The 57,671-nt window shown below is 58.0% G+C and carries 34 protein-coding genes and 2 pseudogenes (1 of these 36 running past the window's edge); 15 read left to right on the top strand and 21 right to left on the bottom strand.

The genetic code is table 11. The features are described 5' to 3' along the window. Together AC0L27_RS33535 and AC0L27_RS33530 are read left to right on the top strand one after the other, a co-directional pair. Positions 1-31 carry the final stretch of a hypothetical protein gene (locus AC0L27_RS33535; RefSeq protein WP_473321945.1) on the top strand. Its footprint begins 188 nt before the window's first position, so the window shows 31 of its 219 coding nt (coding positions 189-219); its start codon lies off the left edge, out of view; its stop codon occupies positions 29-31. A 1,272-nt stretch (positions 32-1,303) separates the two neighbouring features. Beyond that, positions 1,304-2,659 (top strand): carbohydrate porin, encoded by a 1,356-nt coding sequence (locus AC0L27_RS33530; protein ID WP_473321943.1) that lies wholly within the window; start codon positions 1,304-1,306, stop codon positions 2,657-2,659. A 670-nt stretch (positions 2,660-3,329) separates the two neighbouring features. Here the strand turns inward: AC0L27_RS33530 and AC0L27_RS33525 are convergent. The 3 genes from AC0L27_RS33525 to AC0L27_RS33515 all read right to left on the bottom strand — a co-directional run bounded on the left by AC0L27_RS33525 (position 3,330) and on the right by AC0L27_RS33515 (position 5,955). After that, a complete protein-coding gene (locus AC0L27_RS33525) occupies positions 3,330-4,259 on the bottom strand; it encodes a TauD/TfdA dioxygenase family protein (RefSeq protein ID WP_473321991.1) in 930 nt (309 codons plus the stop codon). A 437-nt stretch (positions 4,260-4,696) separates the two neighbouring features. Then, on the bottom strand, positions 4,697-5,098 hold the full coding sequence (locus AC0L27_RS33520) for a hypothetical protein (RefSeq protein WP_473321941.1): 402 nt from the start codon (positions 5,096-5,098) through the stop codon (positions 4,697-4,699). Next, positions 5,095-5,955 carry a pectate lyase family protein gene (locus AC0L27_RS33515; protein ID WP_473321939.1) on the bottom strand — a complete coding sequence of 287 codons (861 nt, stop codon included), beginning with the start codon at positions 5,953-5,955 and terminating at the stop codon, positions 5,095-5,097. Before AC0L27_RS33515 ends, AC0L27_RS33520 begins: the two co-directional genes overlap by 4 nt. A 1,106-nt stretch (positions 5,956-7,061) precedes the next feature. Between AC0L27_RS33515 and AC0L27_RS33510 the strand changes: the two are divergent. Both AC0L27_RS33510 and AC0L27_RS33505 read left to right on the top strand, forming a co-directional pair. Then, positions 7,062-8,343: pseudogene (locus AC0L27_RS33510) on the top strand (IS256 family transposase). A gap of 237 nt (positions 8,344-8,580) precedes the next feature. Next, a complete protein-coding gene (locus AC0L27_RS33505) occupies positions 8,581-9,210 on the top strand; it encodes an FMN-binding negative transcriptional regulator (RefSeq protein ID WP_473321937.1) in 630 nt (209 codons plus the stop codon). A 348-nt stretch (positions 9,211-9,558) separates the two neighbouring features. Here the strand turns inward: AC0L27_RS33505 and AC0L27_RS33500 are convergent, their stop codons facing one another. Beyond that, positions 9,559-15,117, bottom strand: a complete 5,559-nt coding sequence (locus AC0L27_RS33500) for a trifunctional serine/threonine-protein kinase/ATP-binding protein/sensor histidine kinase (protein ID WP_473321988.1) — start codon at positions 15,115-15,117, stop codon at positions 9,559-9,561. A gap of 2,198 nt (positions 15,118-17,315) precedes the next feature. Between AC0L27_RS33500 and AC0L27_RS33495 the strand changes: the two genes are divergently transcribed. The 5 genes from AC0L27_RS33495 (at position 17,316) to nolL (ending at position 22,917) form a co-directional block, all read left to right on the top strand. Further along, complete coding sequence (locus tag AC0L27_RS33495) at positions 17,316-17,945, top strand: response regulator transcription factor (RefSeq protein ID WP_473321986.1); 630 nt, start codon at positions 17,316-17,318, stop codon at positions 17,943-17,945. 84 nt (positions 17,946-18,029) lie between these two features. Continuing rightward, positions 18,030-18,425 (top strand): response regulator transcription factor, encoded by a 396-nt coding sequence (locus AC0L27_RS33490; RefSeq protein ID WP_473321935.1) that lies wholly within the window; start codon positions 18,030-18,032, stop codon positions 18,423-18,425. Between the two features lie 946 nt (positions 18,426-19,371). Then, entirely contained in the window at positions 19,372-20,634 is a 1,263-nt protein-coding gene (ectB, locus tag AC0L27_RS33485; protein WP_473321984.1) for a diaminobutyrate--2-oxoglutarate transaminase, read from the top strand. Positions 20,635-21,134: 500 nt separating this feature from the next. Next, positions 21,135-21,356, top strand: a complete 222-nt coding sequence (locus AC0L27_RS33480) for a hypothetical protein (RefSeq protein WP_473321933.1) — start codon at positions 21,135-21,137, stop codon at positions 21,354-21,356. A gap of 439 nt (positions 21,357-21,795) precedes the next feature. After that, positions 21,796-22,917, top strand: a complete 1,122-nt coding sequence (gene nolL, locus AC0L27_RS33475) for a nodulation factor fucose acetyltransferase NolL (RefSeq protein ID WP_473321931.1) — start codon at positions 21,796-21,798, stop codon at positions 22,915-22,917. 512 nt (positions 22,918-23,429) lie between these two features. Here nolL and AC0L27_RS33470 read toward each other — a convergent pair. The 7 genes and pseudogenes from AC0L27_RS33470 to AC0L27_RS33440 all read right to left on the bottom strand — a co-directional run bounded on the left by AC0L27_RS33470 (position 23,430) and on the right by AC0L27_RS33440 (position 30,874). Beyond that, positions 23,430-24,550, bottom strand: a pseudogene (locus AC0L27_RS33470) (IS3 family transposase). Positions 24,551-25,249: 699 nt separating this feature from the next. Next, entirely contained in the window at positions 25,250-26,512 is a 1,263-nt protein-coding gene (locus AC0L27_RS33465) for an adenosylmethionine--8-amino-7-oxononanoate transaminase (protein ID WP_473321982.1), read from the bottom strand. Continuing rightward, positions 26,512-27,144 carry a dethiobiotin synthase gene (bioD, locus tag AC0L27_RS33460; protein ID WP_473321927.1) on the bottom strand — a complete coding sequence of 211 codons (633 nt, stop codon included), beginning with the start codon at positions 27,142-27,144 and terminating at the stop codon, positions 26,512-26,514. The genes AC0L27_RS33465 and bioD overlap by 1 nt, the downstream gene beginning before the upstream one ends. Next, positions 27,141-28,295, bottom strand: a complete 1,155-nt coding sequence (locus AC0L27_RS33455; RefSeq protein ID WP_473321925.1) for an 8-amino-7-oxononanoate synthase — start codon at positions 28,293-28,295, stop codon at positions 27,141-27,143. Before AC0L27_RS33455 ends, bioD begins: the two co-directional genes overlap by 4 nt. Before the next feature lie 82 nt (positions 28,296-28,377). After that, positions 28,378-28,731, bottom strand: coding sequence for an aspartate 1-decarboxylase (gene panD / locus AC0L27_RS33450; RefSeq protein ID WP_473321923.1), 354 nt, complete (start codon positions 28,729-28,731; stop codon positions 28,378-28,380). 3 nt (positions 28,732-28,734) lie between these two features. After that, positions 28,735-29,778 (bottom strand): biotin synthase BioB, encoded by a 1,044-nt coding sequence (bioB, locus tag AC0L27_RS33445; protein ID WP_473321919.1) that lies wholly within the window; start codon positions 29,776-29,778, stop codon positions 28,735-28,737. 616 nt (positions 29,779-30,394) lie between these two features. After that, on the bottom strand, positions 30,395-30,874 hold the full coding sequence (locus AC0L27_RS33440; protein ID WP_473321915.1) for a DUF7694 domain-containing protein: 480 nt from the start codon (positions 30,872-30,874) through the stop codon (positions 30,395-30,397). Between the two features lie 2,256 nt (positions 30,875-33,130). On the opposite strand from AC0L27_RS33440, the gene AC0L27_RS33435 reads away from it, so the two are divergent. From AC0L27_RS33435 to tcuC, 6 genes are all read left to right on the top strand, one after another. Then, positions 33,131-34,600, top strand: a complete 1,470-nt coding sequence (locus tag AC0L27_RS33435) for a hypothetical protein (RefSeq protein ID WP_473321912.1) — start codon at positions 33,131-33,133, stop codon at positions 34,598-34,600. 2,689 nt (positions 34,601-37,289) lie between these two features. Further along, positions 37,290-37,466 (top strand): hypothetical protein, encoded by a 177-nt coding sequence (locus AC0L27_RS33430; protein WP_473321910.1) that lies wholly within the window; start codon positions 37,290-37,292, stop codon positions 37,464-37,466. Between the two features lie 348 nt (positions 37,467-37,814). Next, entirely contained in the window at positions 37,815-38,900 is a 1,086-nt protein-coding gene (gene gmd, locus AC0L27_RS33425) for a GDP-mannose 4,6-dehydratase (RefSeq protein WP_473321908.1), read from the top strand. Beyond that, the gene (fcl, locus tag AC0L27_RS33420) at positions 38,881-39,843 is read left to right on the top strand and encodes a GDP-L-fucose synthase (protein ID WP_473321905.1); all 963 of its coding nucleotides are present in this window, start codon (positions 38,881-38,883) and stop codon (positions 39,841-39,843) included. Before gmd ends, fcl begins: the two co-directional genes overlap by 20 nt. Positions 39,844-40,077: 234 nt before the next feature. Beyond that, positions 40,078-41,904 carry a glutamine--fructose-6-phosphate transaminase (isomerizing) gene (gene glmS / locus AC0L27_RS33415; RefSeq protein WP_473321903.1) on the top strand — a complete coding sequence of 609 codons (1,827 nt, stop codon included), beginning with the start codon at positions 40,078-40,080 and terminating at the stop codon, positions 41,902-41,904. A gap of 735 nt (positions 41,905-42,639) precedes the next feature. Beyond that, positions 42,640-43,989 (top strand): tricarballylate/proton symporter TcuC, encoded by a 1,350-nt coding sequence (gene tcuC / locus AC0L27_RS33410; protein ID WP_473321901.1) that lies wholly within the window; start codon positions 42,640-42,642, stop codon positions 43,987-43,989. 430 nt (positions 43,990-44,419) lie between these two features. Here the strand turns inward: tcuC and AC0L27_RS33405 are convergent, their stop codons facing one another. The 10 genes from AC0L27_RS33405 to AC0L27_RS33360 all read right to left on the bottom strand — a co-directional run. Next, a complete protein-coding gene (locus tag AC0L27_RS33405) occupies positions 44,420-45,277 on the bottom strand; it encodes an electron transfer flavoprotein subunit beta/FixA family protein (protein WP_473321898.1) in 858 nt (285 codons plus the stop codon). Positions 45,278-45,695: 418 nt separating this feature from the next. Beyond that, on the bottom strand, positions 45,696-47,510 hold the full coding sequence (gene nifA / locus AC0L27_RS33400) for a nif-specific transcriptional activator NifA (protein WP_473321895.1): 1,815 nt from the start codon (positions 47,508-47,510) through the stop codon (positions 45,696-45,698). A gap of 184 nt (positions 47,511-47,694) precedes the next feature. Beyond that, positions 47,695-48,462 (bottom strand): SDR family NAD(P)-dependent oxidoreductase, encoded by a 768-nt coding sequence (locus AC0L27_RS33395; RefSeq protein WP_473321980.1) that lies wholly within the window; start codon positions 48,460-48,462, stop codon positions 47,695-47,697. A gap of 935 nt (positions 48,463-49,397) precedes the next feature. Next, on the bottom strand, positions 49,398-50,372 hold the full coding sequence (locus AC0L27_RS33390) for a nodulation protein NodZ (protein ID WP_473321894.1): 975 nt from the start codon (positions 50,370-50,372) through the stop codon (positions 49,398-49,400). Between the two features lie 174 nt (positions 50,373-50,546). Next, positions 50,547-52,559, bottom strand: a complete 2,013-nt coding sequence (locus AC0L27_RS33385) for a carbamoyltransferase family protein (RefSeq protein WP_473321892.1) — start codon at positions 52,557-52,559, stop codon at positions 50,547-50,549. Between the two features lie 189 nt (positions 52,560-52,748). Further along, positions 52,749-53,537, bottom strand: coding sequence for an ABC transporter permease (locus tag AC0L27_RS33380; protein WP_473321890.1), 789 nt, complete (start codon positions 53,535-53,537; stop codon positions 52,749-52,751). A gap of 3 nt (positions 53,538-53,540) precedes the next feature. After that, positions 53,541-54,455, bottom strand: a complete 915-nt coding sequence (gene nodI, locus AC0L27_RS33375; RefSeq protein WP_369726219.1) for a nodulation factor ABC transporter ATP-binding protein NodI — start codon at positions 54,453-54,455, stop codon at positions 53,541-53,543. A 4-nt stretch (positions 54,456-54,459) separates the two neighbouring features. Then, positions 54,460-56,172: a nodulation protein NodU gene (gene nodU / locus AC0L27_RS33370; protein ID WP_473321888.1), complete on the bottom strand. Its 1,713-nt coding sequence runs from the start codon at positions 56,170-56,172 to the stop codon at positions 54,460-54,462. An 11-nt stretch (positions 56,173-56,183) separates the two neighbouring features. Then, positions 56,184-56,807 carry a nodulation methyltransferase NodS gene (gene nodS / locus AC0L27_RS33365; protein ID WP_473321979.1) on the bottom strand — a complete coding sequence of 208 codons (624 nt, stop codon included), beginning with the start codon at positions 56,805-56,807 and terminating at the stop codon, positions 56,184-56,186. 27 nt (positions 56,808-56,834) lie between these two features. After that, the coding region (locus AC0L27_RS33360) for a glycosyltransferase family 2 protein (protein ID WP_473321886.1) at positions 56,835-57,671 on the bottom strand (837 nt) is incomplete at its 5' end.

Raw genomic sequence — 57,671 nt, 5'->3', positions numbered from 1 at the left:
CGAACTCGTGCGGATGTACAAAGAGATCTGACCTGGCGCAAGCGCTGGCAGCCGAAATGTTGCAATCAAGCCGCGGTCTACGCCGATGCGTGCTCGCACCAATACGCAGCGATTCGTCGTGGTGACGCGACGGCTCAGTTGATGTGCACGGTCGCCGCTCGACCGGATCGACAGCGGCGGCGGCGTGCAATCCAGAGCAGCACCTGAGACCCTCGCGCGACTTGGATCGAAGCGACGACTTCCCGAATTGTACCGTCAACGCTGCCATACCGGTCGTCCGTGAACGCCGAAGCCGTCTCGCGCCGAGCGACACAATTGGTGCGCTTCGCGCACCGACAGCCGACCTCCCCCGGTCAACTACCAAACCTAGCGATTGATCGAGACGACGGACACATGCCAGTCAGTACCGGTGACACTTGCTCGGACCACATCAGGAAGAAGTCGCATGCAATATAAATTTCGTAGATCCGATGGAGCTGATGGATGTTCAGTCTCGTCGTCCGCAGGTATCAGAACGCCTGCAATCGCGCGCTCAGTCTGCCGATGAGGGCCAATCAAGTCCTTGTTGCGGCGTCAGCAAGCTGACGGACCTCAAAAAATGGAGGTCCCTTCTGCGTGTCAGAGCTTCATCCGAAACCGATGTGCGAGCGGCGTTTCTTGGATCCGGCGTTTTGTTCTGCGAGCCCGCCATTGGCGCTGCTCTCTGTTCAAGTCCATTGCTTTCCTTTTGGCAGCGGATTTGCCGCAAGGTGGCTGGGCTGCGTGCATTGGCCGCCAATCTCTTGCTAGGGAACGCTCACACCAAGCAGGCCACTCTCCATGTCGACGCCGTGCCGCAGATGCCTGCATTCGATTAGCGATCGAGCGGCTGGGTTGTTTCGCGCTGAATACCCGCCTGGTTGGCCAAGCTGCGCCAGCAGTGGTGACAGCGCGGAAGGCTGAGCGGGTCTTGTTCTCATAAAGACGCCGCCTGGTGTCAAGCGCCACCCAGACCGCCTTGAAGAGCAAGGATTCGGAGCCGCTCTAGGCGCTGAGGTGGAAGTACCACTTTATTCGAATCAATCAGCGCGGAACCACCATGCATTGTTGCGTTATAACTCCTGTATCTATTCGGGCATACCCGGCTGGCGTAGTTGCTCTCATCTCACGAGCACCTGCGAAGCCACGAGGGCGTTTTGTCCTTTCCGTGATAGCTGGTCTCGCCGGCAGTTCGGCGGCGGTAACTGCCGAGATCTCCGGGCCAAGAAGCCACAGCCCCGATGAGCTCGTTGAGGCAAAAAGCCGACCAATTTCGGATCGGGCCGTGACATTCCGAAGCGGCCGCCCCAGGGGAGCAGGACGCCTTTCTGGGAGCTTCCTGTCAAAAACAGCTACGTCCACCACAAAGCGCGACAGTGCCCTCGACACTGCCAAGAGCAGAATTCAAAAGCAGACCGATCCATTCGCAAAATTCGATAACCTCCGTGAAAAAGGTGGCGCGTTCACTGCTCCCGGTGCTGCGGACACGATAGATCAGGACGCAGCTTCTGTCAGATCCGAGCTTTCGGATCTCGGTATTGGATTTTCTGGCTGGACCCTAAACACGTTTGTCAACAATGAACTCGGCAATGCCGCCAGAAGCACAATCGCCAGTCAGCAATACGTCGGCCAGAATCCGACATTTAGTACGGTCAACTCGATGATCGTAACCTATGACCTCGCTCGGTTCGGCATTCCCGATGGTCAGATCGTGCTCGGAGCTGAGCATCAATACTGGACATGGAAGAGCGCCGGGCCAGACCGACTGGGACTCAATGCAGTTTCTTACTATCAAACCTTCTTCGACAGGAAGATCGAGCTCAAAGTGGGTTATCTCAGGAACCAACATGAGTTTGCGGGCGCCGGCGACAAGGTGTTTGGACCCTCGTCGAAAATGCTCTTCCAAGCAGGCATGAGCAACAATTGGGCGCCAACGCCCGCTCTTAATCTGAAGTACAATTTTGATCATCGCTTATATAACAAGTTCTCAATCCAGCGCTCGCTCAGTCCAGCTGGCCAATATGCGCATGTAAGCGAGAATCCCATTGGCCTGAACTGGAGCACGCGCGACGCAGGCATTCTTTTGCTTGATGAACTTTCGTATAGGAGCAAGCCTACTCCGGGTGTGCTGGAGACGTGGCTGCGCGCTGGCGCGGGCTTCAACAACAGCAGCTACACGGACCTAGAACACCCCACGCAAGCAACAGCCAAGGCGAACAGCGTCTACTATGTAGCTGCTGACAGGCAATTCTGGCAGTCTGCCGGCCACGGCTCGGCATCTCGCGGAATCTATGGCGGGTTCTCTGCGATGTACGCCCCGCCTGACCTGAATAGGGCCAGTCAGTACTACGAGCTTCGCCTGTATGCGAAAGGCCTGTTTGACAGCCGGCCCACTGATCAGATGAGTGTTGTTATCAACAACACCATCTGGAGCCACTTCGCAGTGGACGCTGCGCTGGCGAAAGAGCAGCTGGCGCACCGCGACAGCACGGCAATTTCCGGGCTGTATACGGCCCATCTGGCGCCCGGGATATATATGACCATAGGACTGACGTACATCAATCACCCGACAAGAATTACCTACACGCCACAAACGGGACACGCCCTGAATATATTGGTATCTACGTCGGTGTTTTTTTAAGGCCTCAAGACTGCGCATGAATTCACCACCATCCGGTCGAGATCATAATGGGCCTTTTCAACGGCTCGGACCCACTTATCACGGCGATTTAAACGCGGTGCTCCTGACGCGAGGCGGGTACGATCGTATTGCGCAAGATCTATATGCTCCGCCGTAGAATGATACGGATGCTAATTTGTCCAATCGAGTGTTAGCCTTGCGGCAGCGACATTGCTTTTCGATGCCTGCTCGCGCTCGTCGGACTCGCCTCCGAGCTCGTACTCCGCCATGACAGGCACAAATCGCGCTCGGAGCTTAGTTCCTTCGCGAAGAGGCGTGGCAAGCGAAACCGCGACACAGATGCATAACGTACCCAACTAAGGCCAATCGCGCTACTTCTGTCCGACGGTCGTGGCCGCCGGCCAAAGGGCGGCGCATCGGCGGAAACGTTCCCACGCAAATCAACCGGACGCCGCCTGTGAGTTGGGCCCCAATCGGTGGTGACTCGTTTTCGCCCGGTCGAGATGAGCTTAGCATCTAGTTCAGCAAGGAGGTCGCCTGCCGAGCTCGCGGCGCGTTTGCCGTCCCAACCACTTCCGCGTGGAGTTGGCGTGAACTCCTCTTGGCGACATCTATTCGCGCGAACAAGTGAAAAAAAGTAGTGAATCGCCGCTGAATTTGCCAAAACCTGCTAGGCTACCTTAGTGAACGGGTGCTTCGTCGTCTTGAGGCGCGTTACACTGCATCGACCGTCGACGCTGACGGGCGCGTCACCATCGATTGTGGCACGATGAACGACGCGATGCTGGTCATCGTAGTCGTTGACCGCATAATGCTGCGTTGCGCGGTTATCCCAAATCGCGACATCGCCTTCTTTCCAGCTCCAGCGCACGGTATTTTCGGGCGCCGTGATATGGGATTGGAATAGATCAAACAACTTTTGGCCGTCGCGTTTTGGGAGATCGATGAACCTTTGCACCAGATCGCCGAGCACCAGCGCGCGCTCGCCGGTCTCAGGATGCACGCGGACTACCGGATGCTCGGTCTCATAGATCGTGTTGGTAAAGATCTCATCAAAATGCTTCTGGTCGATTTCGCGTACACGGCAGGACCCGGCATAGTCGAAGGCGTTGCTGTGAACGGTCCAGAGTTCGTCGGCAAGCCGTTGGAGCGGCCGCGGCAGATCCAGGTAGGCGGCCACAGCGTTCGACCAAATCGTATCGCCACCGGACGATGGGATCACAACGGCTCGCAGCACCGCAAGTTTGGGATACGCCGCGAGAAAGGTTCCATCGGCGTGCCATACATCCGCCCTGCTACCCCCGCGCGCGGAATCAAGCTCGATGATCGAGGTCGTTCCATTGATCGTACCGAGTATCGGATGCGGCACCAGCTTTCCCAAACAGGCAGCAAACCGCTCCTGCTCCGCGTCATCAAGATGCCCCTGATCGCGGAAGAAGATCACCTTGTGTTCGAGCAGCAAGCCGTCGATCGCAGCGACGGTTCTGCTCGGCAAATCACCCGAGAGTTTGATATTTCTGATTTCAGCACCGATGCGCGCCGCGCGCTTGACGACGTCGGTCGGTGAAATGACACTCTCGCTTGAAGCTATTTCATTCATTGCGAATTTTTCCAGGTTTTGCGGATTCTTTAAGCGGACGAGGGCGCGTGTCACTCGATTTCGAAGGCGAAGCTCGCGCTACCGGTGCTCTCGAGCAAGCACCATGCCAGACGGAAAACGGAGCTGTGAACGTCCGTCAGGTAGCGGATCGAATGATAATTCGAACAGTTTGCCAGGAACGCGATGCCGCCTCCCATCCTTTTCAACCCGACCCCGCCAAAAACCCGACATAGCAATCTGAGACGAGCGCCTGGGCTGGCGGCGAAAGGCATAGCGCGCACAATCGACAGGAATTCTAACGCTCGGCCCCCGAAGAGAAGGGCCATACCGTCCTCGTGCAAGGTCCGGCACGCGTGCCATTCTCGTCCAGTATGCGCCTTTTGGCCAACTGTTTGCGGCAATCAGCCCAGTCTCGAGCCGCGTCTGCGAACGAGCTATCACCGGCTCTCAAGGTGTCCGGGACCTGCCCTGGCCGTGATCACTGCCGGAACATCATCCGCCGGGAATGGAAGAGGAATAGATGACTTTGGAAGAGCTCCAAACGATTGAATTACGGCTTCATCCAGGCGAAAGCCATTGATCCGCGGCACGGGGATCGCGATGTTCTCGATGCACCGACGTCCGAGCACGCTGAAGCAGATGCTCTGCACGGTCCCGCTGCCTTTGCCTAACAAGCCAAAGATATGTCCACTACCATTCTTTATAGGTGTTTCAATGTTGTCAAAGTAATTACCCTCGACAAGTGCTTGCACAGATGATCCAGCATCCACTGCATGGAAAAATCCGCCGCTCTGTTGCGCATTCGTGTTGTGGAAGTAATTATTAACGAGATGAATCATGGCCTGCGCACCTTCAATGTGCGGCGCCCGGCCCGAGATCCATGGAAATAGTTATTTGCGATGGTGATCGTCTGCGGGACACCAAGAAACAGGAGATTCCAATAGTGCTCTCCGTTACAATAGGAGGCATAGGTATCGCTGCCATCGAAGTCGTTCCAGGAAATCGTAATATTCGTCGTCGGGCCAAAGCCGCCGGCAATCATCTGCCGCCCGAGGTTATGAAACCGGTTGTGGTCGATCCAAACCAGGTCGGCTCGTGCAATTGCAATAGCATCGCCGGCAAATATCACGCCGCTGTTGATATCACTGATAGTCAGGTTGCGAATAATGACGTTGCTGACCCCATTCAGGCGCAGCCCCTTCCGTTTCATCGTAGCGTTCGGGCCAACACCGATTACTGTCTTGTTTGAGCCGACTTCGAGCGGACGCTTTCCAGCCCTGTCGAAGCCGACCAACATCTTCTCCTTCCCATCGCAATGCGCATCGTTGCCATCCATAAGAAGAAGGGATCCACGTTTGTAAGGTGCCGAACAAGCACGGCCATATTGGCAACCCTGCCCTTCGCCTCGCCCTTCCGTACCAGTAAAGTCTATAGTTCCTATTACCTGGATCTCACGCGGAGTATTGTCACTGCAGTACCCTAAGCTGTAGGAACGACACAGCTCATACGTCAGATCTTTGGTTGATCTGACCTGAACTATCTCGCCTCCAAGGCCGCCCGTAGCTCCGACGCCAAAGCCGTTGAGGGCTTGGGATCGCACATTGTTCGGTCCGAGCACGGACGAGACCCCGAGGACGACAGCAAGTCCGCCGAGCACGCGTAACGAACGCTTGATGTGCTTCATCGTGTCGTTCATAGGCACATGTTCTCTCTGTTACTCGGAAATCCGCGAGGACCGGGGCTCTCGATCTCAAATGCTGAACTGGAACAGGCCATCAGCATGCGGCGTTAACGGCATCAGATCGTCCTCAACAAGGCAGCATCGAATTATCGGAGCCATGCTACACGACAGCCGAAGTGTGCGGTCGCAGGCTTCCTACCAGCTGCGTGGATCTGGGTAGCCATTGGACAAGTACAGCCGATGAAAGCAGCGGTCGATGCTTAGAGAGCCCCGTCAGAATCAAAGCAGGACTCCCACAGCTCACCGTAAGGCGCCGTCAGCATCGCAACAAGATGCGACCGCCGATCGAGCGTTGATACAGAGGATTAACGTCCACGCATAGCGTCCCAGAGCTGTCTCAGATCGAGCACTGTCTGGTGCCGGCCAGACGCATTGTTTAGGCGCGTTCGGCAGCCATTCTGAAACGGTTTTTTCCCGCAGTTCAACACAGATCCCCCTGACACGAAGCTTTGAGATATCCTGGGCGAAAGAACGAGTGAGATGCCGAAAAGCTCTAACCTCCGTTTGGTCACATAATTTTGGCAACTCGAGAATACTGAAGGCGGCAACACGTTGGCCGGGGGCGAATGGGCCGTCAGTGAAGTTTCGCTGAACGGGCGGGAGGCTCTCGGCACTTTCCACCAGCTCCAGAACGCGTTGGCATCTATAGGTTGGCGAGATCTGCCCCGGTGTGTCCCACGCCCGTGCCGGACACACACGAGGGATGCCTCCTATGGATTTGATGACAGGCAATCATCACGAATAGGTACGATCTTCTTTGTTTTTGATGTGTCCAGTCCGCGGGCGGATCTAGCACAGCGCTCACAACGAACCTCCCAGTCGCGGTGCGGCGAGGTGATGCGGCACTGCTCAGCCGCAATTCTGGTCATCCACTCATAGCCTTCAGGTGAAGCTGCTCATGTACTACACTCATCGCCGCGAAAAGCCGACTTCGTCTGCAAGCGCCCGTGGAAAGCAACGGCCGAGCTATCGCTGAAAGTTGGTGACGGCGGGAATCGGAAAGGCGGCATATCGTGGGGGTGCTTGACGCCTCCACTTCTCCACCGAAGGAGCGATATGCCGTGTCCAACGATAACGTCATCCAACTGATTCAGCCAGGAATCTTCGACGATCAACTCACAGAAGTGTTGCGCAACGGGGCACGTGCCCTTCTCGCCAAGGTGATCGAGGCCGAAGTCGCGGACTTTCTCGGCCAGCATGCCGATTTGAAGACCGCGGACTGCCACCAGCGCGTCGTGCGCCACGGTCACCTGCCGGAACGCGAGGTGATGACCGGCATCGGTCCGGTTGCCGTCCGCCAGCCACGTGTACGCGATCGCGAGGCCGCCGCTGCCGATCCTGGCCGGATCCGGTTCTCGCCGTCGATCCTGCCGCCCTACATGCGCCGCTCGAAGTCGATCGAGACGCTGCTGCCGGTCCTTTTCTGAAGGGGATTTCGACCGGCGACTTCTCGGAGGCGCTGGCTGCGCTGCTCGGCAAGGATGCTGCCGGGTTGTCGGCTTCCGCCATTGGTCGCCTGAAGGACGGTTGGCTCGATGAACACACCGCGTGGCAGAAGCGCGATCTGTCCGCGAAGCGCTACGTCTACATCTGGCCGACGGCATCCATCTCGAAGCCCGCCTCCAGGACGAAAAGCAGTGCATCCTGGTGCTGATCGGTGCGACGCCGGAAGGCCGCAAAGAACTGGTCGGCTTCACCGATGGCGCCCGCGAGAGCGCGCACGACTGGCGCGATCTGTTGCTCGATCTGAAGCGGCGCGGGCTCGATGCTTCCCCGCGGCTCGTCATCGCCGATGGCGCACTCGGGTTCTGGAAGGCCGCCGGCGAGGTCTGGCCGAAAACGCGCGAGCAGCGCTGCTGGGTGCACAAGACCGCGAACGTGCTCGCCAAGTTGCCGAAGAGCCAGCAACCGAAAGCGAAACGCGCATTGCAGGAGATCTGGATGGCCGAAATCAAGGCCGCCGCCGAGCTGGCGTTCGACGCCTTCATCGAGAGCTACGCGCTGAAATACGACAAGGCGGCCGACTGCCTGGCCAAGGATCGGGATACGCTGCTGGCATTCTACGACTTCCCGGCCGAACATTGGAAACACTTACGGACCACCAACCCCATTGAAAGCACCTTCGCCACCGTGCGCCACCGCACGATCCGATCGAAGGGCTGTCTATCCAACAAGACCGCGCTCGCGATGGTCTTCAAACTGGTCGAGGGCGCGCAGAGAAGCTGGCGCCGCCTCGACGGTCATAACCAGTTGTCAAAACTCGTTCTCGGTGTGACATTCAACGACGGGATCGAGGTCATCGCCAAGTCGACCGACCGCCAGCCCACAACCGCCGCCGCCTGACCGGCTCAGGCCGTCACCAAAATTTGGCGATAGCTCGCAACGGCCGAGCAGCTTGCAAAGCCGCTCTTCGATCTGCACCTCGGATCACCATAGGTTGGCGGTCCCTTAGGGGCTGGGTCCTCCGAGAAATGACACCACCCACCAAAACTGGCGGTTTATGTGATCCCGCATGAGGCGTACTCCAGTTTAAATCGTGTGTCGCCCGGCCTTCGGCCGGGCTGCCGGGGAGCCTCGCCAATGTACACGCCGCCCTCGTTCCAAGTTCTCGATATCGCCGACCTTCATCGGTCGATGCGTGAGGCCCGCTCGGCGACACTGATCACCGCCACTCAGGAAGGGATTGTTGGAACGATGCTGCCCGTAGTACTCGACGAGCGCGAAGGTTGTATGGGCACGATTTATGCGCACCTGGCGCGTGCGAATCCGCAGTGGAAGCTGGCACGGACTGGCGAAGCGATGGCTATTTTCACTGGGCCGCAAGCCTATATCAGCCCTTCCTGGTACGTGACGAAGCAGGAGAGAGGCGAGGCCGTACCGACCTGGAACTATGTTGCGGTGCATGCCTACGGGCCGGTCGACTTCTTCGATGATGCCGATCGACTGCTGGAGGTGGTCACGCGATTGACCGATGCGCATGAGCACTCGGCGGGCAAGGACCGCTGGACCGTCTCGGACGCTCCTGCCGATTTCATCAAAGCGGAGCTTAAGGGGATTGTTGGTGTACGATTGCAAATTACACGGCTCGACGGCACGCGGAAGATGAGCCAGAATCGCAACGCAGCGGATCGCGCCGGCGTGATTGACGGCTTGTCGAAGAGCGACCGTGACGAATCCCGCCGTATGGCTCACCTCATTCCGAAGGGATAACCAACCGCACGACGGATTGTAAACGACCTCGACTTAGACTTCCTCCATTTCCTCGATGGCCATTGACGTCATTCTCGCGAACGCTCCGTCTGCTGCTTTCGTCCGATTCCGCTTGACGGCCTGCAAGGCTCACGATGTCTGCAAAGAGCCCTCAAAGCTTCTTGAATCTGGCCGCTGCGGTCAGATTCAGATTTTTCTGACAAGTCGCGACAATCTGCGGTCGCTCCCACACTCCCGATGGGGCAGCAAGAAACGCGAATGTTTCACATTACGAACATCACGCGCCTCGCTTCTGTCACATTGCTCCCGGAGCACCCCTGCTCGACATCGAAATCGAGCCTAAGGCGTTCAAGACACCTGTTGCACCCCGTTCACGCCCTCCGGCGCAATGGGCATGCTGAACTGAAAGACCGCCCCGCGAGGATCATTCGGGCCCGCCCACATCCGGCCCCCATGCGCCTCAATAATAGAATGGCAAATGGCCAGTCCCATGCCCATGCCCTCGGATTTGGTGGTGTAAAAAGCCTCGAAGACGCGGTCTGCGCTGTTTGGATCGAGCCCTGGACCCGTATCGCGAAAACTGACCAATACGCTATTCGCGCCATCCATCCGGGCACTGATCAGCAATTCGCGGTCGCCTTCCTTGATCACGCTCATGGCCTCGATGGCGTTCGTGATCAGATTGAGGATCACCTGCCGCACCTGAACGCGATCCGCTCGAACCAGCGGCAAAGCCTCAGGCCGTTTGGTTTGCACCCACACATCATTTTTGGCAAGTTCCGCGCGGACTAGGGCCAGCACCTCTACGATCAATTCATCAATTGCAAGAAGCTCCGTTTGCATAGGAGCTTTATTCATAAGAGCGCGGATTCGACGGATCACGTTTCCTGCGCGCATACTGTCACGGACAATCAAACCGAAGGTCTGCCGAACCTCGTCCAGATTTGGCGGTTGAGCACCGAGCCAATTTAGCCCCGCCCCCGCATTACTGCTGATCGCGGCAATCGGCTGGTTGACCTCGTGGGCGATCGAGGCGGCCAGCTGTCCCATTGTCGTGATCCGATTGGCGTGTGCAAGGCCCATCAGAGTCTCGCGATACCGCCGTTCGCTTTCACGGGCCTCCGCTTCCGCTCTCTTTCGTTCTGTCAGGTCCAGAACGAAGCCAACACCTTGGTCCCCTCGCGCATCGAACACGGCTAGGCCAATTAGCACCGGCACCCGATTGCCATCCTTCCGAACATACTCTTTCTCGAACTGCTGAACAGCTCCGGTCCTTTTTGCTTCTGTGCGAGCATCCTTTGTGCGCTCGTGCCATTCTGGAGGCGTCAGATCGAGACCATTCACTCGGCCGGCGAGGAGATCTTCTTGGTCGTATCCAACCATCGTGAGGAAGGCTTGATTTGCTTCGATGATCTCGCCCCCTTCGTGAATGATAAAGATTCCGATGATGTTAGCGTCGAGCAAGCGCCGGATTTTCGCCTCCCGTTGCTGAACTTCGCTGTACAACCGGCTGTTTTCGAGCGCTGTTGCAGCTTGAGAGGCAAGCATTTTCTGCATAGACGTTCGGGCAGCCGAGAATATGCGCGGGGCGAGATTATTCTCCAGATAAAGTACGCCGATCAGCTTGCCCTGCGTGATCAGTGGCAGGCAAAGAATAGAACGCGCTTTGCGCTCGCGGATATACGGATCTTCGGCAAATGAAGGCTGGGCGACAGCATCTTCGAGAATGACGTTTTCGCGGACACGTAGCACGAAATGCAGCACGGATTCGGGAAGAGCCATCGGAGTTACGGGCTGTTCATCCACCTTTACAACGAGGGCATCCGCTACCGTTTTGCCTTCCGCTTCGATCCGTGGCTCGCCTCCATGCAGCAGAATCAACAAACCTCGTTCGGCGCCGGCCTGCTCAATGGTAGTCCGCATAAGCTTGTCAATTAGCTTTTGAAGCACAATCTCGCCGGAAATTGCCTGCGACACTTTGATCACCGTCGCCAGATCAAGATGCTCAACCGGAGCTCCGATCGTCATGCCATTCACGGCAAGAGGGGCCTCCTGATGCATGAGATGCGGATGCAGCTCGTCGAGTTGACGCACCTTGCCATCTGCTCCCCAACGAAGGTAGCCGCGCCGCGCGTCCTGCAGGTAAACCCGGGCGATCCTGTCAAAACCGCGTGCAGCATAAAAGCGCGCTGCAAGTTCACAAGCGATCCCCTCGTGGTGGGGGAAACCGTTACGTCCTGCGGTTTGGATTGAGTGTTCGTACAGTCGCATTGCGTCTGCATCCCGGCATTCCAGCCTCGCAATTTCAGCGCCGACCAAGGCAGCCCGATTCTCGAAGTTGTCGGGGCAATTCGTCGCCCATGTCTGCAGCTGCCTGTAATGGGCGTCAATGATTTCTCGATGTTGCTGTCGTTCGCCTTCGCCCAACCTGTCGCAATAACACGCGTGAGACAGCGCACCATAAAAGTGAAACTCCGCGGTCAAGGGCTCTGTCGGTATGGTCCATAGTTTGGGCTCGGCCTTCGAGCGAGCCCCAACAGCCGCAGCATAATCGCCTGATAGGAAGCGCGCTTGAAGTTTGCGGATCCAGTAGACGGTTTCGCTAGGTGACTCCGGACTTCCTGCCAACGATCGTTCAACGTCTACCTCATCAAATTGTTGGTCATCGAAGCAACCAAGCGAGCGCGTGAGGCCGCGCATGGTTCTGACGATCGCAAGCTGAGCGGCTGCAGCCTCAGCAGCAAATTGGACCTTTCTGTTGCGGATCGTAGCAGCGCTTTTCTCTAACTCGTTCTGTACCTCTTTCAGGTGATCTCCGGCCATCATCATACTTGAGGTTAGATGAACTAAACTGTACGCCTCATAGATGACATCGCCGCTACTGACCGCGGCTTCGAGGGCTCGCCGGATCAAAACTCGGCCATCTCTAAGGGGCTTCGTCCAGGGGATCACGTTGCCTCCGACGGCCAAATAGACGTGAGCCCGAAAACGAGAGAACTCACCGCGATCAACCAGGTCGCAAGCAAGACGACCAAATTTATCAGCCGCTTGGTAGTCACCGAAGCGTCCGGCCGAGATTCTGCCTAGCCACGCGTAATGGGCGCAGGAAGCATCAGTGTTGCCGTATTCGAGGCTGATGCTGACGGCTCTGCAGATCACCAAAGCGGATAAATTGGCGTCCGTGAAACCTGCCGGCGGAAGAATCCGCGTCAAGACGGCAAGCGTGGCAAGCGTGGCCTGGTCTGTCATTCGAGGCAAACCAGCAAGATCCTCGATTGCGTCGGGCAGCTGTGACCACGTCCGCTGATACTCGGCGAGCATTTCCTGGTCCGTCGGACGCGGCGACCACTCGATCCCGACGTCGCGAAGATATGCGAGACCTATGAGCACTGCCCGGCCGTGCTGACCTAGCGTCAAGTAAAGATCGACCTGCAAACATGCGACCGTTGCTCGTTGGGGCCCGTTCAAAGCTCGCTTCGACAGTGCGGACAAGAGACGCTCTGCAATCTCCAGCTGGCCTACCAAGAATTCGCATTCGGCCCGGCTGGTCTCGAGTGCGAACGCGAGCTCGCGGTGCCTTTGCCAGGAATCCTGCGCGAGCAGCGCAGCACCGACGGTGAAATATGTGAGCGCCGAAGCGTAGGCCGCCGACCCCCTGGCACGCTGCCCTGCGATCAAGTTCAGCTCGGCGAGTTGCTCTCGCTCCTGACCGGAAGCGATGAGCGCGACGCCTCGATTGAGTTGACTGACAATGTCGAAGATGGCCTCTTCGCGTTTGTGCGCAGGGATGTGTGCCGCGAGCATCCGACCGATCCGCAGATGGGAAGGAGCGCGCGAAAAGTCCGGCGCCAGTAAATAGGCCGCCTCTTGAACGCGATCATGGAGGAAACGGTAGGCTGTTCCGTGGCGTGCGATCAGTTCTTGCCGGATTGCCGGCCACAGCATCGCATGCACCTGCTCCTCTGAAAATTCGAGCACGATCGCAAGCTCTGCCGTCCCCGCGACGTTGCCGAAACAGGCCAGCTGTTGCAGCGCGTCCTGCGTTTCCTTGGGCAGCCGGATGAGCTTTCCGAGCATCAGATCCACTACGTTCTCCGTGTACGCTTTGGCGTGAATGCGCTCAAGATCCCAACGCCAGCGGGCCGACTCGTGATCGAAGGTCAGCAGTTGCTCTTCCGCCAATTCAGAAAGGAATTGAATAGCGAAGAACGGATTGCCCATCGTCTTCCGATGGACAAGCTCCGCTAGTGGGGCAGCGCGTTTTGGTTCGCAGCGAACGGTATCCGCGACCAACTGCGCGACATCGTCTGCCGCGAGCGGCGAGAGCGTGATCTCCTCTAGGTTTACGGCGGCTCTCCTGATGGAGTCGAGCTTGCGTTTGAACGGATGGCCTGCATCAAGTTCGTTGCTGCGGTAAGCTCCAATGAGCAGCAGGTGCAGATCCGACTGGGTGAGGAGATTCTCGATCAGGTCGAGTGTTGCGGCATCATGCCACTGCAAATCGTCGAGGAAGAGCACCAATGGATGGGTTCGCCGGGCGAACACGCCAATAAAGCGGCGAAGCACCAGCTGGAAACGATTCTGCGCTTGCCGGGCCGAAAGCTCAGCAACCGCGGGCTGCTCGCCAATGATCAGGCTCAGATCAGGGATCAATTCGACAATCAGCCGTCCATTCGCGCCGAGCGCCTCCCGAAGCGCTTGCCGCCAGGTCGCGAGTTCGTCCTCACTTTTGCTGAGAAGAGGACGGACAAGATTCTGAAACGTCTGCACCAGCGTCGCGTAGGGAACATCGCGCTTTAATTGGTCGAATTTGCCTGACGCCAGCTGTCCGCGCGAGGGCACGAGTACTTTGTGTAGCTCCTGGACAAGCGAAGACTTACCGATGCCGGAATAACCGGCAACCAGCACCAACCTCGGCGCGCCGCTCTTCACCGCGCGATCGAACGAGCCGAGCAAGGTCTCGATCTCGCGGGCTCTGCCATAGAGCTTCTCGGGGATGATCAAGCGATCAGGTGTGTCGTCTGCGCCAAGGTCAAAAGGCTCGATGCGACCGTGGTTGGCCCATGCTGCCAGACAGTGTTGCAGATCGTGTTCAAGGCCAGCCGCAGTCTGGTAGCGTTCCTCGGCAGTTTTGGCGAGAAGCCTCATCACGATTTGGGAGAGTGGCTCCGGGATGTTTTGCGATTTCTCAACAGGCGGTATTGCTTTTCTTGCAATATGACAATGAATCCACTCCAACGGGTCTGAGCCCGTGAACGGCAGCGCGCCGGTCAGCATCTGGTAGAATATCACGCCAAGTGAATAGAGATCACTGCGGGAGTCGACTGAGCGATTCACTCGTCCGGTCTGTTCGGGCGCCATGTAGGGCAGCGAGCCGCCGATGAACTCGGCAGGTTCAGGCGGCACCCGCTCGCGGGAAAGACGGGAAGCCAGACCAAACCCAGTGAGCCGCACCTGTTCGTCCGGGCAATTGACCAGAATGTGAGCGGGTTTCAGGTCCTTGTGGATCAAACCGTGCCGGTGAAGCTTGCCCACGGCCGTCGTGATACCAACGGCCAGGCGCAGGAAGCGCTGGGGCTCCATGCGGGCTCCAGCTAAGTTTAGCAGCGGCTCGCCGCATGGATCCTCCAGGACCAGCATGGTACGACCAGATTCCCGGATCAGTTCCAAAGGCCGCACCGCCCATGCCTCGTCTAGCTCCTCCCTCAGCTCACATTCATGGACGAGGCGGTCGAGCGACGCCGGGTTTTCCGTGATCGGCCGCACGACAAGCACGACAGTTCTGCTGCCATTGATTAGCTGTCGCCACGCACGGCAGAACGCACGATCACCGTCCTCCCACAGGGGCTGGAAGTGGCTGTCGAGATTTGAGCCGAACAAAATCCGGCTGAGAGGGTCTCGCGGCATTTGCCCGCCCAGACTAGGAAGAAGCGAGCCAACATCTGACACATAAGGGACGCAATTGTGAAGAGACTTCACAAAAAACGCCACAGGTCCGGGGCGGCCAAAGAATGGGCCCCAGCAAGCAAAATAGAACGAACGCACGCTGTATCATAGAGCCCGATCATGTCGATCGACCGCAATCTTGGGCGCAGGCTTGGGCCCGCGCGGCATGGGCGGCAGCTCCCGATTAAGCAGCGTGTTGCGCGGGAGGATAGAGCGGCTCGTGGCAGTTACCTGCCACCAGCGCCCCGCTGCCCGACGTGCAGCCGGGCTCCGGATAGCCGCTATCTCTCGATCAGGCCATGAGATATGAAAGCCGATCGGTTTGCCCATGATCGAGGCAACGCGCGGTCCAGGCAAGAGAAATGCCGCCGACAGGCGCGGTGCAATTTGCGAGATCGACAATCATTCCAAGCCCATTTTGTCAGAGGCAACGCAGTCATCCACTCTGAACGGCAGCATCATGCGGCAGATCTGCGAGCCTGTTTGAGCCAAACCGTGCCCGATAGCTATTCTGAGGATTCCTGCTGCCATTTTTCGAAAAGCAACTGACCCGCGACAAGGCACTCCTTATGCTGATACAGGGCCCGTACAGGCCCTCACTCATCGGAATGCCGAGGGCCGCCGTTCGCACGAGGGCGATTGCCGGCCATGCCGAACCCGATAGATCAGGCAGAGTTCCCATACTCAAACCGCGGTTCAAGCGCAGCGGAAGCTATCCACAACCGGTGAAGCGAATTGCAACGAATATCAAGAACAGCGGAACGCCTTCTCCCTCGCCACGCGCACCGTAACAACATTTGCCGCAATCCTTGCCAATTCCGCACTCCACCTTGTCGGACTTTGCCAACTTCGAGAGATCTAGACGACATCGCACAACGTGACGCTACGTACGATTCAAACTCGTCGTGCCGGCGTGGAGTAGCAGCCGCGCCGCTATTGAGTTTGGCTGCGGAGCGAGCCTCAGTTTTGCCATGTGGATTGCTTCATTGGAGCAGCATCGCCACGGATGTACTGGCGATGTGGGGCGAACCCTGCGCACTTCTTCTTGAAGGAGTGCGCCGGGCCGCTTTGATGAGCTGCGTGGGAAGATCAATTAGCTAGTGGCAGGTTGGCGACTGCTTCAGGCTGACCGCTCGGCGCGTATTCCTATCTTGCGGGGTTGAGTACAAGCTTCGAACAGCCTGCTCGCCACAACCTATGATGCCCGCCAAAACTGCTAGGAGAGCGGTACCTTTCCTGGATCAGCCTTTTTTGAGCTGAGGCCGGAGGCCAATTGCAACTGGCTTTGCCGAAGCGATCGACAGCCAGGCAGCCAATGGGCCTCTCCACGTAGATTCACCACCTCATCTTGGGATAGGCGCTTAGAAGGAAACAGGGGGGACGAAGGAACATAGGCACCTCACCAGATCGAGATGACTATATTTCCTATGAGCACGACCGAAAGGACTTGAATCGCACCTTGCGTGAGGTTGTACGAAGCCGATGCAAGATGCCTTCCCAAGCTCGCTAAAGACGCAACTCACAGGCGCTCTGACGAAGCAAAAAGAGTTCATGTGCTGATGCCGCTGCTGCTCGTTCTAATTTCCATTTTCCTTAGTACAAGCGCGGTAGTCTACGCCGCATGCCGACAATGCGGGCGAGCTCGGCGCATGCCTCGGCAACATCGTGCCGATTCGCTCAGCTCGCAGCCCCGCATCCAACTACCAAGACGGCGGGCATTCTAATCCAGCCGCATAGTGAGGGTCCGCCGACGCCTCCTGCAGCCGCCACTCGCCAAGGGCCAGCGGGGACGCCCCGCGCAAGAGCGAACGCCTCAACCTCTGGATTCGGTGCTTGTCAAACGGCTGCTGATTGATTTGATCGATGCCGCGGGCCTGTTCCCACGGAACAGCGGACAGACGCGAAAGCCAGTTCTCGACCACTCGGGCACTTTTTGCTAGACTTTCCTGGTAATGCATTACGCGGCTGCAAACGGCTGACCCGGTCACATCCCTGGAAAGTCTCATAGATTTGCAATGCCCGAAAGCTCCTAGGAAGACCGCGACGGACAACCATTGGGCGTGGTAACACATCTTTCTACTATAATTGCAAAAGTGAGGCTCTTCGTGACCAAGCGCTCTGAACCGCGGACGCAAGCCGCAACTGTCGAAGGGCCGGAGGTGAGACCGAGAGTGTTCGTCGTCGACGACGACCTCTCAATGCGCGAATCGCTGGTCAACCTATTTCGATCCATCGGTCTAGATGTCGTTGCTTACGGATCCGCCCAGGAACTGCTCCACAGCGAGCTTCCGGATGTTCCTGGCTGCCTTGTGCTTGACATCAGACTGCCGGGATTGAGCGGACTTGAGCTCCAGAATGAGTTAGCCAAATTGAAGGTTCATATTCCCATCATTTTCATCACCGCTCATGGCGATATTCCGATGACCGTCCAAGCGATGAAGAGTGGAGCAATCGATTTTCTCAGCAAGCCATTTCGGGATCAGGAACTGCTCGATGGCGTCATCGCTGCGATCGAACGGGATCGCAAAAGACGAGGTGTAGACAAGGTCATCAAGAAGCTGCAGTCCTTGTTTGAGGCCCTAAGTCCACGGGAGCAGGATGTCTTGAGACTTGTCGCCACCGGCCTATTGAACAAACAGGTAGCCGCGGAACTCGGGCTCGCCGAGATTACGGTCAAAATCTACCGCGGGCACGTGATGAGGAAGATGGGCGCTCGATCGTTAGCCGATTTGATTAGGATGGCTGAGAGGCTGGGAATTGGGACCGACCGTCTCAAGGTACAAACCTAAGTATGATTTTACAATTTCCTCGTACTCGCGCACCCTTCAGCTGGCCGCTATGCTTCGGCCAGTGCCTTCGCCCAACGAGGACGGGTGGTCTTGTCTAAGTGTTCAACTATCTCCGTTGTCGACGACGATCCTTCAATTCGTGCCGCACTGAACAATCTTTTGAAATCGCACGGCCACATCGTTCATACGTTTGCATCGGCTGAGGAATTCTTGCGGTCGTCTCAATTGAACGATACATCCTGTGTCATTGCAGACGTGCAGATGCCCATGATGAGCGGCTTTGAACTTTTGGAACAGATGCGGGCCCAGGGCCACGCTGCGCCATTCATCTTGATTACTGCCTTCGCGGATGATCGCACGCGAGCCCGCGCGTTGAAAGCCGGCGTGACCGGCTTTTTTCCCAAACCCTTTGCCGGTCTGGAGTTGATAGCCTGCCTCGATAACGCGCTGCACGAGCATCGTGACGGAACGGACGTCTGAAAGATGGGGAAGCAGCCCGGACCAAGCCGCAACCCGCACGGCGCTTGCAATCTCGATCAATGCGCGATTACCCGCGCTTACGGGTGGCAGTGGCAACGATCGCTTTTCCATCTTGCCGCATTCATATCGCTGTTGTTCCGCTTTCGAAATCCAGTTGAAGCACTTGCAACGTCGGTCTCCTGACAAGACGCCTCTGGTATGATCGCGTAATCCGACGCGGCCGATGCCCCCTTCCCTTTCAATGAAGGTACACACCACCGTCGCAGCGGTAAGACGGCTTGCGAAGCGGTCAAACGTTTGCACCGACAGATTCGCCAACCTGTGTCCGACCCCAGCAACCCGAAGCACCCGAAACTTAGGCATCTGTTGCGGCTCGCCGCTGCGATCTCAAGCCATGCCTTTGCTACCGAACGCATTCAAGCCGCCGACGCAACGGTCCGCTGCGCAAAGCGGTCGGCTCTGGTCGCGCGATGAGCCCGCGTGCCGGGCCAGATCCGCGGCGGCGGCCGCCCTTCTACTCGCCGGGACCGTGAGCGTGAGCATGCAAAACACGCTTCCGGCTGGCGGGCTCCGCCGTCGGCAGGAGCGCGTCCGCGCCTCTGCTCAGATGACATTGTTCGGCCTACATCCTTCCCGTTTCCAAAGTTAACCGCGTGGTGTGGGCAACTTTCTTCGATCGCGCCGACTGAGCAATCCTGGCCGCGAAAGGCGAGTTAGGCAGGAGCCTCGCTGGATGCGAACGGAGCTACTAGACATAGTAGCTTTGTTCCGCCTGGTTCTCAGGTAAGCAAGCGGGGCCGATTTTTAGACGCGCTAACGCGTACCCCCAAAAGACGGTCAGCAGAACAGCGCGGCTCGCTTTGCCTCTCTTGTACGATGTTGGCCGCGCGCTTGATTATGTTATCGAGGAGATGACGACATGGTTGGAGTACACGCGTCGCGCAAAATGAAGACAGTCGAAACTCTCGAGTCGAATGTGCGCACGTACTCACGTTCCTTTCCTGCCGTCTTCAGCAGGGCGCGCGGTTCTATCATGTTCACAGAGGGTGGCCGAAAGGTCATCGACTTTCTGTCCGGCGCTGGAGCGCTAAACTACGGCCACAACAATCAGGAAATCAAAGCGGCTATTAGCGAGTATCTAGACTCGGACGGGGTCGTCCATGGCTTGGACATGGCCACGCCAGCAAAAGCCGAATTCATGGAGACCTTTAGCTCCATCATCCTTCGCGAACGGAATCTTCCTTACCGCTTTCAATTTACGGGGCCTACAGGAGCTAACGCTGTTGAAGCAGCTCTAAAGCTCTCGCGAAAGATCACAGGACGACACAATGTCATTTCTTTCACGAATGGATATCACGGTCAAAGCTTGGGAGCCATAGCTGCAAGCGGTAACCGCTTTTACCGCAAAGCCAGCAGCATTGCCTTATTCGGCACAACTTTCATGCCCTATGATGGGTATCTCGGCTCCGCTGGCAGTCCGGCGGATTACCTGCGAAAGGTGTTAATGGACGAGAGCAGTGGCATTGATCTTCCAGCCGCCATTCTCGTCGAAACCGTGCAGGGAGAGGGAGGCATTAACGTCGCGGGAAAGGAATGGTTGCAGTCAGTTCAGGCTTTGGCAAAAGACGTCGGAGCTATTTTCGTAGTTGACGATATCCAAATGGGCTGTGGTCGTACAGGCGAGTTCTTCAGTTTCGAGTTCGCCGGGTTGTCGCCAGACATTGTTGTAATGTCGAAATCGCTGAGTGGATACGGTTTGCCACTGTCGATGCTCTTGATCAAAGAAGCGATCGACGCATGGGAACCAGGCGAGCACACGGGAACGTTCCGAGGAAACAACCTTGCACTCGTTTCTGCCAAAGCGGCTTTGAATCTGTATTGGCACAACCAGACGTTCTCGCAAGAGGTCCGACGCTTGGGCGCATTTATGCGGCGTCGACTCGATGCTATCGCGCACCAGCACGGAAACAAGTTCGTTGTTCGGGGGCGGGGCATGGTATGTGGCTTCGATTGCAAAACGACCGAGCTTGCAGAGGCGACGTCACATAGAGCGTTTGAGAAGGGACTGATTGTCGAGCGATGCGGAGCGACAGATCAGGTTGTGAAGTTCTTACCTGCACTTACGATCGACCAAGAAACGCTGGGACAAGGCCTGGATATATTCGAGGAGTCATTGTGCGAAATGTTGAATTTAGCCCGAGCAAGCTAGTTTTAGCACACGAGAGAAACTGTTGCTAGCACAGCATCGGTGCACAGGTCACTGGCGCTAGTCCTCGCTTCCTGCCGAAACGCCCAGGAGTTTTGAAGTCATGATCACGGAGGTGACGCGTGAACGCTAACGTTGTCTGTGTTCCGCTGAGTCGGCTGATGCGCGAAGAACGTTGGTTGCCCTCCTTGTTTCACAACACGTGAGTGCGAGCGGCCGCTTTGCAATAGAACCTCGCAGTGGCGAGCGACTCTGATTGAGCTGCTTATCTCAGTTTTCAGAATGAGGTCCGCCAAATGTGACCTCGTTGGCGCGGAACCTTGCGCTCTCTGAAGATCGCTCACTTGAACCCAATTGGCCATCCGACCAAGTACGATCTAACTAGCGCCTTGGCCGGATGTACTTCCAATCAACGAGCTTCAGCAAGACATGCACTCCACTCGCGCAGGCCATTGCACGCCCGGTCTTGATGAGCCCGTGCCCATCGCACGGGCGCAGACTTTGTGAGCGCCGTAGACATTGCGCAGCAGCAATCCAGCCCGAGCCGTTTACAGTATCGGTGCAGCAGCAATCACTCCGGCGGCGGCTTTGCGCCGAAAGTCGTCATAGCGCCGGCGGTTCACGGCGTGAGTTACACAAAACCGAACGCGCATCTCAATCAGGAAGCGTTGGTCCTCGCTTTTGCTCCAGAACTGATGAGCACCGCTATCCGCGTTCGCGCGTAGCGCGCCGCCGTACCATCTTGGCGTGCCCGAGTTCAGTTATCAAACGCCCCTATTGGCGTAAGCACCTCGGCGTCAAGAAGGTGACGGACCAAACGCCGATTATTCTGGGCCAACCGAAGAAGCCCGACGCATCTGCCGGGTCTGAGATGCGTCGGGCTGAGTGGAAGACTGAGGGCGACAGTCTTCCTCCCAAAACCGCGTCTGCAACTAGTATGCCTGCCCGTTCTGCTACGCCTGCATCTCAACTTCGATATCTACTCTCTGCCGCAAAGTTCCCGGAGCCAAACCGAGACGCTCGGCCCACAGCTCATTCTTCCAGCCCTAACAAGCTGGGCTTATTCCCCTCCCAAAAACTCCCGCCATCACCTTTCGTTTGGATCAAAAATGAGGCAGAAGAAGCGAACAACGGGCCGCCGGCTCGTCAACAACAGATATCAAGATGTTTGAGAGATTGCTACGCGTGACTGGAACGAACGCCCCGAGCTCGCGCGCGACAAAGGCAAACGATCGAGATCTAAGCTTAGATTTCGCGAAAGGTGCGCTCATTCTCCTGGTGATCGTTGGGCACCTGATCCAGTACGTCATCTATCGAGACGACGGGTTTTGGTATTCGCCCTATTACAAATCGATCTATATGTTTCACATGCCACTGTTCATGGCGATAAGCGGATATCTGTCTGTTGGATCGCTGCTGCAAAAGTCGTTCGTTCGAGCCGCCAGCGACCGTGCGAAGCAGCTTTTGCTGCCGATGCTGTTTTGGTGGGCTTTAATGGAGACAGCTAAGTTAACGGCATTGTGGCGCGCGACCAACCTAACGAGCGGAGTTTTGGAATTTGTCGACGATCTGGCTGGCACATACTGGTTCATCTGGGCCACGTTTTTTTCCTACCTTCTCATCAAGATTTTTACCAGGCTCAGCCACCCATCCTGGGCCGTATCTGGCTCAGCTATACTGGTCGCACTCACGCCTCTGACGTTCTCCATATCCCCCCTAATCAGATTCACTTACCCGTTCTTCTGCCTGGGGTTCTTGCTGGCCCATTCGAGAGAACGATGGACGAGCACATCGCGAAATCACAAGCCGCTCCTGATTTTCTTTCTCTCGATAGTGACTTGCATATCCTTTCTAGCTTGGGGCAAGGACACTTATGTCTATAATAATCTTGCAGTCTTTCACGATTTCCGGTCGGCCAAAGACGTGCTTCTGATGTTTGTTGGCGCTGCAGCTGCCTCAGCAATCGCTATCGAACTCCTGCTGCAATGCTGGAGCTTTGGCCATTCAAATCGAATCGCCCGGTTTATCGCTGTGGAGTTGGGCCAGACGACGCTGCTGCTCTACCTCGTCCAGGGTACCGTGTTCCGTCTCATGGATTTCATACAGTTCGGAGAATTTTGGGATCTCACGACCCGGTTGGTCATCGCAGGTGTGCTCGGGGCCGCCATTGTTGCGATAGCCCTAACGATCCGCGCGATCGTTCGCGGCGTTCCATATCTGTCTCAGTTGGTCCTTGGAATGCCACCACGCTCAGGTCTCCCGCAAGCCAAGCCTGCAATGAACTAGCTGTATCTATTCTTTGAGTACGGCAGTGTTGCGATGGCGTCGGCTTTTGACGTCGCCGGAATACCATTCGAACCCAGATCCGGCGGCGACGGTGTGAGCCGGTCGAGCCGGTGATCGGCGTACGAGCAACCCCATCCAAGCGTTGAACTCAGCCCATTGCCGTTCATCCAAGTAAGATCGAGCGTCTTGAGGTAGCTTCGTTGTACCAGTCGTCTAGCCGGGGGGATTTCGACCCAGATCTGGGGATCGAACCTAATCCAATCAGTTGGCGAGATGGTCCTTCGGGTGCCGTACTGCCCGAGACGTCCCAGTCGTTCAAATCTCCGTCTCGCGCCGCAGCTGCCCGAAGGAAAAGCGCCTCGGCAACCAACAAGTCGTTCTTATTCGGCGAGATGGCGGGGTGCAATTACTCGTCGCGAACCTCTCGGCCTCTCACGGTCTCTCGGAGTTTTGAGCTGGTCCCGTTTGTCTGAACAGACTCTCCGCGTCGATAAGTGGAGCCTCTGCCGGGGTTAGGCCGCCGCGCGGAGCGGCGGAAGGTTGAAGTAGGCTTGATCCGGGGTTATGTCGTCAAGACTCGAATGCGGACGTCGTCCGTTGTAAAAATCGAGATACCGGCCAATCGAATGTCGTGCCTCGCCGACGGTTTCGTAGGCTCGCAGATAGATCTCCTCGTATTTGACGCTGCGCCAGAGCCGTTCGACAAACACGTTGTCCCGCCATGCGCCCTTGCCGTCCATGCTGATCGCGATGCCATTGTCGGCGAGCACGCCGGTAAAAGCCTGTCCGGTGAACTGCGAGCCCTGATCGGTGTTGAAGATGTCCGGCTTGCCGTGACGAGCCAAGGCATCTTCCAGCGTCTCGACGCAGAAGGCTGCTTCCATCGTGATCGACAGCCGCCACGACAGAACACGACGGGTTGCCCAGTCCAGCACCACGGCGAGATAGACGAAGCCGCGCGCCATCGGGATGTAGGTGATGTCCATCGCCCAGACCTGGTTCGGTCGCGTGATCTCCATGCCGCGCAGCAGGTATGGATGGATCTTGTGGCCGGGCTCCGGCTTCGTTGTGCGCGGACGGCGATAAAGCGCCTCTATCCCCATCCGCCGCATCAGCGTCTTCACATGCCGACGGCCGATCTTGCACCCCTCGGCAGCCAGCAGGCCTCTCAGCATGCGCGAACCGGCAAAGGGAAACTCCAGATGCAGCCGGTCGAGACGCCGCATGATCGCGAGATCGGCGTCCAGCACCGGCCGCGGCAGGTAATAAACGCTGCCGCGGCTGATCTGCAAAACTTCCGCCTGCCTGGTGATCGACAGATCGTGCTCACGGTCGATCATCGCTTTGCGCTCAGCAATCCCGCCTTGGTGAGCGCTCCTTCTAAAAACGTCAGCTCCCCGATCTTGGCGTGCAGCGACTTCACGTCGATCGCAGGCACGGCCGGCGCAGCGCTGCCAAGTCCAAAAACTCCCGATGCTCCGCCCTCCAGCTGAGCCTTCCACGCCGTGATCTGATTGGGATGGACGTCAAACTGCTCCGCCAGCTGAGCTATCGTCCGGTCGCCCTTGACGGCGGCAAGCGCCACCTTCGCCTTGAAAGCCGGTGTGTGGTTCCGGCGTGCTCGTCTGCTCATCGTCGCTCCTGATTCGCAGGCACCAGCGTGCCCGCTGTCAGGCAGAAACTCCACTTACCGACCTGTTCAAATTTGCGGAGCCGGCTCTCGGTGACGATCTCGATCGGAAGATTTGGATACACGACCATGCGGCGCACGACCGCGCCTTATTAACCTTTTGCCCAATGGCCTTTGCCTGAAGACCTAAAGGTATCTATCACTACGGCGGACGAAAAGGCGCATTCCACTGAGAAGTTGGAAAGTAACACATTTCCGATGATTGAGCGCTCAGTAAACAAGATCTTTCAAGATCTTCTTCTGCATGGAGTTTCTGGGCTCACCATCCAAGCACGCTGCGGGACAAACGGCGGCCTGGAAACGACCTAGGCGGCGACAGCGGATGTGTTCATGAGGCTCCGATTTACGTGTCAAAGTCCGTGTTACCCTTAAGGCGGCATGTCCATTTCGTTCCGCTGCTGATGGGCTTGCGGCGCTTAAAGGCGCAGCTTCGGCGGAGTGCAGGCGCATTCCGCAAACGAACCCGGATCCAGGCGAGGGAAATGGAAAGATGCACCAGCACTCGCACGGCTGCCGCAGACTCCAGCAGATGCGAGGCAACAATCGTCCATTTCGTAGGCAGTCTAAGGCAAGACTCTCTCAAGTCGTTCGAAAAGCCGACGGCACCGCGGAATCCCTGATTTTGCAATGCCGCGCGCGTATTCAGGCTAGCGCATCGGCAGCGTCACGGATGCCTGCATATATTTCGTCCAGGTCGCCCGCTGTTACACAATAGGGCGGCATCACATAAATCGCATTCCCGAGTGGGCGCAGCAAGAGATTGCGGCCTTTAAAGAAGGCGTGAAGCTTCGGGCCGACTCCTGCGAGATAGCCGGTCTCTCTCGCATTCAGATCAAGTGCTGTGATGGTGCCGCTGCGACGAACGTTTGCAAAGCGCGGATCGGCGCGGAAGACTTCAATTGCCTGCTCTTGCATGTTTGCGACCGCAGCGATGCGTCGGTGAGTTTCCTGGTCTTTCCATAGATCCAGGTTAGCCTTGGCGGCGGCACAGGCCAGCGGATTTGCCGTATACGAACTCGAGTGAAAGAATGTGCGCGTACGGTCTTTTGAATAATGAGCATCGAAAATCTCTGCCCGGCAAAGTGTCACGGCGAGCGGCAGCGCCCCTCCCGTGAGACCCTTCGAATAGCACGCGATATCTGGTACAACATCGGCCTGATCACAGGCGAAGATTGTTCCGGTGCGGCCCCAGCCCGTCATGACCTCATCGGCAATGAACAGGACATTCCACGCCTCGCAGATCCGCTTCATCTCTCTTAGCACCCAAGCTGGGTACATCAGCATTCCGCCCGCCCCTAGCACCAGAGGCTCGACAATAAAGGCTGCGGGATTTTCGTTCCGACATGCTGACTCGAGTGCATCAAACGTCGCCTGCTCACGACCGCTGGCAGGGAACGGGATTGAGGTTACGTCGAACAGAAGGGGACCGTACGCCGCGTTGAAGATACCGCGGGCACCAACGGACATCGCGCCGAACGTGTCGCCATGATAGGAGTGCTGCATCACAATGATGCGTGTTCGCTGTTCGCCTATATTGTGCCAATAGCCGAGTGCCATCTTCAAGGCGACCTCCACGCTGGCTGAGCCACTGTCTGAGTAAAACACATGGTCCAAGCCTCGGGGCGTGAGTTTTAAAAGGAGCTGAGCGACCTGCTCGGCCGGATCGTGGGTGTAGCCGGCGAAAATGATTTGGTTCAGCTTGCCGGCCTGCTCCTGAATCGCGCTGACGATCTGCGGATGGCAATGGCCGTGAGTGACGACCCACCAAGATGAGATTGCATCTATGATTCGGTGATCATCGGCGGTGTAGAGATATGCACCCTCGCCGCGCACAACCTTGGTCATCTCGTTGTGAAGAGCATGCTGCGTGAATGGATGCCAAATTGGCCACCGCGTGTCTGGCATCATGGATTGAAATCGCCGGAAATAAACGAGCCTTTGAAGGCAACCTGGAGGCTGTCTGCCGTCAGAGGAGAAATCCAGGGCAGCCGCCCTAACCAACGTACCCGGGTGATGTCACAAATTGCGCTCTCAGTTTCAGGATTTCTTTCCCCGATGAATGCGATCCCAAGAATGTCGATTTGGCGCTTTCGCAAGGCTTCTATCGATAGCAGGGAGTGATTGATGGTCCCGAGTAGCGTGCGGGCGCAAAGCACGACTGGAAGGCGCCACCGCTCGAAGACGTCGATGTAGAGTACGCTAGAACTCAGTGGCACCATCAGCCCGCCGGCGCCTTCGATGACGAGCGGTCGCTCCCCGGTATCCGGCACAACCAGCGAGTCGGGATCGATGCGAACTCCGTCTATTTCAGCGGAATGATGCGGGGAAGCGGGCGTTCTAAGGCAGTAACGCTCCGGAACGATCCGATCGGCCGAGAGACCGCCTAGTCGAGCGGCCAGCTGGCTATCGGTCTCATCTTCAAGACCGGCCTGAATTGGTTTCCAATAATTCGCGCCGAGGAGCTGCGCAAGGCCTGCCGAAAAGACAGTTTTGCCGATCCCTGTATCTGTGCCGGCCACCACGATCCGCTGACTCATCGAAACCTGTCCCTCGTCTCCTCAGCAAGCGCATCGAGCATCGCACGCACCTCATCCTCTCCGACGTTGAGCGTCAGTGAAATTCGTAAACGGGCTGTGCCGGCCGGCACCGTTGGCGGTCTGATTCCTCGTATGTCAAATCCGCGTGCCTGCAGCGCGGAGGCCAGCCTCATGGCGCGGGCATTCTCGCCAACGATATAGGGCAGGATCTGCGAGTTCGAAGGACTTCTCTCGCCTCGCACACCCATCTCCCGATGCGTAAACGCGACAAGCTTCGCCAGCCGCTGTTGGCGCTCCGGCTCCTCTTGCAGGATCAACAGAGCCTCCCGTACCGCCACCGCCATTAACGGCGAAGGGGCAGTCGCGAAAATAAATGGGCGACTGCGATTGATTATGAAGTCGCGCAGCACGCCAGAGGCGGTGACAAGCGCGCCGGCAGCTCCCAGCGCCTTGCCGCAGGTATGGACAACGAGGAGATTTTCGCGTCCTGCATAGGGAGCAGTGAGCCCTCGTCCCTGCTCGCCGTAAACGCCGCTGGCATGAGCCTCGTCCACAACCAAGAACGCATCGTGCCGGTCCGCGATCGCGAGCAGGTCTTGAAGCGGTGCGAAATCGCCGTCCATGCTGTAGAGGCTCTCGACCACGATCCAGACCTGCCCGGCTCCACCCGCGGTCCGCCAGTCGCAAATTTCGCTTTCGACAGCCTGCGGGTCGTTATGAGCATTGATTCGAAACGCGGCTCGGCCAGCTCGCGCTCCTTCGTGAATACTGGCGTGAACCAGGGCATCAAGGATGAGCAGGTCGTCCCGTTGCGGCAGCGTTGTCAGCACCGCAAAATTTGCGACATAACCACCACCGAAGAAGAGCGCGGTCTGCGCGCCGAAGAACCGCGCCGCTTCTGCTTCGAGGCATTCGTGCTCGTCGCAGTTGCCGCGCAGAAGCCGTGATCCGCCGGCTCCGATCGGAGTACCGGCTTCGAGCGCAGTCACGAGGGCCTTTTTCATGCGCGGTGCGCTCGCCAGGGCCAGATAATCGTTTGATGAAAAGTCGGTCCCGGTGCGCGGCCTGAGACTGCGCAGGCGGTCGTCTTGTTTAAGCGCATCCAAGCCTGCCACATAGCTGGCGACTTTAGCGGCAACGGTGCAACTCATTCTTCACTCGCTGAGCAACGGTGGATGCGCAAAACTCTAACTGGCGCCGAAGAACGGGGCCTTCCGGGTTTGGCTTGTTGGATCAAACCGGCAGGATGCGATTTTCTCGATCAACCAGCACAATGCGCGGTCTGAAGATTCTTGCATCCTCCTCGTCAAATGACGCGTATGCGACGATACTTATCTTATCTCCGGGCATCGCCAATCGCGCCGCCGCACCGTTCACGTCTACAGTGTCGGATCCTTGTGGCGCTTCTGTCACAAACGTTGCAAAGCGTGATCCCGTCTCGAGATTGTAGAGTTCGACGCGTTCGTTGATCAGGATACCGGCCGCGTCCAGAAGCGCGCGATCAACCGAGATGGAACCTTCATAATGCAGGTCGGATTCAGTTACGGAGGCGCAATGAATCGTTCCCTTCATCAAGACAAGCTGCATTTCTCACCTACGCTGATCGCTTGCGCGCAGCACCTCTATTGTTCTGATAACCTGAGCGAGTCCAGACGTAATGCCGAGCCGGGCGAACAAACTTGCGTCACGGTCAAGTTGCGGGTTTTTGGTAGTAAGCAACACATCGCCGACAAAGATGGAATTCGCACCCGCCAAGAAGCATAGCGCCTGGAGTTCATCAGTCATGTACTGGCGCCCTGCGGCCAACCGTACGACGCTCTTGGGCATCATGATCCGCGCGGTCGCCACCAGGCGCACCAGGGCAATCGGATCGGGACGCTCCGCCGTGACCTTCACCGGCACGCCATTCACCTCGTTCCAGACGTTGATCGGTATGCTTTCCGGATGGTTGCGAAGATTGGCGAGCAATACCAGCATGCCGAGACGGTCCTCGACGTGCTCACCCATACCAATAATGCCGCCGCAGCAGACTTTGATGCCCACCTCGCGCACGCGTGTAAGAGTGTCGATGCGATCCTGCAAGGTCCGGGTCGTGATGATGCTGCGGTAGAACTCCGGCGAAGTGTCCACGTTGTGATTGTAGAAGTCGAGGCCGGCGTCGGCGAGCCGTGCGGCTTGCCCTGGCGTGAGCATGCCGAGCGTTGCGCACGTCTCCATGCCAACACGTTTAATGGCAGCAATCATGTCGCAGACCCGATCGAGGTCGCGGTCCTTTGGAGTGCGCCAGGCCGCGGCCATGCAGAAGCGAGTCGCGCCGGCGGCCTTGGCGCCCTGCGCGGCGGCGACCACATCAACGCGATCCATCAAGCGAGTTGCCTTCAGGCCAGTGTCGTAATGCACGCTCTGTGCACAGTAGGCGCAATCTTCAGGACAACCGCCGGTCTTGATGCTGAGCAGGCTTGCGGTTTCGACGTGATTTGGGTCGAAATTGCCGCGATGAACGGTGTGGGCCTGAAATAGGAGGTCAGCAAATGGCAGCGCGTAAACCCCTTCCGCCTCGGCACGTTCCCAGTCGCGGCGGACCGGCGCGCTGTCGTGGCCGCTATTGCCTTCGCCTTCCACAGCATCCCCCAAGAGTTTCGCTCGATCATACAGACAATACCGTCGTACGTAGCTCCGCAAAGCAGCACTCATGCCCGGGATTAAACGAGAATTATCGCCGAGTTGCGCCGGGATGGCGCTCATATCACGCTAATAGCCGCCGCTCATGCAGGATTTCCTCGCAGCATCGCGGCACGCGCAACAACATTCCCCAACGCGTCTCATTCGGGCAACTAGCCAATGCGAGCGATGGTTGCGCTCCATAGGACCGTTTCCTGACACAAAAGTGGTTTGGCCGCGCCACATGTATAACGGAGCGGCGGATCTGCTTTAGTGGTCACCCTGCCATTTCCTCGCTGGTGGTCATGCACGTCACATTCCGCACAATAAATGGTGGTCCGGACGAGCCGCCTCTGCGAGCGCCTCTCGCCAGATTCAGAAGCGCAGCGAGCTGGGCTCTTGGGCGCAGAGTGGTGGCCCGCACCCTCTTGGCGGGCCCGTGCACCATTAACTCACCTAGGCTCCATCGACGGTGTGCTCGTCGCCCATGGCTGCGGTGCGTAAATCCATCTGCACTCTCGAAGATGATCTGCGGGAACAGCAGAGTACTTTGCCGCCGCTCGACTTAACAGCGACGCGGCGGGATCGGTTATGCCCCGGCACTCATCTGCCCAAACAGAATTGCCGCTTCAGACGGCCCGAGCCCGACGATGCCCACGAAAGCTGCCGAAGGCATCGGAATGACCTGACGTGTCGGCCTCCAGAGATGCAGGCAATAGCGACTATTGTTCACATACTGCGAACGAGGAGGATGCAGCTGCATCACGCATTCCTCCTGATCCCAAAACAGATCTTTGACAAGGCACATTTCGTCCCAGTTTGGAGAACGCCGTGGCGTCGACACAGAGACATGCTCCCATCCTGGACGGACGAAGCCGATGATCTTGAGTTGACAGCCACAAGGCCCCTGCACGTAGAAGAGACCGGAAGGACCAGATCCCGGAGCGGTGGCGAATCGGCCATCGCGTACGCGCCCCGCCTCTAGTCTTTCTACAATTTCCTTCCTCACACGTTCTCCTTGTTTCGACCGACAGAGTTGACTCCGCACCACACGTGTTGTCCGACTCATACATCGAGCGGCTGCTACCCGGCATGGGCAGCCCCAAATACTCCTGATCATCTGCACTCAACTTACCTGGATGAAGAACATCGGTTCTGTCCGGAATCGTCCACCGAAGAGTTCTGTTGTGGTGTATTTTCTCGTCGTGCGTGACTTGTTGCGAACTTGCCTGATGCAGACGATCCGCAGACATCTCCGATGGTTTGGCTACGCAAGCCATGCCAGCAGGGGGTTCTGCTCGCCTCTCCGCCTTAACAAGTCCGCAACGTTATGCGTTGAGCTAACGATATTGGTGCAAGATGCCGGAATTCGACTAAAACGCTTCACAGCCAAAATGGCGGCGGAAGCCAATTGGCATGATCCGGCGATCCGTTAGTTTGTCACCTAAAGACACGTCGCCGGCTTCAGCAGATCATGCAAAAGCGACGCCGATGCTTCGCCAGTTCGTCGAGCGAGAGGCTTGCAATTTCGCTCTTGCGACGATCTGACGATGGGCTTTCATCTCATTCCTTCTCATGTCCAGGTTAGCCGGCTTGCCGCCTGAGACACCGTCAATGCGTCATCTATGTGGCCGACCACCCTGATTCACCATTGATTCACGGCCAGAGGTCCGGCCGCGCGGGCCGCACTTTTGAACAGCCTCGCTCATTGGCGTTGCCGTAGGAGGGCGTTTCGCAGTTCAGCCCTAGAGCCGTTCCAACGGAGAGGCTTCCGCGCCGCGATCACAACGCATTGGCCTTCGATGCAACCGTTCGCTCCGGCGGCGATCAGAACTGCCCGTCAACCCCATTTCTTTGCTGCCCCTCCGCGAGGCGGGCCAGCTTATCATATTCCTCAGCGACCTTGAGGAGCCTGCATTTGGATGTGTCGTCCTCGAGCGACTCCGCTTTTACTCGCGTCGCTTCCGCACGGCCTCGCCAATGTTTGGCGTCGGAGAATGGCTTCTTCTGCTTCATGCAAAAGACGATGCAATATTTAGATCAAGAAAATGCGACACATGACCTACGTAAGATCCCGTAGGCCGGCTTTCACCAAAGCACAGCTCATTCGCCTCCATCTACCGCCCGCTCTGTCAATGTCTGAGATGCGACAAGCCACTCGCAATAAACCCAAGGAGTAAGCTTCACCACGGTCTTCTCGGTTGAGAACGCCCGCTTGGAAACACCAAGCCAACGCAAAATGACAATGGGATTCGCGTCAGGTCCCCGCGTTAAATGCGCTACTCTCGACATAAGGGCTTGAATCGGACGTAGCGTCAGATTGTAAGGTCTTCATGCAGCTGGCGACCGCAACTGGCCGTACAACAGCTTCCGGGCGACAAAATTGGGAATGTGTGATTTGGAGCTCAGATTTGAGAACGCCCGCGGTGGCCCCAAACGCCTCGGTGAGGCGGCCTCGGCGAATCGTTGCAAGATCTCGAGATGAAACCGGGAGTGCAGCAGAACCGGTTTCTAAGATCGGAACAGCATCGTCGCCTGGCGATTGCCCGATTTGAGATATTGCTCACGTCGGAGGTCGCCGTCCGGAGATCAGCGCCTTGCCGCTCAGAGTGGAATGGAAGTTGGAGGCCATACCCAACTTATGCCGTCGTTGAGATCCCGGCGAGGGAGGGGTCGGCAGATGACACGCCTTGGACAAGCAGCCTCGTTTGACCGGCTCCTGTTGGAGCAGCGCGTTCACGCTGTACACTCAAAACCACCGAATCGAGCGACGGCCACACTCGATGAGCTTCTCGCAACAGTCGGGGATGCTTGCCGCTGTCACGACGTACGAGCATTCTCAAGTTCACTACTAGAGCATTCCAAGCAGCTCACGAGATCAAATCGAGCACGCTTCCTGCGAAAGTCCGGGATTGCCTTCAAAATCGCATTTGTTCCACGATTTGAAGAAGACATCCGCCTCAAGCAAGCATCGGGATACGCCACGATATGTAATGAGCTAAGCCGCCAGTCTGGAGGTCAGGCAGGGACTGAACTTTGCAAAGCTTTGGCGGCTCGGCTCTCGCGTCTTGATCACACACTAATAGAACAAGTCGGCTTCGGATCCCTTTCGCTTTTCGCATGCTCATTTGGTCGCCACCCTGCATCTTCCGAATGCCGGGATGCCACGATCAGAATTGCTGAAGTTTGTCGCGATAAGCGCGAGACCCTCCAGGACCTGACGAGCCTAGACTTATCATTGCTGGTAAACGGGTTTAGCAAGTGGCCGGATCAACCGGCGCTTCGTGAAGCCGCGGTCAAGATCGCGACTGAGATACTTTGCCGGATGCGCTCCGACGATCGTCTCTCCGCGTTCACTCAACAGCATCTCGCAACGCTCGTGAACGGCTTTGGAAAATGGCGGGGAGACGAATGCTTTCACGCGGCCGTTGTCACGATCGCAGATGAGCTTCTGCGCCGAAGCGATCGACTCTCAGATTTCACGCAACAACAGTTGGCGAGTCTGGTCAATGTCTTCAGCAAGTGGCCGGAAGAGTCGAGTTGTCGCAAAGCAGCGATCGCTATCAGCAACGAGCTTCTCCGCCGCTCCGATCATGTCACCGATTTCAGTCCGCAGCGTCTGGCGAACTTCGTAAACGGATTCAGCAGGTGGCCGGGCGAGTTCGCGGCTCGGCAAGTCACAGTCAAGATCGCGGGTGAACTCGTTCGCCGCGCGCTTTCCGTCGATCAGCTCGGTGACTTCGCTCACCATGATCTGGCGAGTTTGGTCAACGGCTTCAGCAAGTGGACGAAGGAGGTTGCCTGTCTAACCGCTACCGTTGCCATCGCGGATGTGGTCATCTGTCACACTCGCCATGCCAAGCGCCTCTCTTGCTTTCGCTACCAGGAACTCGGCATGCTGGTAAACGGCTTCAGCAAATGGCGGAAGGACACGACTTGCCGCCTAGCCACAATTGCAATTGCCGATGAAGTGCTCGCCCGCAGTCGCGGCGTCGACGGAGTCTCCTGCATTACTGAACAGGGACTGGCGAACCTCGTAAACGGGTTCAGCAAGTGGCCACAACAGGCGTCTCTTCGCGATGCCACGGCAGCGATCGCCCAGGAGGTCGTTTGCCGTGCCCGCCGCGCGGATCGGCTCTCTGAATTTACGCCGCAGGGACTGGCTATTCTCTTGGACGGCTTCAGTAAATGGCCAACAGCGGTTCCGCTGCGCGAAGCTGCGACTGCAATCGCCCGCGAGCTTCTTGTTCGGGCCTGCCGTACCGACAGGCTTTCTCATTTTACGGGTGGAGGACTGGCGATGCTCGCCAACGGCTTCAGCAAGTGGTGGCAAGAGGCGAGCTCTCGCAGTGCGACAGTAGCCATCGCGCAGGAGATTCTTCGCCGCGCCCATCAAATTCGTGAGTTTAGCGAGCAGGAGCTTGCACACCTCGTGCGTGCGTTCAGCAACCGGCCGGAAGAGGTCACCTCTCGCGAAGTCGCCGTCGTGATCTCTGAGGAGGTCCTCCGCCGTATTAGCGAGACTGCTCGTTTCACCGAGCAAGAGTTCGCAGACCTAGAGAATGGGTTGATCAAGTGGTCCGAAGTGGCGATCTGTCGTCGAGCCGCTGCGGCTATCGGCAATTTGAGAGCGCGGCGTGACGGACGACGAACATGGTGTCGTCCGTCGTCTTGCAAAGAAGAACAGGGCATCGCTCTTGTGAATGCGCCAAGCACCGCGCCGCTCCAAAGGACGACGATTCAATGCGGCACGACGCCAGCAAGTGCCGCAACCAAGGGCAGCACACCTTTATGACTAAGGCGATCGTGCGTTCTCAACTTCGTTCAGCCGAACCGAACTCCGATGTACTTTCCGCCAGTAAGGCGAATTATCCGGAAAGCTTTTTGCACAGCAGGCGGGCCTATCGGAGCGCCCTTGCTCGTGAGATCTTTGGGCGGGCCGGCGGCACGAAATGCCGCGGCCGTCCCGTATCGTTCGACATAGAGCCAGCACCCTCAATGACCGCGCTCTCACTACGCGTCCCGACAATGGCGTCCTCCAGAGTATCGAGGCCACACACAATCCACGTGCCTTACTGCAGCAATGGCTACCAAGTAGTCGTTTCAAGTGACGACCACGTAGTGCGCGAGCTCAGCCCTCAAGGAACTCTCGATCCATGCTCTGCCCGAAATGTCATACAGAAAGCTGGTGCGAGATCGCAATGCACGATCCCTGGACTGGCCGACCAGTGATCACCTGCAATACTTGTGGTGAGCATGCCGAATACGATTGCCTCCAGCGCAAAATGGCGCACGAGATCATCGCTGCTACGTTGGCCTGTAACGTGAGCATAGAGAAGCAGCGCGATCCGCGGTCGGCTGCTGATAGGATTTTGGATGCGCTAGAGAATGTCGGTCTAACAATCGCTCGCGCCTCTAGATGAGTGGGAGCACCGCCGAACGGCGCCCCTACGAGGCCTTGGCAGCCCATCAGAGAGCATGACCAACTGCGCTGCTCGTTCCATGAGACGTCTGATTGCCTCCAGATCCGCCGTCTTCCCCTCGGCCGATCCCCAATAGCAACTCTTGGGTACCAACCACCATTGTAGCAAACACGCCAATCTGGACCGAAGCCCCGATACTCAGCGGGACCAGGGCTGAGCACCGCTTGGCGGCCTTTCCAACGGATGACGGCCAGGCGGATCTTCGCACAGGTATCGAACCCGCAATGATAGTTGGCCTGACGTGGCCTGGACCTTGCGGCACCTTGCGAGGTCGATACTTCAAAGTTGTCGACAACGGCGAAGTCACTGTTAGTGTCTCAGAATTCGGCTATTGACCAGACTCGCGCGCTGCCGTTTGATCCTGCTTCCTATTCCGCCGGGCCGCCGCGGCTCCAGAATTCCCGGGAAGCAGCCCCATTAAGATCGTGAGAGCGGATAGCTCGGCTGGATAGGCGGAGCCAATTCGCACACACGCCAGAGAGCATTCTCGCCATGGGCGATTGATTCCGGCGGCGAGGCAGCTCGCTCGTTGCCTAGCGATGAGCCGCCTCACAGCTCGAGCGTCGCTATGTGCGCACAACTCAGCGGACCTGAGTTGCGCGTTCCGCAGACCACCAATAACAAAAAGCCAGCTGCATTGGTAAAGACGCCTCCCGCCCTCCTCGCTTCGCGGCTGGCTGCTGGCGAACGAATACGAGTTTGACATATTCACGCGATTAGCCCGCAGGGGGGATTGAACCGCCCGTAGCGTCAGATTGTAGAGTGCGCAGTTAGGTAGCATCGATCTTCGGTCGATTCAGAATTCCTATGGACAAACCCGAATCACGCCGATCGCGTGCGATGAGAGGTCTTCTGCCAAAGCGGCCCGAGGATCGCGCTCAGTGCCGAACGACGCTATTTCTGTTGTGTCCACGCAAATCGTGGAGCCCTATGAAGACACGATCGCTCACATGTAAGAAGGACCAATCCGCCATTGGAGGCTTCGAAAGACGTTTGCGGGCACCGAGTGCCCAACGAGCCGCCGAGAGATTGATGCGCTATCCCGGAGCGGTAATGTGAGAAGACCCGATGAAACCAACAGGGTCTTGCTCGTCGATCACTGTGAGGGCCAATGCCGGGCCATTGTTGGCTTCAAAGATGGCGATCCCGGAACCGCGTATATGTGCGGCGAACCCGTTGTGAGGGGACCGCGCCAAAAGCTGTCATCATGGTGCGCTTACCACCATGCCCGAATGCACGTCATGCCATGGTCGGACGGGCGCGGCGTGCTTCAAAGAAAGCAGATTAGTTGACCAACAGTAATCTAAGAGGAGCGCCGCGTAGCTGCTGGGCTTCGGCAACGGTTGCGGCAGCAAGAGAGCTGCCGATACCTCCGCGAGCTGGATCTACTCGACATGCAGGCCCGACGATTGCCCCAAGGCCGACCGCCGCTCCAGGCAATGAGACCTGACGAACGAGTGTTGAGAGCTCATGTGAGCGCCTCGGAAAGGAAATGATGTGCAAGTCTAGAGCCGTGAGCGACTGAACATTTGGTCTCGGTACCTTGTCCGCGCGCCGCTCTTCCCAAGTTCTTCTCCGAGGGGCCGCAACTCAAGTTCGATAATTGAGGTAGAACGCAATTGCTCCGTCTGTTCAGGCTAGTCTCCCCCGAAAGCGTGCTCAAGCACCGGACGTTCCCGCCGTATCGATGACAGAAGGGCCTCGGGATCGGCAAGCCGCCACTTTCAATGACACCGGCATGCGCTCAACGCGGCTTGTTCACGCACATCCGGTCTTCGCCTGGCCATAGTACCGCCGTCGTCCGCGCGCTAGACGCACCATTGTTGTTGAGTCCGTGACGCACTCGCGAGCAATGAACCGCCAGAGTGTTTCCGCTACTGACTTCGTCGTTAGGGGGGCAGAGCACACAGCTCGTCGCGATAATCTCCCTGAGGTTTGATAAAGCAGGTGCAGTGGCCTCATTCATGCATTTGCTATGAACTCAAACGGCACAGAGCCAATATGCGCGCCTTCACTTTTTCTTGCCCGATTGCCAACATGATTGTTCAGAAATGGATCGATGATGATAAGGACTGCGCGACAGAGAACGAATTTCAGGGGTTTGTATGTCCGGCTTGCTCGCAGTTGCACTGGATGAACAGCAAGACTGGTAAACTCTTAGGCAAGGACAAGAAATGAGGGAAATTCCCTGGCTTCACGCGCGAGCTGAGCACGGACAGACTGTGGGACGCTTCACGGCCAAACGGTCACCCCGTAGCTGCGCCGCAACTCATTGGTTGCACCCAAGCAATAGATAAGCGCCTGACGAAGGCCGAACGAAATCGGCCGGACTGCAAACTTTCGTATAGTCCTTCAAAACCCTTTCGACGTGGAAGGTTTACCTCCGTACAGTTGAGTAATCGACTCAATGCCTGTAGAGGGTCCACACTTCGGCAGTTCGAGAGTGTGACGCTTCCGCACTCGAAGAGCCAGACGCGATTGACGTCGTCGATCGGGGAACGACATTTGCCTGCACAGAGAAATAATTTGTTAAACCAAGAGAGCAAACGGCGGGTCGCTCTGATCACCGGCGTGACCGGCCAGGACGGCGCCTATCTCGCCGAATACCTGTTGTCGCTCGGCTATGTCGTGCACGGCATGAAGCGGCGCTCGTCCTCGTTCAACACCGCGCGGGTCGACCATCTGTACCAGGACCCGCATGTCGGGAACGTTCCGTTCCTGATGCATTACGGCGACATGACGGACTCGACCAATCTGATGCGACTGGTGCAGCAGATCCGGCCGACCGAGATCTACAATCTCGCGGCGCAAAGCCACGTCGCCGTCAGCTTCGAGAGCCCCGAATACACCGCCAACGCCGACGGCATCGGCGTGCTACGGCTCCTGGAGGCAATCCGCATCCTCGGCATGGAGAAGGAGACGCGGTTCTACCAGGCCTCGACCTCCGAGCTTTATGGCCTCGTGCAGGAGATTCCGCAAAAGGAGACCACACCATTCTATCCGCGCTCGCCTTATGGCGTGGCAAAACTCTACGGGTACTGGATCACGGTGAACTACCGCGAAGCCTATGGCATATTCGCGAGTAACGGCATCCTATTCAACCATGAGAGCCCGATCCGTGGCGAGACGTTCGTCACCCGCAAGATCACCCGCGGCGTCGCCCGCATCGAGGTAGGACTCGAGGAGACGCTCTATCTCGGCAATCTCTCAGCCAAGCGCGACTGGGGCCATGCCAGGGATTATGTCGAAGGCATGCACAAAATCCTGCAAGCGGACAAGCCTGACGATTTCGTGCTCGCCACCGGCGAGACACGGTCGGTGCGCGAGATGGTCGAACTGTCGTTCGCGCAAGTGGGCCGCCGCATCGAATGGCGCGGGGAGGGCATCGACGAGACCGGCGTCGACATGAAGAGCGGCAAGACCGTGGTGAAGATCGATCCCACTTACTTCCGTCCGACCGAGGTCGATCTTCTGGTCGGTGACGCCAGCAAGGCGCGCGACATGCTCGGCTGGAAGCCGAAGCGAACGTTTACCGAGCTCGTCGCGGAGATGATGGCGAGCGATCTGGCCGATGCAAAGCGGGACGCTGGTAGTGCCAAACGCACCGTTTGAACTGAAGGGTAGAAGCGTCTACGTCGCAGGCCATCGCGGCATGGTCGGCAGCGCGCTGGCGCGCCGGCTGGAGCGCGAGGACGTGAATCTGGTAACGGTGGACCGGCGCGAGGTCGATCTCTGCAACCAGGCCGCCGTGTTCGACTGGTTTGCGAGGACGCGGCCGCAAGTCGTATTCCTTGCCGCCGCCAAGGTCGGCGGCATCGTCGCCAACGCCACGCTGCGGGCGCAGTTCATCTACGATAACATCGCGATCGCAGCCAATGTGATCCAGGCCGCGCATCAAAACGGGGCCGAGAAGCTGATGTTTCTGGGCTCGTCCTGCATCTATCCGAAGCTGGCGCCGCAGCCGCTGCGCGAGGACTCGGTGTTGACAGGCCCGCTGGAACCGACCAACGAGCCCTATGCGATCGCCAAGATCGCGGGCATCAAGATGGTGGAGGCCTATCGCAGCCAGTACGGTAGCGACTTCATCAGCGTGATGCCGACCAATCTCTACGGTCCCGGCGACAATTATCACCCCGAACTGAGCCACGTCGTCGCGGCGCTGATCCGGCGCTTCCACGAGGCGAAGCTCGCGGGCGCCAGAAGCGTCGTGGTGTGGGGCACCGGAACGCCACGGCGCGAGTTCCTCTATGTCGACGACATGGCGGACGCCTGCGTGCACCTGATGAAGACTTATTCGAGCGCGGAGCTAGTCAACATCGGCACCGGCGAGGACATCACCATCGCCGAATTCGCTCGCGTCGTCGCCGAAATCGTCGGCTACAGCGGCGAAATCAGTTTCGACACCTCGCGGCCCGACGGCACGCCGCGCAAGCTGCTCGATGTCAGCCGTCTCGCTAAGCTCGGCTGGCGCGCGAGAACATCGCTTGCAGATGGAATGCGGCAGACCTACCAAACCTTCTTGGCGCTATCGGCTACATCGGACAAAAGGAGATAATCATGCAGCTGCCAGCCTCTGACGGGGCTCATTGTCCGATTGCCAGAAAGTTGCTTTAGGATTCTTCCGGAGAATTCGATAGGGCTCCACGCTTTGCTTGGAGCTCGCGCACCTGCTGGTGACGCGGCCAGATGGAGGGCAGGCACGGCTCGACTGGCCGATACTATAGCGAGCGAATTCGTCAGGCGCGCCTTCCGGCCTGCTCTGTGTTGAACTTGAGGTAAACTGATTAGCATGTGCGGAATTGTTGGCATCTTGGGGCGCGGTCCGGTCGCGGATCGTCTCATCGATTCACTAAAACGACTGGAGTATCGCGGCTACGACTCAGCAGGCATCGGAACGCTCAAAGGAAATCAGATCGAGCTTCGACGCGCCGAGGGCAAGCTGCGGAACCTTGAGACGCGCGTTCGCTGCCATCCGCTCTCAGGCCATGTCGGGATCGGGCACACGCGCTGGGCTACTCACGGTAAGCCGACCGAGCACAATGCTCATCCGCATGCAACAGACAATGTTGCGGTCGTCCATAACGGCATAATCGAGAATTTCCGCGAGCTGCGCGCGGAGCTGAAACAGCATGGCGCTTGTTTCGCCTCTGAGACAGACACCGAGGTGGTGGCGCATCTCATCGACTCTCATCTCAGGAATGGCTGCTCGCCGCAGGAGGCAGTAAAAGCGTCGCTGCCGCGGCTAGTGGGCGCGTTTGCGCTTGCAATCCTGTTCAAGGGTCAACACGATCTCATGATCGGTGCGCGCAAGGGCTCACCACTCGCGATTGGGCATGGCGAAGGCGAAATGTATCTCGGATCGGATGCTATCGCGCTCGCGCCTCTTACCGACGTGATCACCTACCTTGAGGATGGCGATTGGGCTGTGCTCAACCGCAACTTCAGCGTGGTCTACGACGCACAAGGCACAGTCGTCCGCCGGGACGTGGTGAACTCTGGCGCCTCGTCGGTTCTCGTCGACAAAGCACAATACCGCCACTTCATGGCGAAGGAAATCCACGAACAGCCAGAGGTGATCGGGCGTACGCTTGCGCATTACGTCGATATTGCCACCGAGAGCGTGGTACTGCCGCAGGAGCTTCCGTTCGACTTCAATGAGATCGGACAAATCTCGGTCACGGCTTGCGGTACGGCAGGCTACGCCGGCCACATCGCCAAATACTGGTTCGAGCGGCTGGCTCGCATTCCGGTCGAGCTCGATGTCGCCTCCGAATTTCGCTATCGTGAGGCGCCGATGCGCAAGGGAGATCTTGCTATCTTCATCTCGCAGTCCGGCGAGACGGCCGATACGCTGGCCGCACTCCGCTATGCCAAATCCCAAGGTTTGCATACCCTTTCGATCGTGAACGTACTGAGTTCGACCATTGCGCGCGAAAGCGGGACGGTATTGCAGATACACGCGGGGCCCGAAATCGGCGTTGCCTCAACCAAGGCGTTCACATGCCAGCTGGTCGTCCTGGCCGCGCTTGCGCTCGCTGCGGGTGAGGCGCGCGGTGAATTGTCAGAGAGCGACAGCATCGATCTTGTACGCGAGCTGATCGAACTTCCTCGGTTAGTTAGCGCGGCGCTTGCCAGCGAGCCGCAGATCGAGAAGCTCGCACGCGACATCACCAAATCGCGAGACGTGCTATATCTTGGTCGCGGCACGTCGTTTCCCCTGGCTCTGGAAGGGGCACTGAAGCTTAAGGAGATTTCCTATATTCACGCCGAGGGCTATGCGGCTGGAGAGCTCAAGCACGGCCCGATCGCCTTGGTCGACGAGAGCGTTCCCGTAATCGTCATCGCTCCTTCCGACCGGGTGTTCGAAAAGACCCTCTCGAACATGCAGGAGGTCGCCGCACGGGGTGGCAAGATTATCTTGATAACGGACGCTAGGGGAGCCGCAGAGGCGTCCATGGATTCACTCGCGACCATTGTGCTGCCGGAGATGGGTGCGACATTTACCTCGATTGTCTATGCGATTCCGGTGCAGCTCCTGGCCTACCACACGGCCATCCTCATAGGCACGGACGTCGACCAACCCCGAAACCTCGCCAAATCGGTAACCGTCGAATAAGGCAAGGTGACGCGACCCGGGTCGTCGTGGTCAGATTCCGAATGCGCGCAAGCCGCGGTCGGATCGAATCACGATGTGCCGCCCAGCTCCAGGCCCCGATGCCACTGCGAGGCTTGTGCCTGTTCTTGGCCAGACGGCGTTTGGACCGCATTCGAACCGGAGCGCCCCCTCGAAGTACGAGGTGCGCCTTGCTCGCAGGACAACGTGGCTCTTTCCGAGCATGGCGTTCGGCGGTATCGGGCGGGCTTGATCGCCAGCGCGCTCACCAAATCTTGTCCGTCAAACCTCAGGTTAAGTTGAGCAATATCGAGATCGCTCGACATCGGGTGAGATGCTAGGGCAGCTCGGCCTCAATCGCAGGCTCGCGAGCTGTTCTAGCACGACATCTCACGGAGCTCCTCCCTGCGGCTCGTATGCTACGGATCTCGTCCCTTCCCCTTTTGCTGCATATCGGTGCGCTCGATGAGAACTTCGGCCACGCCACAGACAACAACCGTGTCACCGAGAATTGCCCGACGCTTCAGTAGCTTGAGAGCCACTCCTGCTGCACGAGCGGAATAACGAGCGAAAATTGTGAGAGTTTGCGCGGCAGTTGCCGAAAATATGCCGGAAACGTCAGGCGCTTACGGTTTGGTCGATAGGCCCTGATGGCCGATTCGCGGCCATGAACCTGCACGCGGCTGGCGTGAGATTTTCTCCGCAACCGGCCAGTTCAAAATCGAGAGGATACTCGCCATGTCACCAGCGCCCATTGCGCACGCCTCAAATGCCAAATCGCGCATTGGCGCCATCTTACGTGCCACGAGCGGCAACTTCCTCGAGCAGTTCGACTTCTTCTTGTTCGGGTTCTACGCCAGTGCCATCGGAAACGCGTTCTTTCCATCAGGAAGCGAAACCGCTTCACTGCTTAACACCTTCGGTGTGTTCTGGTTGGGTGCCTTGATGCGACCTGTTGGCGCGATCGTGCTTGGAGCCTATATCGACCAGATTGGCCGTCGGCAAGGCCTGATCATCACGCTTTCGATCATGGCTATTGGCACCATTATCATCGCCTTTTGTCCCGGCTATGGGACGATCGGCATTGCCGCACCCGCGATTGTGCTGTTCGGACGGCTGTTGCAGGGCTTTTCTGCCGGCGTTGAGGTTGGCGGCGTTTCTGTCTACCTCTCTGAGATTGCCACTCCGGGCAACCGCGGCTTTTACACATCGTTCCAGTCCTCGAGCCAGCAGGTTGCGATCTTTGTCGCGGCTCTTATCGGATATTTTTTGAGCGAAGCACTTCCGGCCGAAATGGTTGCCGCCTGGGGCTGGCGGATCCCCTTCTTCCTTGGCTGCTTGATCGTACCGCTTATCTTCTTCCTGCGCCGGACGCTGGAGGAAACTCCGGAGTTTCTGGTCATGAAGAACCACCCAACGGCCCGCGAGGTCTTTGCCTCCACGCTTGCGAACTGGCGCATCGTCATTCTCGGCATGATGATCGCGATGCTGACGACCACGACATTCTATTTCGTGACGGTGTACACGCCTACCTTCGGCAGGCACGTATTGCAGTTGTCCTCGCAGAACACGCTCTTGGTCACGCTTTTGGTCGCGGTGACGAACTTCATCTGGAACCCAATTGGCGGCGCGATTTCAGACAGAATCGGCCGGAAGCCCGTCTTGCTGACCATTGCCGGCCTTGCGTTGGTGACGGTATATCCAGCGTTGTCTTGGCTTGTAACCGATCCAAGCTTTGGCAAGATGCTGATAGTGGAGATGATGTTCTCGTTTTACTTTGGCACCTATAGCGGCGCCATGTTGGGCGCTCTGGTCGAAATCGTGCCGAAGCACGTTCGCACAACCTGCTTTTCTTTGGCCTTCGCACTCGCCGCGGCTCTCTTTGGCACGTTTACGCCGCTTGCATCGACCTGGCTCATCGACCGGACCGATGACAAGGCCTCGCCCGGTTTCTGGTTGATGTTTGCGGCTTTGCTCGGCATTATCGCCGCACTCACGGTTTATCCAGGAAACACCAAGAGAGTTGCGAAGCCGTTGCGACCCGAGCGGTCTAACCATGCCGTGAGCGCGCAATTTACCACGCATTAGCACGCGCGCCCGCGGGACATTGACGGCCCAAGGCTGAACTGAAATTGGTGCGCGACTATGCCTGCGGTGATTTACACGATGATGCGCGGCCCGTTCTGCCCGACACGGTTCTTGCTATGTGATCTGGGGCAGTATCGGGACGAATGGCGGTGATGTTGACCGGGGAGCTGAGCTTATCAGCTAACCTCGATTCCGTCCCGTGGTCGGACGGTGCGCTACCCGCACTTTGCAGTCGCGCAAAACACGGCAGATCTCGCGCGCCGACTGAGATCCCGCGCGAGCTCCACGCGCTGATATTCTGTGCGGCTGCCACAAAAATCGACCGCCCGCATCGTCGGACAGCGCGAATTACCGAGTGCACTGATCATCTCGCAGGTAGCGCCAAACCTTAGCGTAGCGAGACGTCCCCTCCGCTCGATCAGCCGCGACTTCACGCACCGCGAGCTTGCGCGGATGAGGCGAGCTGTGCGAGCTCCGTTTCGAGCATAGGGTTACGCTTGAACATAGCGTCGATCAATGCTTGCGCCGGCTGCTCGGCCGCCTCCACCCACGTCGCTTTCTCCGCTCGCGCGGAGGGCGCGAAAACACGTTTGACGACGGTCGGCGATCCCCTCAGACCGCAATTGGCCATGTCGTCCACGCCGGCACTTTGGGCGCTCCATTTTACGATTGGGGTACGGGCGGCACGCAAGGCATCTACCATTGCACCACGGCGAATTTGATTTGTTGCCTCTAACATGCTGACGAGACACGGCAGCTTGGAACGCAACACCTGGACGCCCCCTTCGCAGCGCCGTTCGGCCTCGATGGTACGTTGCTTGAAGTCCAACGCTTTAATTGTGGAAACATAAGTAAGCTGCTGGACCCCGAGCCGCCCTGCAATGCCAGGTCCCACTTGCGCCGTATCGCCGTCGATAGTCTGCTTGCCAGTGAATATGACGTCCGGTGGGCCATATTCCTTCCCAATGTTGCGAATCGCGCACGCCAACGCGTAACTCGTCGCCAGCGTATCGGAGCCCGCGAAGCTACGGTCGGTGAGCAGGACAGCGCGATCGGCACCAAATGTCAGTGCCTTTCGCAGAGATTCTTCGGCCGATGGCGGCCCCATTGTCAGGACGGTTATTTCGCCGCCGAATTTATCTCTTAGCTCGAGCGCAGCTTCCAGTGCAAAGAGATCATATGGGTTGATGATTGTCGGCACACCCTGGCGCATAATCGTATTCGTAACAGGGTGCACGCGGATTTGCGCAGAGTCGGGGACCTGTTTGATGCAGACGATGCTGTGCATGTACTTCTCCTAAGATGCCGAGCCGACTGTCGATGCAGCAAATGTCATACCACCGCCCCCCGGCCACTCCGCCAACAAGAAAGGAACGCGATGAATGACGCCTGACGTCGAGCCGGTTGTCACAACCGCGACAGTTTACGAGCGAGTCTCGAGCTGATCTGAGTCACGGCCAGCAACCGAGCCGCAGCGATCAGGTTGCCGGTTCGACGCCAAGCCATTTTCAGGGCGAGCACGCTTGCGAACAGAAGATGACAAGGCTGGCCGACGCGAAGACGCCTTACGCGTCGCCGGCGAGCGAATCCCAAGGCATGAGGCTAGCATTCGCGTCATGCATCCGAGCTGCGACCGCCCCTTTCCGTGCCCTCCTATCCCAGTCGGCCGAGCAAGAGAAAGGGAGGGAGCGAGCCCGACGCTTTGTTCAGAAGCGCTTGATCTCGATGCCGTGTGTTCGCAAGGCATAGCCAATCTGGCGCGGGGTCAGTCCTAGCAGGCGCGCCGCCTTCGCCTGTACCCACCCGGATCTTTCCATGGCCGCGATGACGCGCTCGCGATCGGTGACTTTCGCGGCACCCACCACGGGGCGCCCGGGCGGCTCCAGCGGTGTCGGCTCGCTGCTGACCGGCTGAACGGGTGTCACGGCTTGCGTTGCCGGCATGCTCAGCCTCGCGGGCAGCGCGATCGTCGGGCTCGGCTGTCGCGCCATTTCCGCCGGACCACACTTCCACAGCAAGGCCGACAGGCACTGCCCGTAGCAGCACGCAAAATCATCTCTAACGATCGACGATCCTTGCGCTAGCGTCGCGGTCCGCTGCACGCAGTTTTCGAGTTCGCGGACATTACCGGGAAATCCGCAATTCATGAGGACCTCAATCGCACTTGAATCGAATACCAGAGCACGGCCGTTCTCATTGTTGAAGTTTTTCAAAAAACGAGCCGCGAGAAGCGGAATATCGGTGCGTCTTTCCCGCAGCGGCGGCAATAGCAGCGGAACCACGCTGATGCGGTAATAGAGATCGGCACGGAACTCGTTCCTTGCCACCGCCTCTTCAAGATTCTTGTTCGTGGCCGCAATCACGCGGACATCGACTTTGATTGTCTGATTGCCGCCCACCCTCTCGAATTCCTGCTCCTGAAGCACGCGCAGGAGCTTCGCCTGGAACGAGCCCGAGATCTCTCCAATCTCATCCAGAAACAAGGTTCCCTTGTCGGCGATCTCGAAGCGACCCTTGCGCGCGTTGAATGCGCCCGTAAACGCCCCCTTCTCGTGTCCGAACAATTCGGATTCCAGCACGGTCTCGGTGAGGGCTGCGCAATTCAGCTTGATAAAGGGGCGTTTGGCGCGCGCTGAACGCTCGTGAATAGCCTTCGCGACCAGCTCTTTGCCGGTACCCGACTCGCCACGCAACAAAACCGTGCTATTCGATTTTGAGATCACCTCGATCTTCTCAAGTAGCGCGCGCAGCGCCGGGCTGTCGCCGATAATTCCCTCGACTTGGACCTTCTTACGGTCCCGCCCATGGGGCTTGAGCTCGGACAGCTGCTTCTGCAGCCGGAACTCCTCGTCCATAAGGCGCCCGCGATCGCGCACAAACAAGCAATGCAACTTCGCCGTCTGGCCCAGCAGCCTTGCGACCATCGTCAGCAGGCGGACGTCGTCCTCGAGCTGCGCACGCGTCCCGTTGTCCGCGATGCGGTCGATGCTCAGCGTACCCACAACTTTGTCGTCGACGTTTATGGGAACGCCGATGAACGCAACGCGCGTATGACCGCCGGCATCTAACATATCGGCCTCCGAAGAACTGAAGGCCGAATGCAGCGCTACGTTCTCGACGATGAGCGGCTGCCCCGACGCCACGATTTGATCGATTGCTCCTTGCGGCAAGCGCAACCCGCAGCGCGCATCGCGGTCTTCGCTCCTGCCGTCGTCTACGATGATCTCCGGCCCGCCGTCATGCTCGAACAGACATACGATGCCGCGCCGCATCTGCACGAGCGATCCCAGACGCTCGATGACGCTCGCCAGCTTAGCCTCGAGCCGACATAGGCCAGTGAGCGTGTGCGCTATTTCAACAATCGTGCTTAGCGATTCCTCTTGCGACCGCACAATACAAGCGGAAGCGTCCGCATCGGAGGTTGAGTTTGGCTTTTCGCGCAGGGAAATGCTGTCTAGCATGACGACTTCTCCGTTCCTTTCTTGATCCTCCTCATCGGACTTGTTGGATTCGTGTTGCATGCCCGATCTGACATCCAGTTCTCAGGGCGGGACGAGAGATGACCCTTCTTCATGGCACGTCGGCAGCACTTAGAGTGGCTAGTTTTTCCGCTTTGTTCTTTCCAACTTGCTGCGCGAATTCACTCCGGCCAACATGACTTCCATCGATGAAGCTCAGAACAGCCGGGGCTCTTTAGGGATTGAATTATAAGTGTTGCCCGCCATTGATCGGCACTTCGCCGCCGGTGACATAACTTGCCGCATCTGAACATAGGAAGAAAATGACCTTGGCGACCTCTTCGGGTGTACCCACTCGGCGGAGTGGGATCTTTGGCACAAGATGCTCTTCCGTGTCAGGCGACAAAATGTCCGTCTTGATTTCGCCGGGCGCGACCGCATTGACGCGAATCCCATGCGCGGCGTAATCGTGCGCCATTTCGCGCGTGAGACAAGCGAGCGCAGCTTTCGAAGTTGCATATGCCGACCCTGCAAATGGATGCACCCGCGAGCCGGCGATCGACGTCACGTTGACGATCGAGCCTGACGCCCTTTTTAATTCGTCGAACAGGCCTTGAGCGAGTAGGATCGGTGCCACCAGATTGAGGTGGAACACGCTCATCCAGGTGTCGACTGAGGTCGCCAGCGATGTCAGCCTGGTACCGTTTGCCGCTTTTGGTGAGTTTCCGGCATTGTTTACCAGTCCGTGCAACGGTGCGCCAGCAAGGCGCTCCTTGATCTCGGCAATCACGCGCGGCAGCATCCGATGGTCGCCCAGGTCGACTTCGATATAGCTGTCGCCCTCTGAGTCTGATGGGCGGCGCGCCCCGTCCAATGGTTGGCGCGCGCAAGAAATGATGCGCCAACCGGCTTTCGAAAACAATTTTCCGGTAGCGCGGCCGATACCGCGCGATGCCCCAGTCAATACCAGCGTCTTTCGCTCGCGCAGCGGGCGGCCCGATCGATCGGCGTGAATTGGACCGCCAGGGTCCGTTTCCGACGATTGAGATACGACCGCTTTGTCATCTGCTAGACCTAGATTCACAGGCGGCTCCCATCCGCTCCCGTCGCCTGTGCACCTGGTGCAGGATCCGGGCCAAGGCGACGCAGGGCACAAGGGGCGCAATTTTGAGACCCAAATGGCAGGTTCTGAACATCTGGCCTGTTTGCTTTTCGACAACAGCAACGCCGCGTCGAGCGCCCGGGCGCGTTGACAGCGTCGCACTCCAGGGGTGGTCTGTGGCTCATTCGAGTTGGCGGAGATAGATCAGCTGCCTTGTGCGGAGATCAGGACCGATGGCCAGTTCGTCCAATTTGGTCTCGGCGGTTGGACGCCGGCGCAGATGCGGCTCTGGTTCGACATCGATGGGCTGAGGCTCGTGCCTTCATCAGCTGCGGCCGAACGTATTTCGCAACCAACGCATGAACAAGGCCGGTCGTCCAGAAGACGAGCTGACTGCGAAAGGATTACGCAGAAACGGCGATCCAACTACCGGACGCGCGTCCTTGCTGCTGGGACATTCTGACGTGACCGTCTGCTAGGTCAGATTTCCTCGGCGGCCCGGAACACCATTGCCGTGCTCTTCAGCGCCTGGCCAGCGATGGCGGTTCGGGCCCAGTGATGACGGGAGATCACCTTTTCCGCGCCAGTCGACTTACAGGTGGCGGCCAGACACATTGCGGGACAAGGCCGCCGACGCTCGCTGGCATTGCCCGACGCTTCGCCAGGCGTTCGCCGTACCAGCCGCAATGCGTTGCGGATAGTGCGCGGGTCAGCCCTCATCTGCGGACGGAACTCGCCATCCACCGTTTCTGGGACACGTTGCGAAACTCGATGCTGTGGAAGCCAGCAGTATCAGGCCGACGATCTAGGCGACGATTGCTCAGGCTCTCGTTCAAATTCTCGGCACTTCATGAAGCCGCGAAATGCTCGTACGGGTTATCGATCAGGGTCAAATGCTCCGGATTGGTCAGATCGAATTCAATAATGCGTGGCACGAGCAGACGGGCATAGCGCGTAAAGGCGCTAGTAGGAGGAAAGCGGATCACGGTGGCGCATCGCGCGAGAAGATACATGTCGATGAGAGCGGAAGCTCCACCTTCAATTCCCATTTCCGCGCTATGCAACGGCCCTGCCCGATCGGCCTGGAACCGTTTTGGTACGGCGAAGATATCGGGAAACAGGCCCGATACGTGATCGAGCACCTGTGCGCTATCGGTGCACAGGAAGATCTTTACAGGCTTCGGATATGGCAACGCCTTGGCTTTTCCGATTGCCATGCGGACCTGACGAAGGGCGAGCTCCGAATCGGCCCAGTACGGAGCGTGCCCCATGATATCTTCGCCATTGCCGTGCCGAACATGAACGCCGATCATGCTATGGCCGCTAAAGTGTTGCTCATACAGGGCGTCGATCCGCGCTTGAATCTCAGACCTGAGCTTGAGGCTCCGAAAGATCAGTCGTTCGGCTTCCTCACCACAGCGCCACATCAGGCAAGCGTCACAGACAATGGTGTTGGCTTCGTTATCGTCTCTTGCCTGGAACAGCTCGGTCAGTTCGTCACGTTCTCGGAAGATCTGCTCGTCCGGACGATTGATACAGTCGATCGACGGCCTATTCCACCAGGGCGGGAAAAACGGGCCGGGAAACGAGAGCTGGTTGACCCTGTCATCGCAAATCACCGGCACACCAGCGATGTCCTCAACCGGCTCGAAGAACACCGGAAAGGCATTGCTGAACGGTTGGTCGACATAACAGGAACCGCGCCAGTCAATAACGAGCGTTCGCCCGGTCCGCTGCGCGTACGACCAGGCTGAGGCCAACGACCAGAGGCAATCACCAAAGCCGGTGCGCCTCCGAGAAACAACAAAGCGTTCCTTCGTCAAGTTATCAAACCCTTCTCGTTGCGCGAGCTCAGTTCTGTGTGGCGCACCAACTCATCTGCGATGCCGATCCACGCCGGGCGCTGGTCACTTGGACGCAAGTCACTTAACCCGCAAACTCATCCTGCACGGCACTGCGATTGGCAGGTCATGCAAGAGGGTCACATTGCGAACCTTTCACGACCGCGCAGTCTGTGACGGATGCAGCCGAATACGACGCTGATCCCACAGCCCGCGCAGTTCGGTCACGAGAGCTTCGCGCCTCGTCCTGTCAGAGGTGACCCTGGCGAGAAGATCGGCAAGAACAGCTTCCTTCTCGATGTGCATCAGCATGTCGAACAGGTCATGCGAGACGCGTACACTGTCATGGCTGGAGTGACCCATGCGGATCTCGCAGACTGTCTCCTGCCGGTCTCGGCCGGTATGAGCGCGAACCCGGTAAAGAGATACATGGGCCGGCAGTGATACAGCCAGCGCGGTCCAGTTTTCGAGCGTTGTTGCCCGCTTTTTGATGAGGAATGACCCGACCACAAGGCCATCCAGCTCGGTTGACAAAAACGCCGTAATCGCATCGGCAACGGAATCAACGATCGGTTCGGCATTGTTGTTGAAAGACGTGTTAAGCAGAATCGGGACGCCTGTCCGACTCTTGAACGCATTGATAAGTTCCCAATAGGCGGCATTGCTCGTGCGGGACACCGTTTGCAGCCGAGCCGTACCATCGATATGCGTGATCGCGCCCAGCAACGCACGCATGGATTCGCGTACGCGAACGACGAAGTTCATGAAGGGATATTCTGCACGACCATCCGGCAACTCAAAGAACGCACCCGCATCCTCCTCGAGAACCGATGGCGCAAACGGTCGATAACTCTCGCGCTTCTTGACCATCGCATTGATCCGGTCCTTGTTTGCCGCGGGCCTCGGGTCCGCAAGAATACTGCGGTTGCCGAGCGCACGAGGGCCGAACTCGGACCGGCCCTGTACCCACCCGATCACAGCGCCATCAGCGATCCACTCGGCTGCTCTGGCTGCGACGTCAGCGGTTCGTTCAATCTCGAGGTGTCCGGCCCATCCCTTGAGTTCCTGTTCAATGCTGTCGTCGTTGCCGACATCCGGCCCCCAATAAACCGCCTGTAGTCGCTCGCGGGGCGGAGCCTGCCCCGCCTCGTTCGAGACCATCAGTGCCGCGCCCAATGCGCATCCGGCATCATGCGAAGCCGGCTGCACGAAAATGTCTTCGAACAGGCCTGAATACAGCAATTTTCCGTTTAGCGTGCAGTTGTGGGCCACACCGCCAGCCAGGCACAACCGTTTCATTCCGGTCTGCTCACGATAATGCCGAAGAATGTGAAACACGATCCGCTCCAGCGCCTCCTGCAACGATGCGCTCACATCTCGATGCTGTTGCGTGAACGGCATTCCCCTTCGCCGGACCTCGATATTGCGCAGCAATGCTGGGCCGACACGGTCGAGGTGAACGCGGTAGTTACCGTTTGGGGAGAGCTCATAGAATTGGGAAAAAAGCTCGCGATAGCGTGCGGGATCTCCGTAAGGAGCCAATCCCATAACCTTGTATTCGTCGAACAGGCCGTAGCCGAGGTATCGGATCGTTTCCAGATAGAACAGTCCGAGAGAGTTGGTCTCTGGAAACGTCATGAGCTCGGTCATTTCGGTGCCCGACCCAACAGCCAACAGACCCGAGAGGAAGTCGCCACAGCCGTCGATCGCGAGAACCAGGCTTTCTTCAAAACCCGACATTGCCAAAGCGCTTACGGCATGGGCCTGATGATGGCCTACGAATGACACCCGCGAAGGGTCAACTTGGGTACCGAACTCTGCCGCGAGAAGGTGCCGCAACAGTAGATTCGCATCTAGCGGAATTGAGATCTCAGGTTGTGAGATGAACAACCGTTCGAGCATCGAATTGCAGTAGGCTTCAGTCGCGTAGAACGCAATACGATCGACGTCGCGAAGCTTCACACCCGCGGCTGATAGACAGTATTCAATCGCACTGCTCGGGAGCTTGTTCGAATGTTTGATGCGGTTGAGGCGCTCCTCTTCAACGGCGGCGATGACGCGACCGTCCTTGACGAGCACTGCGGCGCCGTCGTGCAGAAACGTGTTCGGTAGTTGCAGCGGGTTTTCATAGACCTTATCGAGCCCGCCACTCAATCCTAGACACAGCATCTTGCTCTCCGTTCATTCTGAGAGGCCTATTGGCCTATTTCGTATCGTCTGCTTCGCAAGTAGGTCACATGTCGCCACGGGGCCGATCAGGCATCGCCAACGAAACGAGGCTCACATAAGCGTCAGACGCGAATCGAACGTGAGTTGCGTCCGATGTCTGATCTCGCGGCGCTTTAGGTCTTGTTCCTCTCACCGCATCAGTCGCTGCCGAAGCAGCGCGGCCGAGACGATGAAGGGAATCGCTGCGTAGATGCAAAGTGCGCCCACATGCAAACCGACGCTGTCGACGGGCCGACCGAGCATTGCTGGACGAATGAGATCGACTGAATGTGTCAGGGGCAACAAGGCCGCTATGCGTTGAAATGAACCAGGCAACTGGCCGATTGGGAAGATCGCCCCGCTCAAATACATCATCGGCGTGAGGATAAGTGATTGGTAGAAGATGAAATAGTCGTGGCTCGGTGCAAGCGCTGAAACGACCATTGCGAGGCTCGCGAAAGCAACGCCAGTGAGGGCGATGGCTGGTAACGCATAGGGAATGGACGACCACTCTGCATAGCCGAGTGCGATGGCAACAATTGTGATCGCCGTCCCGGCGAGCAAGGCCTTGCTCGCTGCCCATGCCATTTCACCCAGAACAATGTCGCCGAGCGTAAGGGGCGTACAGAGCACTGCCTCCCACGTGCAACCTGTCTGCATGCGAGCGTAAGCCCCATAGATCGTTTCGAAAGTTGAGGAGACCATCGCGCTCGTGGCAACCATGCCAGCCGCCAGAAACGCAATGTATGAAGTCCCCTCAACGCCACCTACGATCATTCCGAGGCCAAAACCAAGACCGAAGAGAGAGCTCATCGGCTCGGCCAGATTTCCAAGAATCGATGCCAGAGCGACTTTCCGCCAGACCAGAAAGTTGCGGCGCCAAACCGCGATCCAATTCCATGGATTAGCAGGGAGCGCGGGCGCAAAACGTTGCCACATCGTTCAGTCCTTCATCTCTCGCCCGGTTAACCGCAAGAAGACATCCTCCAGATTTGGAGGACGCTGCAGAAGGCGGAGATCCGTACGGCAGGCAAGCCGGCGACGCACCTGCTCGGGATCCGTGACATAGCAAAACAGCGTCTCCCCGCTCACCTCAGCGTGCCGCACTTGGGTTCTGACCAGCGGCAGCAACTCATGCGGATTACCACCGTAAATCTCGATCACTTGACACCCGATCTGCTGCTCGATGAGAGCATGAGGCTGCCCTTCCGCGATTTTGCGGCCGTGCTCAAGCACGCACAGGCGGTCGCACAATCGCTCCGCCTCTTCCATGAAATGGGTGGTGAGAAGAATCGTTTTGCCGCGCGCTAATAGCCAGCGCAAGCGTTCCCAGATGAGATGACGGCCGTGCGGATCGAGGCCAGTCGTCGGCTCGTCAAGCACCAAGAGCTGCGGGTCGTTAATGAGGGCACGTGCCAGCGTCAACCGCCGCTTCATGCCGCCGGACAGTTCCGCGACGCGGGCGTCCGCCTTGTTCTCCAGGCGGGCGAATTCGAGCAGCGACGGTGTGACCGCTTTGACCTCGGTCGCGCTCATGGCGAAGTAGCGACCGAAAACGAGCAAGTTTTCGCGAACCGTGAGCTGAAGATCAAGGTTGTCGAACTGGGGGACAACCCCGATGCCCCGGCGCGCCAAGGGCGCACGTGCCGGCACCGGCTCGCCAAGCACGCAGATCTTACCTGCGTCGGGCGACGCAACACCCAGGATCAAACGCGCAAGCGTGCTTTTACCCGCGCCGTTTGGTCCCAGCAGACCGAAGCATTCTCCCGGCGCGACCGTAAACGAAAGAGCGTCCACGACGATCCGGTCCTTGTAGGACTTGCTCACCTCGAAAAGGTCGACTGCCGGGGCTGACATTTGCTTACGCCATCGCGACGGACGTTGTTCGCACCGCGTCCTGGGTCGCGTGCTTCTTTGTCCAAAGCAGGCCGTCACACCATACGTGATCGACGCGTCCCCACTGGCATGCGGCGGCAGCATCCGGGAAAAAGCCGCTTCCATGCAGATTAGCGCTGGTATTGCAAAGCAACGGGATGGCTGTGAGCTTCTCGTACTCGATGAGAAGCTCGACCACTTTATGCTGAGATGATCTGGAAACCGTCTGTAGGCGAGCAGATCCATCGAGATGCACGACGGCGGGAATTTTGTCCCGCCATTCGGGTCGCGTCTGGTGATCGAAGAGCATGTACGGATCCGGTACTCCGGGGCTAAAAATCTCCGCCGCACGATCCTCCAGGCATATCGGCGCTACCGGCCTGAAATGCTCACGAAGCTTGATGTCGTTGAGTTGATCTTTCATTCCCTCCCAGCTTGCAGCCGCGAGAATGCTTCTGCCACCCAAGGCCCGTGGTCCGAGCTCGGCACGCCCGGCAAGGAAGATCACGGGCTTGTCACTCGCGAGGATTGCCGCAAGTTCGCCCATCGTGCAGGGCGCGCCCTCCCATCCGGACGGGACTTCGCTGGGACGAACGGCCGGTCCACTATAGACCGACCATTCCAGAGCTCTAAAGCCTTGCTGTGCCACCAGGCCAGAGCAAGCAGCACCGATGGCTGAGCCGCTGTCGTTCGGAAAGGGCGGCACCCACACGTCATCGAACAGGCCGGTCGCACGAAATGCACTATTCCACTTGATATTCAGGCCGCAGCCGCCGGCTATGCAGAGGTTACGCACCCCCGCAAGGTCCGAATGCCGCTGCACAACATCAGCAATTGTGCGAACCAGCAGCCGCTCTAGAAACACGTGAAATGACGCAAGGATGTCTTCGGCCTGCTTGGCCTTCAATCGCAGCGCGCACGCATCGAAGAAGTCGTGCAGAGCTTCAAGTGGCGATTTTGAGCTGTTGATCTGTGCAACCTTGTGACAAGCGCCATCAGCATCCGTGGCAAAGTGCGTCTGATAAAGCTCCTGAAACGTGTTAATGATCTCCTCGTCGGGAGCTCCCAGAGCGATATAGGCCATCAGCTTGCCGGCGATACCTAGATCCCAGCTGGTCCGGTCTGCCCGCCTGTAAGGTCCAAAGTGATGTCCTGCCGTCGCATAAGCGTGGCCTATCATCGGAAACAGGCACTCGATGAACCGGATGCCGTGCGGCTCGACATAGTAGAGGCGTGGAAACATGCAGCCGTCCCACACCAAGCAGAAAGCAGGCTGTGCGGATTCGGCAAACGAGCTGGTGCAGTATGCGGATGCTACGTGCCCGGTGACATGGGGATAGCTTTGATAGGGATATAGTTTTCCGTCAAGCATAAGGCCCATGCGATCGCGCGACGCGAGCGGGCTATCGCCTTGGCGTTCGACATACGGCGCGCCCTTGAGCTTGACGGTGGTCGTCCCACTAAGGACTTCAAACTGCGATTCGACCTCTCCATCCCAGCCATCAATGACGAACTTATCAACATCGCTCGGATCGAGCCCGTGCTCCGCCAAAGCGCTAACAACGGAATCCAGGTTGCCGATAGTTTGATAACGCGGATTATTGTTCAGCTTCTCCTGCTCGACGCAGAACACCAGTCGGCCGTCCTCGATCAGAGCGACTGCCCCGTCATGCGTCAACTTGATACCGCAGATTCGCATAGTGGCTCCTTTCAGGCTCGGCCGTTGGGTCGGATCGAAGATCGCTCCGGATTGCGAAAGCGGACCAACAGGCAGTCTTCGTCAGCCGACTGCCCCTGGCACTGCACGCGTTCGACCTCAATGAGCGCTTCACTCAAAATCGTGATGACTGTCTCGGCACCAGCGACATGCCCCCATCGCTTGCAGGCCATATCACGTGCAGATCCGAAGACCAGATGCCCACCCGGAGCAAGCATTTTGACCATGTTGTCGATTGCAGTACGCATTTGCGTCATGTCTTCAAGATAATAGAGAACTTCGGCGACGACGATCAGATCGAACAGCTCCGCGGTTGCGAACTGCAGAATGTCGGTCGCCGCCCAGCTGATATGCGACCACCTCTTGGTCCGCTGGACCGCTCGACCGATCGCTCGCGGCATAACATCGATGACCGTGAGCCGTTGGCAGTGAGGAGCAAGCTTCTCTGTAAACGCACCGGCCGCGCACCCTATTTCGAGGCCGTTTGACACGGCGCTGTTCGACAGCGACAGCCGCAGCAATTGGGTGTGACGCTCACGTTCGAACGGATTGTCGTCAAGCCGCCACGGGTCATCATTAGCCAACTCCCGCTCCAACGACTGGTATATGTTGTCCATGCTCACCACTGATCCCCTAGAAGCTGCTTAGTCAGTTTCGGCCGCAATGCCGTCCGACGCGATCAGCTGCGAATGAGCGCGTGAAAGACCTGCCCTGCGAATTGAGCCAGGCGTTTCCGATGCGAGGTTGAGGCTTGGTCCTGTTGTCGCGTCTTCCATCGAGGCAATCGATTCATCACCGTCTGATGATTTCGCTATTGTGCGCGAGAGCCAATCGCTGTTGCTCAAAGTACAGAGCGCATAGACCTTCATTGGGAGCAGGAGAAAAATGTTGATCGGGGTATGCAGCGAGAAGCCGAGAAATCGTAGTTCGCGAGCGCGAACCGCCGCTACGCTACATCGAGTCATGGTCATCGCGACGATAGTCAGACCGGTCCACCACGGCACGCTGTCCGTGAGCGCGAGCTGTGCGAGCGCGGCGATCGATGAGACGGCGAGCAGCAACGGCCCGAGGTTCTGTCCGAGCACATCGAGTGTGAGGTACCGATCGAGGCCGGGCAGCAGGTGCAAACCGAGCAGCGTGTCGCGGTAGGTGCTTCGCGCCCAACGGAGCTGTTGGCGCAGATAGGGCAAGAGCCTATCCGGGACCACCGTTGCGGCGATTGCGTCCGGAACGTACTCGGTTCGAAACCCTGCCTTGAGCATGAGGATCGTCAGATGACGGTCCTCACCGAAGTCGCTCGGCTTTCCTCGGAAGAACTGCGTCTCGTATTGGTCGAGCAGCAACATGAGCGCGGAACGCCGGTACATTGCACATGGCCCGCAGCAGCACATGACGGCGCCAAAGCGCGTCTGCGCCGCGCGCTCCTCGTTGCAAGCCAACCAGTACTCCATGTCGATCAATCGGGTCAGCCAGCTGTCGTT

This window comes from Bradyrhizobium sp. Ken51, assembly GCF_055807435.1.
This window is presented reverse-complemented; position numbering and strand designations above follow the sequence as displayed.

Bases quoted from the DNA above. Each gene is read 5' to 3' on its own strand.
- AC0L27_RS33525 (WP_473321991.1), bottom strand. From the start codon at position 4,259: ATGAATGAAATAGCTTCAAGCGAGAGTGTCATTTCACCGACCGACGTC.
- AC0L27_RS33520 (WP_473321941.1), bottom strand. From the start codon at position 5,098: ATGATTCATCTCGTTAATAATTACTTCCACAACACGAATGCGCAACAG.
- AC0L27_RS33515 (WP_473321939.1), bottom strand. From the start codon at position 5,955: ATGAACGACACGATGAAGCACATCAAGCGTTCGTTACGCGTGCTCGGC.
- AC0L27_RS33505 (WP_473321937.1), top strand. From the start codon at position 8,581: ATGTACACGCCGCCCTCGTTCCAAGTTCTCGATATCGCCGACCTTCAT.
- AC0L27_RS33500 (WP_473321988.1), bottom strand. From the start codon at position 15,117: ATGCCGCGAGACCCTCTCAGCCGGATTTTGTTCGGCTCAAATCTCGAC.
- ectB (WP_473321984.1), top strand. From the start codon at position 19,372: ATGAAGACAGTCGAAACTCTCGAGTCGAATGTGCGCACGTACTCACGT.
- nolL (WP_473321931.1), top strand. From the start codon at position 21,796: ATGTTTGAGAGATTGCTACGCGTGACTGGAACGAACGCCCCGAGCTCG.
- AC0L27_RS33465 (WP_473321982.1), bottom strand. From the start codon at position 26,512: ATGCCAGACACGCGGTGGCCAATTTGGCATCCATTCACGCAGCATGCT.
- bioD (WP_473321927.1), bottom strand. From the start codon at position 27,144: ATGAGTCAGCGGATCGTGGTGGCCGGCACAGATACAGGGATCGGCAAA.
- AC0L27_RS33455 (WP_473321925.1), bottom strand. From the start codon at position 28,295: ATGAGTTGCACCGTTGCCGCTAAAGTCGCCAGCTATGTGGCAGGCTTG.
- panD (WP_473321923.1), bottom strand. From the start codon at position 28,731: ATGCAGCTTGTCTTGATGAAGGGAACGATTCATTGCGCCTCCGTAACT.
- AC0L27_RS33440 (WP_473321915.1), bottom strand. From the start codon at position 30,874: ATGAGTCGGACAACACGTGTGGTGCGGAGTCAACTCTGTCGGTCGAAA.
- AC0L27_RS33435 (WP_473321912.1), top strand. From the start codon at position 33,131: ATGCGCTCCGACGATCGTCTCTCCGCGTTCACTCAACAGCATCTCGCA.
- AC0L27_RS33430 (WP_473321910.1), top strand. From the start codon at position 37,290: ATGCGCGCCTTCACTTTTTCTTGCCCGATTGCCAACATGATTGTTCAG.
- glmS (WP_473321903.1), top strand. From the start codon at position 40,078: ATGTGCGGAATTGTTGGCATCTTGGGGCGCGGTCCGGTCGCGGATCGT.
- tcuC (WP_473321901.1), top strand. From the start codon at position 42,640: ATGTCACCAGCGCCCATTGCGCACGCCTCAAATGCCAAATCGCGCATT.
- AC0L27_RS33405 (WP_473321898.1), bottom strand. From the start codon at position 45,277: ATGCACAGCATCGTCTGCATCAAACAGGTCCCCGACTCTGCGCAAATC.
- nifA (WP_473321895.1), bottom strand. From the start codon at position 47,510: ATGCAACACGAATCCAACAAGTCCGATGAGGAGGATCAAGAAAGGAAC.
- AC0L27_RS33385 (WP_473321892.1), bottom strand. From the start codon at position 52,559: ATGCTGTGTCTAGGATTGAGTGGCGGGCTCGATAAGGTCTATGAAAAC.
- AC0L27_RS33380 (WP_473321890.1), bottom strand. From the start codon at position 53,537: ATGTGGCAACGTTTTGCGCCCGCGCTCCCTGCTAATCCATGGAATTGG.
- nodI (WP_369726219.1), bottom strand. From the start codon at position 54,455: ATGTCAGCCCCGGCAGTCGACCTTTTCGAGGTGAGCAAGTCCTACAAG.
- nodU (WP_473321888.1), bottom strand. From the start codon at position 56,172: ATGCGAATCTGCGGTATCAAGTTGACGCATGACGGGGCAGTCGCTCTG.
- nodS (WP_473321979.1), bottom strand. From the start codon at position 56,807: ATGGACAACATATACCAGTCGTTGGAGCGGGAGTTGGCTAATGATGAC.